The following is a 57671-nucleotide window of genomic DNA, read 5'->3' on the forward strand; positions in this document are numbered from 1 at the left end:
TCTCGGGAAATTACTGTATGTAAAGGAGTGGTTCCCATGATGATCAAAAAAGCGGCAGTTTGCGCCTTCGTCTTTCTCATGATATTGACGGCGGCCATCGTGATGAATCTACGCACGCAGTCCGCCTACCTACAGGAAAACCCGTCAAACGGCGTATATCACATGCAGCATTCCCAAGGAGGATCCCCCTTGTTCTCTCCCCGGGAATACGTGAAAATCATTCGCCATTCACCCGAGACCTTGCCGGATCAGCCTTAAGCTATCGCAGAACCCAATCCGTGGGACTATCCATGAAATTGGATCTCATTATTCTCCTTGCTTCGTTTATTTCTTCGCATCCACCACGAAATGATCAGGATGACGGCCAGCGCCGCAACGATTCCAGCCGCATAATATCCGTACCGGTTAATCAGCACGCCAATATGATCGACGACCTGATCGCCTACAAACATGCCCAAAGAAAAATAACCGGTGGTCCACACCAAGGACGCGGTATACGAGTAGATCGCAAACCGGCGATACGGCATTCCCTTCATCCCGACCGCATACGGAGTAACATTGCGCAGGATGGGCAAAAAGGCGCTAATGCATATGGCATAATTGCCATATTGGCGGGTCAAGCGTTCGGATACATCGAGAAACTGACGAATCTTCGACTTTTCCCCTACGCGGTTTAACAGCTTGCTGGCGGTAAAGCGGCTAAGCATGAAACCGACCGTCGATCCCGAGCACACGCCGAGAAAGGTCATGATAAAAGACGGGGCCGGCGATAATATCCCGGATGCCGCCAACGCTCCGCCAGTCATGGCCACGACTTCATTCGGCACGGGAAGCCCGACCAATCCCAGGCATAATACGAGGAATAATGCGTAATGCCCGATTTGTTCAATAAAATTCAATAGCGTATCCACGCCCTGGCCCCCTAATCCGTCCCTGGAATATATATCAGCTTATATGACAACGCGGCTTTCGCAAACGTGCTGTAGACGAGGATATGAACTGGACCTGAGACCAGGTTTGTTTGGGATTATGCTCGTTCAGAGATTTTTAAATGCCGAAATGAAGGACCCCGGATCCTCCTTCACCGTGTACGAATACACCCCTTGCTGGGTATGCAGGTACAAGAAACCTCCGCCGTCTCCCATCGGCCGATAGGACAGGTCAAACACCTGCCGGATCGGAAACTCCCGGTATTTGGTTACGATTCGATCCTCGTACAGGAACATCTCCCGCCCTTGCTCTTCCGTTCGTTGTTCAATGCCGTCCACGATTCGGTTGATTTTGTAGTACGGCTGTACGGCTACCCAATCCACAAGCTCCCTCCTTGCCGTCTTCATATTCTCACTTGGAAGATCGCATGTCTCCCCTCTTCTTCCTGCGGCTCTTCATTCGTTCCAGCAGCTCCAGCGCCCCGATAAAAAGCACGAATACCACGAAGAGTGCGGCGGCACGGCCAGGCTCGATCAGACCGGTAACGGACGCTATAATGCCTGTAATGCCTACAATAATAATACCTAATACAGATAGTTTCCAACCTGTTAACATATGTATGCTCCTATAAGTAAACATAATTGCCGTCCCATATGATCGTAGACCTTCATGATCAACCAACTCTCCGGCACACACGGAATGTATCATAAAGAACACCCTATATTCAAGTTATGGCCGCTATGCCCGAATCCAGAATTTCGATTGCCAACCTGCGATTCATTTGCAATAATTTACACATGAAGAGAAATGATAGTCCCGCCTCCGCATACCAAAATAGACAGGAGGAGCATGTATGAACTCAACAACCTGGATACTGCTCATTGTATTCATCGTGGTGGATGTATGGATTATTTCTTTTTTCGTTAAACGCTCGTTACGCAAACAAAATAGCCAGCTGGTCCCTAAGGGAAATAAGCCTCGGCGAGGGAAAATACCGGAGCTGCCGCCGATCGTCAAGGCCGGAAGCCCGGCAAACGAGCTTGTCGGCAGACTGGAGACTGCGCTGCCCGATACTTATCAGAGCATGCTGAAACAGCGCGTGATGAGTGAGCATCCGGACATGTCCGAACAGGAATATGAATGGAGATGGCAGGAGCTTAAACGTTTCTTTATCATGTGCGCCGTATTGGACCGCGTACCGATGTTCAGCAAGGACGTCGATGAGGTCTGGCATGAAATGCTGATGTATACATACGAATATCAACAATTCTCAGACCGCTTTCTTGGCCGGATGCTTCACCATGCTCCCAACACCGGTACCGAACAAGTGCCGATTCCGAATGAACGCGCCTGGTTCGACACCGTATATGTGCAATTATTCGGCTGGCATGAATACAGTGCCAAGCTATGGGGAGCTTTCTTCCGCGTCCCGCTGCCGCGTGAAGAGCTGGACCTTTGCACCTCCCCCCATTTTGCCGTGAATCATGGCCAGAAGCGCTTTAATGCCTGGACCTATGAGAAGATTCCTGCAGCACGCATGGCCATTGATGCTATGATCCGGGATCTGCAGGATCGGGTCAGAACCGCTCAAACCGAGCCGGGGCGTCAAGAGAAGAGGGTCAACTTTCAGAATAGCGATGTGCTCCTGGCAGCGGCCGTCTATTTTGCCTGGAATGCACCGGATCAATTCACTGATCATATGATCCCGGATGAGCGCGAGCTTCATAAGAACAACAGCAGCTCCTCCTGCACCTATGCTTCGGCTTGCGGCTCAGGCGGCTCGGATTCCCATGACGGATCGTCAAACGATGGTTCATCAGGCGGCGGTTCCTCCTGCAGCAGCGGGTCCTCTTGCAGCAGCGGTTCGTCCTGCAGCAGCTGCGGAGGCGGCTGCAGCAGCTAAATACAAACTTAACAAGATTGCTTGCTTATTCATGAATCGAACAAAAGCATGGACCTGAGAATTCAGGCCCATGCTTTTTGTTATATCCAGCGTTCAAACCCCGCCATATACAACTTGGCCTCGTCTTACCTTGATATCGCCAAGCCAGTTAATATTAAGAGATTTCGTATTAACCCAAAACAAATCCGGATGATCCGACACTTGAAAATGCAAATGCGCTTCGGTTGAGTTGCCGGAATTTCCGCATAGACCTATCAGATCCCCTGCTTCGACCTCAGAGCCTTCCTTCACGCATACCGATCCCTGCTTTAAATGTGCATATAGGCTATATTCTGAATGTCCATGATCGATGATGACATAGTTGCCGACGGACTTTGTTTCGTTGGTCTCACCCACAGGCTCATTGTCCCTGATGTTATTCTCGATACCCACCACCTTCCCGCGGGCACCAGCAAGAATCTCCTCTCCAAACGCGAAGTAACTCTCATTCTTGGCTGGATCTCCTTCATAGGACATGGCGTTCTCCGTCTTGATGACGTCTATTGCGTACCGCTGGCTTTCCTCTGCGTAATGGTAATTATCCGTAACATTCTCGCCGCCCCAGAACACATACCATTTCCCCTTAAACGGAGCTCGGAAAACCGTGACGGTTTGCTTGGCATCCGATTCAGGAAATCTCTCAATAGGCGATAGCATAAGCCCTACAATGGTACCCGTTTCATCGATCATCGCTTGAATGCCTTTTTGCCCGCTATCATCCATCCAGTTTATCAATCGGATTTTGTTGAGCGTGTCGTCCAACGTGATATGGAACGTTTTTACTCCTGCCGTATACTCCACTGCCATCGCTTCAAATTGTTCGATCGTTGCAAGTGAACGCAAATCCTCTCCGAACAGCTCGTACAGCTTGCGATGTTCCCCATTCAACAGGAATCTAGAAACATCTACCATATTCAAACCTCCTTAATATTCAAACCCAATGTTATAAATAGTATATCTGACGAAATGAACCTGCATTGAAACAGAAACTTAACATTGGTTAAACTTTCAGTTCCCGTAGGTACAGATGCCCGGAAAAACAGCCTTCCTCTACAACTAAAACAAAGAAGCACCCGAACCCATTCGTCAAGGTTCAGATGCTTCTATTCTTAATATACATACAGCCTATTAATGGTTAGATGTGAGTACCAAGCCGGAACGGGTTTGCGGTCCGACCTTGCGCACGGAAACCTGATTTCGCTCGGCCCAACGCGTGAGACTCCGAATGCCTTCACAATTCTTCTCTTCAAATTTAAAGCAGCAGTACATCGGATTTACGCTCTTATCCTTGAGGCTAATTTGAAAAGCGGCTTTATGGCAACCGGAAACCTTGATTTCGCGGATCTGTTCAGCGTGAATCTCTACGCCGTTGATCGAAATCGTCTCCGAATTCTCCTGAATATTCACTTCCCGCTTCACCAATCTCGCATAACCTTCAATAGCCAGTGCCGCAACGACAACGACATTCACGGCCATCTGCATATAGAAGAAGAAAGGATAGGAATATTCGGTCAAGGTGGCTACCTGAAACAGGATAATGCTAAGGACAAAGGAAAACAAAATAACGTCTTTCATTCTGGTAGAGTAATGGATCGCATATTTCATGATTAATCAGCTCCGTTCATTCTGTAAGGGTTTTCATTCAGCTCTTACCTTATTATAACACCATTGTACATAATTTTGACACATATCATTCACATTTTTGTCAAAAAAATATTTGCCTCGCTCCTTATCCTATGCTTATCCATTTCGCGTCGTGTCGTTCATGGTCCAACCAACCATATAAATACACGGTTTGTTTCCTGACAACAAAAAAAGAGAGCATCCCGCCAGATCCAAGATCCGTTGGGACGCCCTTTGCTTCAACACTTTTATCTTTACTTGGTTAACGCCGTATTGCCTTCCTTTCCCCGAAACCATTTCATCACGACAGATACGGTATCAATAAGGGTAATGATCACAATGACGTAAATGAGGCCGTCTCTGGATCGATCCCAAATTGATTTTACGGTCTCATACGCTTCATCCCCCGGTGTTACGAAACCCGCTTGAACGAGCTGATCCATGAATGTCGGATTCCAAATCGTCATATCGGAGAACAGGATCACCGTAACGATAACGGAAGCAACGTTAAATATGACATGCATGACGGCAATCTGCGGCGTCCACTTTCTTGTGATTAATTTCCTGGCTTCATTGAATATGCTGAAGGCGGTAAGAAGCCATATCAGCGGCAAATACTTGGCGAAGGCAGCCTGTTCAAACACCGGAATGGCGATCGAGTTTTCGTCGAATCGATGAACACCGATCAAGTTAATGGAAAACGTGAACAGGACGAAGAACAGCACGGAAAACAGGATGCCGAGCACCGGCTCGATCGGTTTAATCCGAGCGGCTGGTTCCGGAATTGCAGGCAATTCCGAGGGTTTCCAAGGATCATTGGGGACTTGGCGAGCCCCGCGGTATTCGATAAAGGCAAAAATAACGGTAACCCATGCAAATCCGTGGATTCCCACGCTAAGCAGCGAAACAAGTAATTCCAGCAGCTTCTCGGCAGTGGGTTCCGTGCTTGTAAAGAAATCAATGATGTAGACGATGCCAAGAGCAACGGCTATCGAATACAGTACGATCTTCAGGACGGACCAATAGCTGTTAATCAAACCCGGACCTATGAGATACCTTTCCCTTCCTCTGTACCTGGCTGCCATTTCCCCGGGCGGGCCGAGCTCAAGCAGCACCTGCTCCACCTCTTCCAAACTTGCGGTCTCTACGCCGACTCCCCGGTCTTCCAGCATGTCTTCGACGAGTCCTTGAAGCTCCTTCTCAATATCCGTCCGCTGCGATTCGGGCAGCTTCTGGGTCACCGCATAAATATACCTGTTAATCAGATCCATCACCTTAGTCCCCCTTGTCATTCACAAGTCCCTCCAGACTTGTCATCATATCCTTCCATTCATGGTAGAGCTGCCGATATATGTCCTTGCCTGTCTGACTTATGATGTAATATTTTCTGGGCCGGGCTTCATTCGTATCCCACTCGCTGTTAAGCAAGCCTTGTTTCTCCAGCCGACGCAGCAACGGATAAAGCGTACCCGCTTCCACGTTGATCCCCCTCTCCTGCAATATGGTCACCAATGAATATCCATACTGCGGTTCGGACAACTGACTGAGAACACCAAGGATGATCGTACCCCGCCGAAGCTCCTGCACCATACTGTTTAAAATATCCTGATCCTCTGGCATATCATCATCTCCTGGAAATTATTATACTGTACGTCACACACTAATGTAAATAAACAATTAATAAATTTTTAAAAATATTTTAGTTAACCTTATGTTAACGGCTCCCAAGCTTGATGGCTAACATAATTCAAGCATTTCCTTGTACGCAAAAAAAAGGTTATCTCACAGCCGTGACGGACCGTAAGATAACCTTCTCTAAATACGCTCACCCATAACCGGGTTCCTGATAATGTTCACTTTCTGGGAATGATAAGCCAATCTCCATAGTTCGTTGGCAGCTATATGTTCAGCCGCCTATCTATCTCGATTTTCTGGGAAAACCGTTCTGGTATTGTGCCGGAATCGCGATCTCCTTCTGAAGCACCGTTGCTGCTTCTAATGCCCAGTACGGATTGCGCAGCATTCCTCTTCCAACAGCGACGAGATCAGCGTCTTCGTTGCCTATTACCGCATTCGCCAAGGCGGGTTCATCCAAACGGCCCACGGCAATGACGGGTACTTGCAGCGCTTCTTTGATCTGTCTGGCTAGCGGTACTTGGTAGGCGACGTGGGTGCCCGGTCTTCCTTCCGCCGCGATTGGTCCTTCGCCGCCAGCGCTGACATGGAACATGTCAACGCCTGCAGCCTGATATATCCTGGAGAATGCGATGCTCTCTTCGATGCCATAACCGCCCGTTACGTATTCTCTAGCCGAGATTCGCATGATTAGCGGCATGTCCTCAGGCATTTCGCTTTTTGCGGCTTGAATCACTTCTTGGCCGAACTTGGTTAGATCCTGGCCGTATTCATCCGTTCTCCGGTTGGTCAGTGGAGAATGGAATTGATGAATCAGATAGCCGTGGGCTCCATGCAATTCAATCGCGTCAAAACCGGCCTTCACCGCACGGCGTACAGCCACGCGGAATTTTTCCACCATCTGCTTAACTTCTTCGGTTGTGAGCGCCCTTGGCGTTTTCGAGTGCTCATCGAATGGAATAGCCGATGGGGCAACGGGCGTTTCCGCGTCCTCCGCTTTGCGTCCGGCATGCGCAATCTGAATCGCCGCCTTGGCGCCATGCTGATGTATCGCTTCAACTATGCGGGCCAAAGCGGGAATCTGCTCATCCGACCATAACCCAAGATCATAATCGGAAATACGGCCGTCCGGTTCCACATCCGTCATCTCAACGATAACGAGTCCGGCTCCGCCGATTGCCCGGCTTGTATAATGCAAATAATGCCAATCGGTGGCAATGCCGTCTTTGTTCGTTACCGAGTATTGGCACATGGGGGGCATAACCACCCGGTTTTTCAGATCTAACGATTTCAATTTATATGGACTGAATAAATGTTCCATTCAGAGACACGCTCCTTCTATCCTCATGATATTGATCTCTTTAAACAAAATGCATGCACATGCATCTAAATTAGCAAAACAAAGACCATTCGTCAAGAATGGCTGTTGAAACGAACTAGTTACCCTCGAATATGCTTCAATGCATCTTCCAGACCATGCTTCATTTTGGGCATTGCGAATTGCTGCTCCAGCACGTCTTGGACCGTGTTCTTGGCTTTTTGCAGCTTCTCTTCGCCAATCGGAGTCAGTGACGTGTAGATTCCTCTCCTGTCATCCTCGCAAATCGCCCTTTGCATGGCGCCGCAGCCTTTGGCTTCAAAGCGGCTGACCAGTCTCGACATCGCACTCTGGCTTAGCCCCACCATCGTTTGCAGCTGCTGAAGCCTTAATTTTTGCCCGGGAGCCTCGGACAGAAATAACAGCACGTAAAATTCATTCAGCGATAAATCGTGCTTCTGCTGGAGCTTTTGTTCCAGCTCGTTGGAAATCAATGCATGAATCTGCGTCAAGGATAGCCAACTTGTGATGAGTTGTCGCGTTTGATCGGCTGACATAGGGTCTCCACCTGTTCCGGTATATTTCCGCCAGAAAGTTCGTATTACCATATAGCGGGTCACTGTCAGTTATTAATAATAGCAAGTCCCTGTTTCCGTCGTCAAACCTGCGATGGGGCGTTAGCATACGGAACGGAAATTCATGCCAGTCCTCACACGCTGTCCAGGCTTTTTTATCGTAAAACCCGTTACTTAATCTCCTGCGGCTCCTTGCCCAGCAAACCGAGCATGCGAAGTCCGTATTGTATTCCGTCTTGGCCGACATCGCGGGTGACATGCCTGGCCGCCTGCTTCACGATCTCCGGCGCATTGCCCATTGCCACGCCGTGGCCCACGTACGACAGCATCTCCAGATCATTCAGATAATCGCCAAACGCGACGGTATCCTCCAGATCGATGCGCAGCAGCTGAATCAATTGTTTGATTCCTTCGGCTTTGGAGCCCCCTGCCGGTAACACGTCAATTCCATAGGGGCCCCAGCGCACGAAATCGAACCGCCCTTCGAATCTTTTTACGTAATCGGCCTCCTCATCCTCGGTACAGAATACAATGGCTTGATATATATCGCGGCCCAAGTAATATTCCGGATCGTATTCCGGGATCGTCAGTTTCAGCTCCCCCAGCTGGAATCGATATGGACATGCTCGGTTACGTTCATCTTCATCGCTTCGCTGCCGGCATAGATAATCGGATGATCCAGCCGGACCGCTTGTTCCGTCAGCTCCTGCAAGGCATCCTCCGCCAGAGGATTACCGTAGATCGGTTTGCCTTCATAAACCACATACTGACCGTTCAAGCAAACATAAGAATCGATGCCGAGCTCTTCCCGCAGCTCCTCAAAATGATAGGGGGCGCGCCCCGTAGCAATGGCTACGATATGGCCGGCCTTCTTTAAGTCAGCAATGGACTCCTTCGTTGTCGCCGGAACCTGCTTCTCATGATCCAGCAGCGTACCGTCAATATCAAAAAATAGGATCTTCTTCATCAATCACGCTCGCCTCTCTTTACGTATATTCAAGCTTGTAACTGTATTGTAAATGATGAAAAGCATTTCAGAGCAAGCCATAATTTTACCAAGCCCTCTGGGACCAAGTCCAGCTAACGCCAAAAAATACAGGGAAGCACTCTTTTCAGATATCCATTTTAATGAACAAGAAAGCCGGTCAGCCAGACGATTTACCAGCATCCGGACCAAAAAAAGGCCCGCCTGTTCAGGGCGGACCTTTCTCTTATGGCTTTATTTCGCTTCAGAGCGGACCTCTTCAAGCATCTTATCATTGAATCCGAACATCCAGGTCAGCACGAACGTAATCGCCATCGCCGTCAGGTTGCACAAAATGTAAAGAGGAAGCTGGCTGTTCAAGTACAACAGCGTGCCCGGTATGACGGTAATGGCCATGCCTGTGGCCTCAAGCTGAAAGATGGAAGCCATGAAGCCGCCCACGCCGCCGCCGATCAAGGCGATAACAAACGGTCTGACGTAACGGAGGTTGACCCCGAAGATCGCCGGCTCGGAGATTCCCAGCAAGGCGGAGAATGCCGATGGCAGGGATAATGCCTTGAGCTTTTTATTTCTCGTCTTGAGTCCGACAGCCAGACAAGCTGCACCCTGCGCTGCCATGGCGCTGGTCACGATCGCATTGAACGGATTGCTCCCTGTCTTCTCAAGGAGTTGGATCTCCAGGAAGTTGAAAATATGATGCACCCCGGTGACCACAATGATCTGGTTAAAGAAACCGATGACCAGACCCGCGATACCGAACGGCAGCTCCAGCAAGAACGTCGTCGCGTTCAGAACCACTTCTTCCAGGGAGTGGAACACGGGGCCGATCGCAAACAGGCCGAGGGTTATCATAACGAGCAAGGTCAGAAACGGGGTAACGATCAGATCAATGGCGTCAGGAATGCGTTTTCGCAAAAATCTCTCGAATTTCGCGCCCAGCAGTCCAATGAAGAATGCCGGCAGGACCGAGCCCTGATACCCGACAACCGGAATGAAATCAAAGATCATGAGTGCCTCAGCCGAGCCGTTCGCCACGCTGTACGCGTTGGGAAGAGCCGGGTTAACCAGCATCAATCCCAAGACGATACCCAGCACGGGGCTGCCTCCGAACACCCTGAACGCGGACCAAGCCACCAAGGCGGGCAAGAAAGCGAAAGCCGTATCCGTCAGTACCTGGGTGAAGAGCAGGAAATTAGCCGAGATATCATCCGGTGTCGCACCGAACCAGGCAAGCACGGTATCCTGGGTCAGCAGCCCCCGTAATCCCATGAACAAGCCAGTGGCGACCAATACCGGGATAATCGGCACAAACACGTCACCGAATGTACGAATCGCCCGCTGAAACGGATTCCCCGACTTTTTCGCCTGAGATTTCAGTTCTTCCTTGCTTGTGCTCTCCATTCCAAGGGATTCGACCGCTTCAAAAATCTGATTGACGGTTCCTGTTCCGAAAATGATCTGGTATTGCCCGGAGTTGAAAAAGGCTCCTTTGACCTTGTCGATCTGCTCGACCTTCTTCTGGTCAATTTTCTTCTGATCATGAACCATGATTCTCAGCCTGGTGGCACAATGGGCAAAGGAAGCGATGTTCTCCCTGCCGCCAATGGCTTCCACTACCTGCCTTGCGATTTCCCGATTATCCGCTGCCATGTTCATTCAGCCCCTTCTTTATCTTTTACGGCTTCGGTCAGATCCCATTTCTCGACCTTCAAGCCGGCACTGCCGTTCTGTACGAAAAATCGAATGTTACGGCTGTTCCACTTCGGAAAAATTCTGCTTGTAAACACCTCTTCGCCATCGTTGATGAACAGCTCGACCGAAGAAATGTCCACGAACAGATGAAATTTGATCGAATTTCTTTCGGTTGGCAGCATACAGGATCGTTCCGCTCCGTAATCACTGACAATCGTTGCACCCGAAGAAGAGCGATCCAGCGTAACCTTCCGTTGGCCGGATTCATATCGAATAACGGTTCGTTCCCCTTCGCCAGCCCGAAATTCAATGCCAACGACGTCCGCCTCGATGGCTTGGAACTCGCATATCATTTCGAATGCGGTTCCTTGAACCCCCTCGTAACTCTTCACTTCGCTGTGAAGCGTATCCACTGCCTGAGCGGCATGATCGCGGAGCGCTTGAAGCTCGGGAACCGGCTGTTGAATCAGCCTGCCTTCACGGAACGTAAGCATACGCGGAAGCGTCAAACAATGGGCCCAGCCATGCGAATCGGTGGGATACCCGATATCCGGCAAACCCATCCAGCCCACCATGATGCGCCGGTCTTTCTCATCCAGCATGGTCTGCGGCGCGTAGAAATCAAAACCTCTGTCCAGCTCGCAAAAGGGACCGTGATCAAACTCCAGCGTATTCCTATTGAGCGGCTTGCCTGAAATATAGCCGGATTGATAAATGTTTCGAAAATGGTCGTCCTCCGGAAGCAGCCCTTGCGGGGAAAACAGAAGCACGCCCTGGCCATCCAGTTCAAAATAGTCGGGGCATTCCCACATATAGCCGAAATGCTGAAGCCGGGTTTGTATCTCCCCCTTGAATTCCCAAACCAATAGATCCGAGGATTCATAAACGACAGCCGCACCTGTCTGGTTAACCCTTTGGGCACCGATGACGAACCGGTACTTGTCTTTGTCTTGCCATACTTTCGGATCTCGGAAGTGTTCGGTGTATCCGTCCGGCACATGGTCGATCAGCGGCTTATCGAGCTTCGTGATGGATCCGTCGCGGTCCATCACAGCCATGCATTGATAAGATTGCCTGTTCCATTCCTCATCCCGGGCATTCCCGGTATACATGAGGCATAGTTTGCCATCTTTCACGATACCGCTGCCCGAATAAGCGCCATATGCATCATGCGGGTGACCGGGTTCAATTGCGATGCCTTGGTTCTGCCAAAACACCAGATCTTTCGAGGAAGTATGGTACCAGTATTTCAAGCCGTGAAACGTACCCAGAGGAAACCATTGGTAAAACAAGTGATACTCTCCGTTGTAATAAGAAAATCCATTGGGATCATTCATCAGGCCCATGATGGGCTGCACGTGAAATTTTTGCCTCCATTCGCTTAATCGCACTTTCTTCCTAATGGAGGAAAGCTCTTCGGGAGAAGCCTGATCCAGGCGTCGGTATTTCAGTTCTCTGTCCATATCTCTTCTCCTTATAAATGGGCTTGCTGAAAAATCAAACAGATCATGCTAACGCGTGCACGCTACTGTGGTGGAACCGGTTCCAATCAAAGGTAAAAATAATGAACTCAGTTCCAATACCAAGCAAACACTCGGATTGGAACCGGTTCCGTTATTTGAAGTATAAAATACCTAATTCAGATTGTCAACGCTTTCCCGATGAATCATCTCGCAATTCATGATCGTCAGGAAATCCACCGGCTCGTCGTTGACCAGCTTCATAATATGCTGTGCCGCGAGGTGGCCCGCTTGGAAATATCCATATTTCACCGTTGTTAACCCGGGATGAATCACCTCGGTTACGTCGTATCCGCCAAATCCGGTCACGGAAAGTTGGTCGGGAATAGAGATGCCTTTCATGTTCGCAGCTTTCATCACGCCTAGCGCAATGTTGTCCGTGGCGCAGACCACGGCCGTTGGCAGCGTTCGGTGAAGCTCAAACATGGAGCATGCCGTCTTCACACCATCCGACATCTTGAATCCACTCTCATAGAGAACCGCTTCCGCCTCTTCATACTCGCTTACCGCTTTGAGGAACCCTTCCTTCCGCTTGACTCCGACGGCTACGTCCTTTTCCGTCACCCCGATATAGGCAATTTGACGATGTCCCATCGACAGCACGTACCGGCCCATGTCATAACCTGCGGCATAATCGTTATAGATCATGCTGTGGACATGGTCGTGCTGTTGTCCGAGCAGAATGACCGGAATGCCGATCTCTTGAATCGCGGCAAGATGGGTTTCCGTAACCTGCGTGGCGAACAGAATAATGCCTGATATTTTTTGTCTGGCGAGATCATACAGCGCTTCGATCTCCCTGGATAAATCCTGGCTTGCGTTGATGATCAGTAGCTGATATCCGTGTTTTCTTAATTCTTCGTCCATGCCGGCGACAGTCTGCGATGCGGAGAAGGAGTCCAGACGCGGCATAATGGTGCCGATCATGCTCGTTTTTTTCGCTTTCAGGCTTTGCGCAAAAGAATTCGGGATATAGCCGGTTTCCTGAATAACCTGCTCAATCTTGCGGCGTGTCGCATGACTGACGGATCCTCCGTTCAAGAAACGGGAGACCGTGCTTTTGGCAACTCCGGCTTTGTGGGCAATATCGGCGATCGTGTTCTTCATGCCAAGATCTCCGGAGCCGTTAGCAGCGCTGCATCGAACGGATCATTCTCTGGAGCTCCTTGTTGTCCCGCACAACAGGCCATGATTCGTATAAACATGAATCTCTCCCCTTCGTATTTCTCTTATTCCTAACTATACCATGACGTCCAGGGGTCCGTGAAATGCGGGCTCCAAGCCTAGCATTGCATGGTCCATATTGGCTTCTATGTTCCAGGCTCTGACATGAAATGAAGGATTCGAAGGGGATGATTCATGGGTGCAGCCTTGCTTCACATGCAAGTAGTCAAGTGCATTCCCTTAAGCTTGGACGGTTCGCTCGGCCGATTCGACGGTATGCTTCAGCAATGTCGCTATCGTCACGGGGCCGACGCCCGCCGGTACCGGCGTGATTGCGGAAGCCACCTTGGCGCAGGCTTCGTAATCGCAGTCCCCGATATTCCCTTTATTGTAACCGGCGTCCAACACGACGGCACCCGGCTTGATCCAGTCCCCTTGAATGAAATTAGGCTTGCCTACGGCCGCAACCACAATATCCGCTTGGGACACAATCTCCCCAAGGTTCTTCGTTCTCGAATGGCAGATCGTAACCGTGGCGTTGCGATTGAGCAGCATCATCGATACCGGCTTGCCCAAAATCGGACTGCGTCCGACCACCACCGCATGCTTCCCTTCGATCGGCAGGCTGTAATAGTCCATAATCGCGATAATCGCCGCCGGCGTACATGACGGGTAATCGGCGAAACCAAACGCATTTTGCGAGAACCCGAGCGTGGTTACTCCATCCACGTCTTTTTTCATGTCGATGGCATCAAAAGCCGCCCGCTCATCGATATGGTGCGGTACCGGGTGCTGAAGCAGAATACCGTGGACGTTCGGATCCTCGTTCAGTGCTTGAATCGCGGCGATCAGCTCCTCCGTCGTTGTCGATGTCTCCAGCACTACTTTTTTGGATATGATGCCAAGCCGCTCGCACGCATTTCCCTTCATCCGCACATAGGTCGCCGAAGCAGGATCATCGCCAACCAGAATCGTTGCCAGACAGGGGGTTACCCCTTGCTGTTTCAATTCCTGTACCTTCACCGCCAGCTTGGCCTTGATATCATCGGATACTTTTTTTCCATCCAAAATTACGGGTTCCTTACTCATGCTAATCCGCTCCTTCGCCATTGTATTAAAAAACATAAAGAGGCAAGGCGACTCGAACGTCTCCTTACCTCTTGCCCAGGCGTACGGCATATGATCCCATGTGCTCCCTCTTGGTAACCCAAGCTACGCCAGTAACACATGGATAACTTTTTTTAATATATCACGACTTTGGACTTCGCGCCACCGGCTATGCGGCCGCCCTTTAATCGTAAAGTTTTTGATTTGTTGCCTGAAATCACGTATGTTGCCGATGGTACAAGCATAGAATGTCCTAAGAACAATTCGTTCCAGGAGGCCTTGATGAGATATCCGGCGATCTTCAAAATGCTGCCCTTTATACTGCCGCTTGTGTTCGTGATTCCGGTCTTGACGATATGGCTGCAGAAGGACTTAAACCCCATACCCAGCCAAGACCTGCAGCAGGTTAAAACCGTCTTCACGGGCATCTTCCTTGAGGCACTTCCTTTCATTTTGCTTGGAGTGCTGCTGTCGTCCCTTTTGCAGTTGTTCGTAAAAGAGCAATGGGTGCGGCGTCTCACGCCGAAGAATCCGATGGTTGGCGTCCTGTTCGCTTCCATGCTCGGCATCCTGTTTCCCATCTGCGAATGCGGGATGATCCCGGTCGTTCGCAGGTTGATGCTGAAGGGGATGCCCGCCTATATCGCCGTCACCTTTATCCTCAGCGGTCCTATTCTGAATCCCATTGTATTCGCATCAACGATCATGGCCTTCCGTTCGCATCCCGAAGTGACGATCGGACGAATGGGACTGGCTTTTGCAGTCGCGGTGACGACGGGTTTGCTCGTTTATGTTTTTTCAAGAAGCAGCCCCTTGAAGCGTTCCTTTCAAGAGTTCGCCGAACAGGGCTCCAGCAAGGGGGAACGTTTGTTGCATGAGCATCCCAAAACCTGGAGAAGCATGTTTGTCCACGCCGGAGACGAGCTGATCGAGATGTGCAAATATTTAGTCCTGGGCGCATTCCTGACGGCCTGCATCCAATCCTTCATTCCGAGGGAGGAGCTGCTGGCTCTGGGGAACGGTCCTGCCGCCTCCTATCTGTTCATGATGGGCTTTGCCTTCATCCTGTCCCTCTGCTCAACTTCGGACGCCTTCGTGGCATCGGCATTCACGCACACCTTTACCGTCGGCCCGCTGGTTTCCTTCCTGGTTCTCGGCCCGATGCTGGATTTCAAAAGCCTGCTCATGCTGTCGGCTACCTTCAAGACCAAATTCGTGATCGGCTTAAGCCTGCTGGTGATTACGCTTGTCTTTATCGGCTCTGTAGCCGTCAACGCGCTATTCGGCGGTTAGGTGTAGTAAACAAACTGGAGTGGCAATACACGAAAACGGTTGGAATAACGGCACCTTCAGGCTGTTATGCCTTCGGATATCCACTTGAGATTGGAGGTGTTCGGGACGTGAAGCCCCGTCTGAGCCTGCGAAGCCACTATATACTGCGATCGCTGCTTATCGCAGCTCTGGCCGCCTATATCATGCATCTGAACGCATCAAATTCGCTGGACTATTACTTGGCTCCCCATATGCAGACCCTGCTTCTGCTCTGTCCGGTGCCGCTGTTGTTCATAGCTTTCGGCATGCTGTGGCACGCCATTGCGGGAGCTTCCGGCGAGGTGTGCGATTGCGAGCACCCCCTGCCCAGCGGACTGATCAAAAACATATCGGTTTACGGGTTATTCACGGTGCCGCTGCTGTTCGGCCTGCTCCTGCCGGACCAAGCCCTCGGCAGCGATATGGCGGCCAAAAAAGGCATGATCTACACCTATCCGAACCCCGATGTTCGCCGTAAAGCCGAGGAGCGGAATGCTCCCGCCGCATCGGGCATGGAGAAGCATGGAACGAATGATGACCTGGCGGCAGCGGAGGACATCGCACTGAACGAGCGTTTTGTTCCCAAAGACATCTACAGCGTGGAATTCGCGGAGCTGGCCAAGCGCTTATATACCTTACCCGTCATCCGAGTGGAGCCGGACATTTTCTCGGAGACCGTTGGGGCCATGGATATGTACAAACAGCATTTTCAAGGAAAGGCCATCACCGTCCAAGGATTTGTTTTCCGCGATGGACATATGAACGAAGACGCCTTCGCCGTCAGCCGCTTCCTCGTGATGTGCTGCACGGCAGACGCCGTCCCGTTCGGGGTCATGGTGCGCGCCGCGAATGCTTCGTCATTCGCGAATGACGCGTGGGTTCAGATCGATGGCACGATCCAGGTCACCACCTCGGACGGTATGGAAACGCTGCAGATTCAAGCGGAACGGATTCAGCCGATCGAGCAGCCGTCATCCCCTTACATTTTCACGAATCCCGACTCTGTCGCAGAGTTTGATGAACTGTATTCGAATGATATCGAGACCAAGGAGGTAATCAATAAATGAACAAGATACCCGTCGTGCTGATTAGCGGATTTTTGGGGAGCGGCAAAACCACGCTGCTCCTCAGGCTGCTGGCGTATGCCGCCAATCGGCAATGGAGAACCGCCGTCCTGATGAATGAGATGGGCGAACAGGACGTGGATGGCGATATCCTATCCGGTGAAATGCCTGATCTTCCGATCGAGAAGCTGCTTGACGGCTGCATCTGCTGCACCAAACGAGACGAGCTGGGGCAAGCCCTGAAAAGCCTGTTAGATCGGAAGCCCGATCTCGTCTTCATCGAGACGACCGGAGTGGCGAATCCTGAACAGATTCTTGAGGATTTGCAGGATCTGTCATTGGCTGATCGAATATCGATCCGTGGCAAAATCGCCTTGGCCGACTGCAGCAAATTCCTCGAGTATAACAGCTTCTTTGCATCCAGTCGCGAGCTGGTCCGTACCCTGCGGGGACAAATCAGCTTCGCGGACCGGATCATCCTGAACAAGGCGGGAGAATGCGAAGAGAAACAGATCCATAAAGTCATTACCTCCATTAGAAAAATCAATACGACGGCAAGCCTGTCCGTAACCGACTACAGCCGTTTGGATGAGCATGAAATGTTTGCGGCCCTTCAGCTAGAGCCAACGGAGAATCATAGCCATTCATCTCATTCTTCCAACCGGCAAGGGAGTCCTGCGGAACGCCTGCAAGGCAGCGAATGGACCAGCGAAGAAGATCGGAGCAAGCTGGGGCACCGCAACCATGAAGGAGCTTTCATTCACAATGAGCATCGCCATGGTCACGGAGAAGAGGCCGGGCATGGCAGCCATTCCTATACCGGCCTGGATACCTTGACTCTATCTGCCCCGACCCCTTTCCCGCTTGAGATCAGCCTCATCGAAACCTTTCTCGCTGCACGCGGTTCCGGCCTGCTACGGGCCAAAGGATATATTCAGCTCCCCACGGGTCCCTCCCTGGTTCAGTGGGCAGGTTCACAGCTTGCCATCGAGCCCAGCACGCTGAAGCTGCAGCGGGGCTATCTTACGTTAATCGGCCATCGCCTGGATAAAACGCGCATTGTCCAGCAGTGGGAGGACTTGCTCAGCGGCGTGGTGCAGTGACATTCGAATGCATGCAGGGATATGAAAAAAAGATAAGGAGATCCTCAGGGATCTCCTTTTTTTCGGTTCGTTTATGATTAGTCCCTAGGATAATTCACTTCCATAATATCCATAAAAGGAACCTTCGTAATGACGCCGTTCTGTTTCATATGCACCTTCCCTGTGCGGGAGTCCATTTGATCGATTTGTCCGCGGACCGCCTCTTCCCATCCCCAGACCGTCAGTACGATGACCGATTCCTCCTGGTAAGCTTCCGTTAGCTGATTTCCGAGCTCTTCCAGTACAAACTCATCCCTAGTGGGTCGCTTTGGAACTTTTGCTTTTGCCATAATCTTGTCCTCCTGATTTATGTTGTTCATGCGTCAGCATTACATTCTCAATGAAAACGAATCTTTCATCCATTCTATGAATTAGGAATCTACTACCTATTATACATCAAATGCGATTCAGAATTCTCGGGCTCTCCCAGGATTCAGAATATCTGAAGGAACTATGGACTCGATTCGCTTTTTTATACAAAAGACTTGATTTTCAGAAAATAATCCTATATGATTGACCCATCAACCATTGACCAGTCAATGAATTGAAGGAGGTCTTTATCATCTCTACATGCCATACACAAGACCTGCTGTACTTGCTAATGCATCTGAATAAGCACATTGCGACTCGGTTTGAACGATGTGCCGGTGTTAGTCCCAATCGGCTGGAACTCCTCTGCAAACTGACCGGCGGCGAAATTAGCCAGTCGGATCTCCAGAAGGCAGTGTCTATCGATCCAGCTGCGGTGACCCGTCATGTTCAACAGCTGGAAGCGGAAGGATTGCTTCTGCGGACGAGATGCGAGAATGACAACCGGATTACGTTGGTTCAGCTAACTGAAGTGGGCAAAAGTAAAGTCGCAGCGTTTAAGGCGGAGAAAGATCGATTTATGGAGGAACTGCAGGCAGACCTCACGGAATCAGAACGACTTGCGCTTGTTCATGCTTTACAGAAATTGAACAGCCAGATTCAACAGATGAAACACCCAAGCAAAACCGATTAACTTATAGAGACTAAAGGAGAGAATACCATGTCTGTAACGACCCTAAACAATGATTATAAAGAAATTATTACTTCCCGCCGCTCTGTGCGGGTATACGACCCATCGGTCAAAATCAGCCGTGAAGAGATGACTGAAATTTTGGAAGAAGCGACTTTGGCTCCGTCATCCGTTAATCTTCAGCCTTGGAGATTTCTTGTCGTTGATAGCCCGGAAGGAAAAGCGACGCTTGAAGAGCTTGCACCAGGGAACAAAACACAAGTTTCAACTTCTTCGGCAGTCATTGCGGTGTTTGGAGATATGAACGCATTCGACAATGCAGATGAAATTATGGGCACTGCTGTGGAACGCGGTTATCTGCCGCAAGAGATAAAAGATCAGATGATGGCGAACTATACCGATCTGTTCGGACGTATTCCGGCACAGGCTTTCCGCGAAATGATCCTTATAGATAGCGGCTTGGTTTCCATGCAGCTTATGCTTGCTGCCCGTGCCCGTGGATATGACACGAACCCCATCGGCGGATATGACAAATCCCGAATTGCAGAAGCATTTGGTATGGAGAAGGAACGTTATGTGCCGGTCATGCTCATCTCGGTAGGTAAAGCTGCCAAAGAGGCGCGTTTGACGACTCGTCTTCCTATTGATCGTATTGCAGAGTGGAAGTGAGGTCACAGCGATGATTATTATTCATGCAGAAATGAAAGTAAACGGCGAACGTGAGGCTGAATTTCTGGAATCCGTAAAAGAACTTATTGAAGCATCCCGTGCGGAACAAGGAAATGAATCTTATAAGCTGCTCAAAGATACGGAGCAGGATAACACGTATCTCATGGTTGAACAGTGGAAAAACCAGGAAGCTGTGGGGCTCCACAATGCGAGCAGCCATTTTCAGGCGTTTGTGGCTAAAGCTCCAAAATACCTGACAGCTCCGCTAAACGTGCAGGCCTATGCAGGCCAACTGATCAACAAATAATGAAGCAAACTACAATCCGTATTAAAAAGCCAACTCGTTTAGACGAGTTGGCTTTTTTTAATTCTATTACCGCATTCCATATCGGATCGAACAGATAAGCAGCCTTACAGCGATAGCTCTTCGATGGCCATCCATGGCAGCGGATTGTGAAACGTTGACCAGTCCAGCTGCATTTCCCGGTCGGTCAACAAACACTCGTCCAGCTCCCGCTCGATTTGTTCCTGTTCCATCCCAATCCCGATCATCACGAGCTCGGTCATCCGATCTCCCCAGACGTTATCCCATTTCCTCCGAACATCCGGCTCACTTCGTAACAGCTCCTGCTGCTCCTGCTCGGTTAAAGCCGCGACCCAGTATCCTGCAGGCCCGAACTGAATCGAAGGCCCGGCCTGGCTTACACTTGCCGCAACATCCTCGCGCACGGCCAGCCAAGCGATCCCTTTCGCACGTACGACTTCTTCCGGCCAATCACCCATGAATGCCGCCAACCGCTCCGGATGAAACGGTCTTCTTCTCCGATAGACAAAAGAGCTGATGCCGTATTCATCCGTTTCCGGCACGTGCTCCTCCTTCTGAAGCTCCTGGATCCAGCCGGGGGACTGACTGGCTTTTTCAAAATCGAATAAACCGGTATTCAGAATTTCCTCAGGTGCCACTTGTCCCTTCACGGTGCGGATGATTTTGGCGCTTGGCTGAAGTTTTCGCAGTATGCCCTCTACCTTGGCCAATTCGTCCTCGCTTACCAGATCGCATTTGTTCAACAGCAGCACATCGCAAGTCTCTACCTGGTCGATTAACAAATCCACCACTTCCCGCGTATCCTCTTCGCCCAGCGCTTCCTTCCGATCAAGCAGGCTTTGCCCCGAAGAGAAATCTTTCCAGAATCGGTTCGCGTCCACCACCGTTACCATGCAATCCAGCCGAGCGAGATCGGACAGCTGTACGCCGGACACCTCATCCGGGTAAACAAAGGTCTGCGCAACGGGCACGGGCTCGCTGATTCCCGTCGATTCGATCAGTATGTAATCAAAACGATTCTCTTGAGCCAGCTTCTGAACTTCCTGCACCAAATCTTCCCGGAGCGTGCAGCAGATGCAGCCATTGGACATTTCGACCAGCTTCTCATCCGTTCGGGACAGGCTTCCTTCCCCTCTCACCAAATCCGCATCGATGTTCACTTCGCTCATGTCGTTCACGATGACCGCTACCTTCAACCCTTCGCGATTATGTAGCACATGATTCAGGACCGTCGTTTTGCCTGAACCGAGGTAACCGCTAAGAACAGTAACCGGAATTCTATTGTTGTAATTCATCAAATGAACTTCCTCCATTCCTTAATCGTAATAATTACGATTTATGGTATGATGATATATCCCCTCCAATAAATTGTCAATCCTTCACGTTTAAAAACATTTCTACAAGCAAAAAAAATCTCCGTAATCAATTTCAAAATATTCCTTTACAAGAATATTCCCTTGATGGTATATTACAATTAATCATTGGTTAATCTTTACAAATAAGGAGGATACGTTATGAGCCAAGACGTAATTTCGTTCATTGAAAACCTGAGTTTGCCTTGGCAAGCAGAAGTCGGCAAAAAGCTTCGACTTATGGTCCATGAAGCCATTCCGGAGGTAGAAGAACGGATTCAGTACAAAAAACCGCATTTTCTCAAAAACGGACACTATGCAGCCGTGATTTCGCCATCCAAAGATGCAATCGCCTTTATGATCATGAACACAACCAATCTAGAAGTCCCTTCAACTTTCGATGGTCCACCCGAACGGAAATGGCTTAAAATTCGAAAAGACGATACTCCTGACTATGAACAGCTATCCGAATTATTAGTTCAAGCATCAAGTTCGTTGTAATAACCAGATCGGGGGTAAGGTCCCATGAAACAGACAACGTTGAACGCGCTAGCCGAACCTAACCGATTACAGATGGTCGAACTGTTACGAGAAGGTCCTTTAACCGTCAATCAGATTGCTGAACGTCTTCAAATCCGGCAACCTCAGACTTCCAAACATTTAAAAATATTACATGAAGCTGGACTGGTAGAAGTCCAAGCGGAAGCTAATCGACGAATTTATAAACTACGTCCTGAACCGCTTCAAGAAATGGACGAATGGTTGGACTCGTTCCGCAGTATTTGGGAAAAGCGCTTAGATCAACTTGAGGATTATTTGGAAAAAATACAAAAGAAAAGGTAGCTGCCGCTACCCTTCTTCTTAGGAGGAATTCAAATGACCGAGCAAAGCAAACAAGGCTTACTTCTGTCACGTGTTTTCAATGCCCCCCGGGAACTGGTTTTTAAAGTTTGGACCGACCCTGAACACTTCGGCAAATGGTGGGGTCCTCAAGGGTTTTCCTTAGACGTTATCAAAATGGATGTACGTCCCGGAGGCATGTTTCTAGGCTGTCAGAAGTCTCCGGACGGCAGTCAAGCCATGTGGGGTAAATTTGTATATCAGGAAGTTATCGAACCTGAGAAGCTGGTATTCGTTCAATCATTCTCTGATGAGAAAGGGAACACGATACGTGCACCTTTTAACGCAAACTGGCCGCTTGAAATTATGAATATCATCACATTTGAAGAAATCGACGGAAAAACTACGCTTACCATGCAGGGAGGCCCCGTAAACGCGACCGCGGAAGAACGGGCAGCGTTCGATGAAATGGCTCCAATGGTGAAACAAGGATTTGGCGGTACTTTTGATCAACTCGCTGAACACCTTGAAAGCCAGCTATAATTACATCGATTAAGGAAGCTCAACCGAGCGGAGGCGAACCTGTTGGTTCGCCTTTTTTTAATTCTTCAGAATGCAGCATCATCACGCTCGAAAACCCCCCTTAAAATTTAAGGAGGGTTTTTCATACTTGCATTCGCATGCAGGTTCGAGAAATTACAGCTTTTGGGCGACCGCTTGTTCCGCTGCCTGTACATCGTCTTTATTCTCAGGCAACTCGCCGTCTTTCCAGATGACTTGTTCGCCATAATCTTTTCCCCAATCGTACATCAATTTCAAAATCGGCATCAAACTCTCCCCGTAAGGAGTAAGCGAATATTCCACCCGAGGGGGAACCTCAGGGTAAACCACGCGGTGGACCAGCTGGTCTTCCTCCAATTCACGAAGCTGATTGGTCAGCATTTTTTGCGTGATGTGGGGAATCATCCGGTTCAGTTCACCGAAGCGTTTCACGCCCTCCAAACCGAGATGCCAGAGGATGATCAGCTTCCATTTGCCGCCGATGACCGCCAGGGTTAACTCCTTATGGCAGTTTATTTCCTTCAGATTAATTCGCTGCTTGACCTCGTTTGCCATAATGCATCACCCCTTCTTCCCTATAGTATACAACGGTTGCGGGGATATCATCAAAGCGGCAAACTTATCATCATTACCGTTTCTTCTTATTCCAAATTGGCATGCAGGCTAAACATTTGGTCTGAGCGAAGCTTGCTTTTTTCCATCAATCTCAGGATAACCGCATCGAGCACGATCAGCATGCTTTGCTCAAATAATGAAGCCATCGGTTGAACGGTGACGAGGATATCCTGATTCTGCTCCTTCGTTGTTCCCGGAAGCTGGACCATCGCATCCGAAAGCTTGCCGATACTCGATTCCGGTCTCACGGTTACGACCGCAACCGCGGACCCGATCCCTTTGGCTTTCCGAGCCATGGATACCAATCCTTGCGTTTCGCCGGAGCCCGAACCGATAAGAAGCAGGTCATTCGCTCCGATGGCCGGTGTTACCGTATCGCCGACGATATGAACCTTAAATCCCATCTGCATTAACCGCATACCGAAAGCCCGGATCATCAGGCCGGATCTGCCTCCCCCTGCCAAGAAGACGGCATCGGATTGCACGATCCGTTCAATCAATTCCTCGATCTGGCCAGCATCCACCTGCTGAACGGATTCCGATAACTCCTTGGCAATGACGGATGCATGTTGAAAGATGTTATGACTCATGGCGACTTATGCCTGCTTCACAAGCTCGTTCATTTGAGCCGCTGTGGCCTTTTTGTCGGTTTGGCTTGTAATTCCGCCGCCGACGATGACGAGATCGGGATTTGCCTGAATCACCTCAGGGAGCGTCTCCATTTTGATTCCGCCCGCAACGGCAGTTTTGGCTTGTTTCACGACACGTTTGATCGCCGCCAATTCCTCGAATGAGTTTTTGCCTTCCGCCTGGTGGTCGTAGCCGGAATGAACGCAGATATAATCCACGCCGAAAGCATCGATCTCCCGCGCCCTGCCTTCAATGTCCTTTACATTGATCATATCCACCATTACCTGCTTGCCTTGCTTGAGGGCTTCCGCTACCGCGCCTTTGATCGTGGAATCGTCGGATACGCCAAGCACCGTAATGATATCCGCACCGGCTTCGGATGCCTTCATCACTTCATAACCGCCGGCATCCATAATTTTAAGGTCGGCCAGCACGCGCAGATGCGGGAACGCCTCTTTAATCGCTTTGACGGCATGAAGCCCTTCGTTAATAACAACCGGCGTACCGATCTCCACGATATCGATAAACTCGGCTACCTCTGCCACGACTTCTTTTGCTTCCGGAATATTCACCAAATCCAACGCCAATTGAAGTTCCATATTGTCAATCTCTCCTTATGAGTGTATTGGTTAATAACTACACGATCATTGTAGAGTAGACAGTTTACTTTACGGAAGTACGTACTTATAAGTGAGATACTTACGTGGAAGTAAGTAATAGGGAGGGACAAGGGTTCTCAGGTTTTCGTTTATTAACGAATCTTTCGTCTCGATGCTGGTAAAAAACAATTAAGCCTGTTTGCTCACTTTAGCCCAGTCTTCGGCTGTGGTTTAATATAGTTGTCAGGCCGGACAAAATGATCGGAAAGGAGGCTGAACAAATTGATTCAGAATATGGAGGTGGCATCCGCGTAAGCGGGTGTCACGTTTAGGGGAGCCCCGTACAGGGCTCCCTTTCATTTGAAATCCACAGAACCGGAGGTAACATGATGTCCTATTCACGTCAACCTGCCGTTATCGTTGTCACCGGCGTCATGGCTTCAGGGAAGTCGACCGTAGCCCAGCTGCTGGCCGAGAAGTTTGATCGCGGAGTCCATTTGCGGGGAGACTCGTTTCGGAAAATGATGGTCAGGGGCAGGGAAGAAATGCTTCCGGATGCTTCCGACGAAGCTATGCGGCAGCTTGCCTTGCGCTACAAATTATCCGCCTCCGCTGCCAAAGCTTATGCCGAGGCCGGTTTTCATGTCGTTCTGCAGGACGTCATTCTCGGCCCGGCGCTGCAAGAAATGACCGTTATGTTAAGAGGCGTTCCCGTGTTCGTCGTTGTGCTGAATCCTTCCGAGGATACCATCCGTGCCCGGGAACAGAATCGAGGCAAAAAAGGCTACGGAGTCTGGGGCATTCATGAGCTGAACCGGCGGTTAACCGACGAAACGCCCAGAATCGGCCTCTGGCTGGATACTTCCGATTTAACACCCCAAGAGACCGCCCAAGAGATTTGGAAGCGGATTTGGGATGAGGGTAAGATCCATTAACCCATACCCTGCATCTTCACGACCGGACTTCCTGGTAAAAAACAATTAAGCTTGTTTATTCACTTCAGTCCTGCCGCCGGCCGTGGTTTAATATAGATGTCCGGCTGGACCAAATGATCGGAAAGGAGGCTGAACGAATTGATTCAGAATATGGAGGTGGCATCTGCGTAAGCGGATGCCGCGTTAAGGGAGCCCCTACAGGGCTCCCCTTCATTTCATTTATTCATAGATTACGGCTTTGATTTCGTCGCTATCGATATTGTTTTTGTCGTACCAGTAGAACCCCGTATCGATCTGCGGTTCGACCTTCTCCCCTTTGATGGCCGCCACGGCGGCTTTTACCGTCTCATATCCGATGCCGACCGGATTTTGCGTGATGGCTCCCGCCATCGTTCCGTTCTTGATCGCGTCGATCTGCGCTTTTCCGGAATCGAATCCGACCACGATGATTTGGCCTTCCTTCTTCATCTCCGTCACCGCATTGATGACGCCGACGGCGGAGCCTTCATTCGCGCCGAATATCCCTTTTAAATCCGGATGCGCCTGCATCATCGCTTTGGCCAGGTCCGTCGACTTCAAGTGATCCCCGCCGCCATATTGAATGTCCACGATCTCGATATTCGGATACTTCTCTTCGATCTGCTTCTTGAAACCGTCTCGGCGGCTGACCCCGGTTACGCTGGTCTGGTCATGGACCACCATGGCGATTTTGCCTTCATTCCCGATGAGCTCCGCCATTTTGTCCGCCGCGAGCGCCGATGCAGCCATATTGTCCGTTGAAGCCGTCGTTACCGGAATGTCGCTTTCCACGCCCGAATCGAAAGCGATGACCGGGATGTTGTTTTCCTCGGCTTTTTTCAGATAAGGTATGGAGGCCTGGCTATCCAATGCGGCAAAGCCGATCGCGTTTGGTTTCTTATCGAGCGCGGCCTGCAGCATTTCGATCTGCTTATCCACCTGGGATTCCGTCTCCGGACCTTCAAAGGTAATCCGAACGCCAAGCTCTTCCCCTGCTTGCTCGGCACCGGCTTTCACCGCCTGCCAAAACTGGTGCTGAAAGCCCTTGGAAATGATCGGGATGTAGATCTCTCCTTCGGCTTGAGAACCGGCTCCTGAACCGGATCCGCCCTCGCCTGGACTGTCGGTACCTCCGGCAGCGTTATTGCCCGATGAACCGCAAGCCGCCAGCATGCTTGCAGTCAGCAAAAGAATCAGAGCTAATACGGAAAGCTTTTTCATAATGCAATCTCCCCTTGTTTAGACATATTGGTACAGCTATAGATCTTCCGTTATGGAAGCTTCTATCGAGATCAAGCCAACCTACGGCCAACCGAGCTCCGGAGCAAGCACTAGTAAGGGCTTACGCTTTGCGTCTGCGCAAAATATCCGCATACACCGCGAGTATAATAACGAACCCTACAACAACGGTTTGCCATTCCTGGGGCACGGACAGAATGCGCAATCCGTTCGTCAGCACGCTCATGATCAACGCCCCGATCACCGTTCCGATAATGGTACCCTTCCCTCCGCTGAGTGAAGTTCCCCCGATCACGACCGCTGCGATGGCTTCCAGTTCATACCCGGCACCCAGCGCCGGATTGGCCGAGTTCAGCCTCGATGCCATCATGACGCCCGCCAAACCGGTAAAAGCGCCGGTTAAGGTGTAGATCACGATTTTCCAGAAGCCCACGTTGACGCCGGACAAGCGGGTCGCCTCTTCGTTGCTGCCCAGCGCAAAGTTATACCGGCCGAGGATGGTCTTCGACAAGATGAGATAGCCGAGGATCGCCGCAATGAAGAAAATGACGACCGCATTGGGAATATCGAGTCCCGGCACCAGCCAGCCCAGCACGCTGCCCTGGGACACCTCGGCAAAGCTTTCGGCATCGTTGAAATAGACCGGTTTGGCCCCGGAGATGATGAGCGCGAGACCTTTGGCGATCATCATCATCGCCAGCGTTGCGATAAAAGGCGGAATCTTCATTTTCGCCACCGCCGTCCCGGACAGAAGCCCGCACAGGGCGCCGGTCAAGATGCCGCCAAGAATGCCGACGGGGACCGGCAATCCCCAGAAGGTGATGCAGACCCCGGTCATAACGCCGCTCAGCGTCATGACCGTCCCGACGGACAGGTCGATGCCGCCGGTAATAATGACAAAGGTGGATCCCAAAGCCAGCACGCCGATTACCGCCGTGGAAAGAAGAATGCCCACGATGTTGGAGAATTGAAAGAAATTGCTGGACGAGAACGTAAAGAATAGGACGAGAACGACCAAGCTGGCAAGAGCCAGCACTTGCTGGAGCGCGCCCGATTTGATTTGAATGTTCATCTGCTTGTTCCTCCTGACGTGAATAGATGACGGCGACGGCGTCTTACATCCTCGCTGTAGCCAGATGCATTATGCTTTCTTGGGTCGCCTCTTCATGATCCAGCTCGCCCGTAATCCGGCCTTCGCACATGACGAGAATCCGGTGGCTCATCCGAAGAATTTCCGGCAGCTCCGACGAGATCATGATGATCGACTTGCCCTGTGCTGCAAGATCGTTCAGCAATCGGTAGATTTCGCTCTTGGCCCCAACGTCGATTCCTCGCGTCGGCTCGTCGAAGATCAGGATGTCGCAATCCCTCGTCAGCCATTTGCCAATGACGACCTTCTGCTGATTGCCCCCGGAGAGGAACTTGACTTCCTGATCGACATGCGGCGTTTTGACCTTCAATCGAGACACCATATCCTCCGCCTGCTCGCGAATCTTCGCCGTATTCATCCAGCCGCCGGGACGGAGGAAGCTGCCGTATGAGGCGATAGCCACATTGCTCTTCACGTCGAGATCGACGACGCATCCATAGCGCTTGCGATCCTCGGATAGATAGCCGATCCCTTGCCGCACCGCATCGTGCGGGCCCTTGATCGTTACCTTGCGGCCGTGCACGCGGATCTCGCCGGATTGGATGCGGTCGGCGCCGAAGATGGCCCGGGCAAGCTCGGTCCGTCCCGCGCCGACGAGGCCGGCAATGCCAAGAATTTCTCCCTTTTTCAGAGTCAGGTTAATATTCTTCAAGTTTCTGCCTTGATTCAGTCCTATAACCTCCAATACCGTCTCGCGCTCACCAGCCGTCCTCTCCGGCTTCGAGGTCTCGTAAATCTGCCGACCGACCATTTTCGAGATAATGTCCTGGGTCGTGACTTCAGCCGTGGATACCGTATCGATGTACTGCCCGTCGCGCATCACTGTAATGCGATCCGTGATTCGTTTGATCTCATCCATTCGGTGGGAAATGTAAACGATTCCAACTCCGCTCTCGCGAAGCTGCCGTATGATGCGGAACAAATCCTCAATCTCCGTTTCGCTCAAAGCCGCCGTCGGCTCATCCATCACCAGCACATCGGCGTTGTAGGATAATGCCTTGGCGATCTCCACCATCTGCTGCTTGGCAACCGTTAATTCCGAAACCTTGATGGAGGGGTCCATGTCGAGGCCCATCCGTTCGAACAGTTCCTTCACCTGCCGGTGCAGCGCCCGGTCGTCCAGAAACAATCGGAGCTTTCGCCGCGGCTCCCGCCCGATGAAGATATTCTGGGCGACCGTCAGGTCAGGGGCCAGATTCAGCTCCTGATGAATCATGCTGATTCCCGCGTCCTGAGCCGCTTTCGGGTTCGATAACTCAACGGGCTGCCCTTTGAATTCGATCGTTCCTGCATCCTTCTGATAAACGCCGGTCAGGATTTTCATCAGGGTTGACTTGCCCGCACCGTTTTCACCCATAAGGGCATGGACTTCACCGGCCCGAAGGTCGAACCGGCAGTTATTTAATGCAAGCACGCCCGGAAATTCCTTCATGATTCCTTCCATCTGTATCAGCCATTCGCTCAACGTCCCTCACCTCTCTAGCTGGCACCTTTTATGAATCATTGTACAAACCGCTACCCCGCGAAGGAATGGAATATTCTCTGATCGATGTTGAATAATCTATGATCCGCCGCAGAAACCCAAAAGAGAAGAAGCTACTCCTCCACAAAGGGAAAGAGCAGCTTCTGGTTTTCCTCGGTATACATATTGTCCTTATTGATGATAACGGAATCGGTGTATATATGCCGGGGCATCCTGTCGCCCTCGATAACGGATACGGCTGTTTTGATGCCCAAATAACCGATGTTGAAGGGCTTCTGAACGATCGTGGATTGCAAGACTCCCTCTTCGAGCAGCTTGACTTCCTTCACCGAGCTGTCGAATCCGACCAGCTTGACTTTGCCCACCAGCCCCAGTTCCCGAATCGCTCTGCCGGCCCCCACCGTAGAAGGCTCATTCAGTCCGACGATTCCATTCAGGTCAGGCCTTTCAAGCAGGAGCTTTTTCGTGATTTCGTACGCCCTCTCCTCCTTGCCTTCGCTGTAGTAGGTGCCCACGATTTCCGTGCCGCCGCGCTGCTCCAGAATGCTTCGAACCCCTTGCTCCCTCTCGATCTGCGTCGAGGTGCCCTGCACGAAACTGATGATAGCAACCTTGGCATGTTCCGGCAGGCGCGACGAAAGCTCCTTGCCGGCCTTCTGTCCCGCATTCACATTGTCGGTCGCGATCAAGCTCTGCGCGTAATCGCCATTCACGGCCGAATCAATCATAATGAGCGGGATGCCGGCCTTACGAATCGACTCTGCTACGGGAACCAGGCGATGATAATCACCCGCGGCCAAAACGATCGCATCCGGCTTCTGCTTGACGGCTTCCTCCAACAATTGAATCTGCAAGTCAACCTCGATTTCCTGAGACGGTCCTACCACCGAGACGTCAACGCCGAATTCCCGGGAAGCCGTGTTCACCCCTTCAATCAGTACCCGCCAGAATTCATTCTCGTCCAGCGCCTTTACGCCGACGATGATCTTCTTGGTTCCGGGTTCTTCCTTGGACCACTGATAAACGGCATAACCCAGAAGAAGCAACGGAATCAGCAGCAGTACCATATAACGCATTCGCAGGTACGACTTCAAGGCACATCCCCCTCCACACGCTGCCATTCATCTGCATGAACGGCCGGAATGACCAGCGTTACGCTTGTACCCGATCCGGGCACGCTTGCATAGCTAAGACCATATTCCGTTCCAAAATATAACTGTATCCGCTGATGAACATTCGCAATGCCAACGCTGTTTCTCGATCGTGTGCCTTCTTTGGACGTGAGCAGCGTCTCCACCTTGGACTGATCCATCCCGATGCCGTCGTCCTTAACTTGAAATTCGATGCGGGTATCTCGACGCACCCCCGTAATCGTGATCGTCCCCGGCCCTTCCTTGTTTTTGATGCCATGATAAATGGCATTCTCCACCAGCGGCTGCAGCAGCACCTTCAGCGTCAGATACGGGTAAAGTCCGCGATCGATATCCAGGGCAAACGTGATTTTGTCCTGATAACGCATCTGTTGTATTTTCAAATAATTCGTTATATGCTCCACCTCGGTCGCAATCGGTATCATTTCCTTCCCCTTGCTGAGCGAAGCCCGAAACAGCCTGGCTAAAGCCGATGTCATCAAAATCACCTCGTCATGCTTCTTGCTCTCGGCCATCCATATGATGGAATCCAGCGTATTGTAGAGAAAATGGGGGTTGATTTGGGCTTGCAGGGCATTCAGCTCGCTTTTTCTCTTAATCTCCTGCTCTACCACGATTTGATACATCAATTCCTTAATCTTCAGCACCATCACGTTGAAGCTGCGGGCAAGTCCGGAGATTTCCCTGGAATGCCCCACCGGGACCCGGATGTCGAAATTCCCCTTCTCCACCTCCATCATCTTCTCTTGCAGCTTCTTGATGGGACGCGTCAGATTGCGCGAGAGGACGACGGAGAACAGCACGCCGACGACGAGGCATAACAATCCCGCTATAGCAAAAGACAACTGCATCTGCTTCTTATTGTCCACCAGCTCATTCTCGTAAAAAACGCCTACGATTTTCCAGCCGAAATCCGTGTTCTTAATGCTGTAAATCCGGCTCGCGCCGTCCTCCTTCACGACAAAACTTCCATGTTTGTCCTGCAGCACCTGGTCCAATCTCTCCGTTTTCAGATTGCTGTAAAGCAGCTGCTGCTGGGGGTGATAAACAATCCGGCCTTCGCGGTCGATAACGAACACATACCCCCGGTTCCCCAGATCGAGCTTGCTGAGCATATCGTTAATCACTTTGAAGTTAAGATCGATTAGCAGGATGCCAAGCCCTTGGGTCGAATCCATGCCGCTGAGCTCACGGCTCAGCGATACAACCCAGCGGTACTCTCCCTTAATGACGGGCTGTACATGCGAGGAAGAGATCACCGTCTGTCCTTGGTTTTCCTTCGCCTGCCGATACCAGGGCTGATCGGATATTTCAATATAAGGATTTAACTCCGCGTTGGACCGATCGGATATGAAGGTTCCGCCCGCTCCGAAGATGTTGATCGAAGCAATGTCTTTGCGCGAAATGCGAATCGAGTGAAAATAATCCGATATCTTCGCCTTTAATACCGCCAGCTGCGCAGGCTCCAGCTCGTCGGCCGAGGCCAGGTATTCTCTTACGTTCGGATTGTTCATCGCGGCCAGCGAAATGTCCTTCATGCCTGTAATGTAGGTTTGGATATTCGCATTGACTTGATTGATCAGCTCGGAGGTATAACTTTCCGCCGTTTCGCGAACAGCCGATTCGGACAGCCGATAGGAGATGAAGATAAGCAGCAGCGCCGTGAACAGCACGAGCATCACGAAGGAACTGGCAATGCGGGACTGAATGCTTTTGATTCGCTGCGGAGTCTTCATGGCTGTACCCCGCCAGACGCCATTTTATTCCGGTACTCCGTCGGGGTATCTCCGGTATGTTTCTTAAACAGCACGCTAAAATATTGAGGATCCTGATAGCCGGTTTTCGCCGCAATTTCATAGGTTTTTAACAAGGAATGCTTCAGAAGTTCCTTCGCTTTCTCCATGCGGACTTCCGTAACGTATTCGACGAAGGTCTTCCCGGTATGCGACTTGAACAAGGCGCTGAAATAACTCGTGCTCATGAAGATCCGGCTGCACACGGTCTTAATCGATAACTCCGCATCCTCATAATGCCGCTGGATGAAATCGACCGCCTCCAGCATCTGGGAGCGTGTAATATCCTTTCTGGTCTTGGCTACGTCCCTTAACGCCTGCTCGCATACCTCGTTTAACCAGCGCTCGATCTCATCCAAGGACCGAAAAGAATACAGATCGGACAGCAGCCTCTTCTCCTTGCCGATCAGCTCGTTCCCATTGCTGCCGATTTCCATCAAGGTTTGTAGCACGGAAAGCATGACCCGAAGGACCCGCACGTAACAGATCTCGATTGAAATTGAAGCGCTTCCAAGTTCGCTGATCAACCGCCGGATGCACGCCTTCACCTCTGAGCCTGTGCCCGCCCGGATTGCCGAAACCAGCGCCGTCTCCGTTTCGATCCCATCCAGGAGAGGACCGCTCCCGCGTTTTTCTAGATCGGTGATATGGACCACCTGATCGCGGCCGATCAGAAGCCGGTACTCCAGGGCGGCCTCCGAGGCCTTGCAGGAATATCGTATGTCCTGCAGCTGGCGGCAGATCGTTCCGATGCCAACCGTGACCGTGAATTTCATGAACTGCTTGGTGGAGCCGCGAATGTCCTCCGCCAGTTCCTGGGCCCGGGCGTGCAGATCTTTCTCGTCGGAGCCCGACAGAATGGTCATGACCTTATTCTCTTTGTACCGAAACACGGCCGCACCAGGCTCACCCGCCAGGATCTCCTGCATGATGTTGTATAAGGCAAAAGCATGCAGTTCATTATCGGCGTGCTGTTCATCTGAGCGCAGCTCATCCATATCCACTGCCATGGCGATATACAGCGGCCCGCGCAGCGGAATATCGAAATAAGCCAGCCGACTCTCCATTTCGGACCGCTTCATCGGCGATGACGCCAATCGTTCCAGAAAACGTTCCCTAAGCAGGACCAAGCTCTCGTTCAACTGCTTCTTGAGTCTCTTCAAGTGCTCGGTGTGACCGCGCTCCTCATCCATTTCCAGCTTGAGCTTGTCGAGCATGTCTCTTAATTCCGCCGCCGTAACCGGTTTCAAAATAAAATCCGTCACCTGCAGCTTCACCGCCTGCTGGGCGTATTCGAAATCGTCGAACCCGGTCAGGATGATGATCTTCGTCTTAGGAAAACGTTCCGTAATATGACGGGACAATTCCAAGCCATCCATGTACGGCATGTTGATGTCCGTTAACACGACATCGGGCTGATGGCGGGTTACGGCCTCCAACGCATCTCTGCCGTTCTCGCAATCCCCGATGCATTCATAGCCATGCTCCGACCACTGAATCCGGTTTCGGATCCCTTCCCTTACGATCGGTTCGTCGTCCACAATAAGAATCGTATACAATCAAAGCCTCCCCCGTTCAAAAGCAAATCCATTCGCTTTGGTTTATCGTGTTACGAGGTGAATAATACAGGAAAAGCCCTTCGGCAGGCAACTGCCAAAGGGCTCCAGACTTCATGTTTTATTTCCGGGCATTCATCCACGTCATGAAATTGTTCACCACGATATCGATGAAACCGATCGTCGGTTCATGGATCAGCTTGCCGGACTCATCCATCTTCTCGTGCACGGCGCCGATATAAACTTCATTGTTAGGAAGCAGCGGCGAGGTGATGCCAACGGAGAAGAGAATGTCCCGAAGATGCTCTTGGGCGCGAACCGTACCGAGCTGCCCCATCGACGCCCCCATGATCCAGGAAGGCTTCCCGTTCATGACCTTATCGACGCGCGATAACCAATCCAGCGCATTCTTGAGCACGCCCGGTATGGAATAATTATATTCCGGCGTGATCCACAATACGGCATCGGAAGCGGCAATCCGCTCCTTGAATTCCTTGACGGCCGCAGGAGGGTCCAACTCCGTGTCTTGATCGTAGAACGGAAGATCGCGAAGATCCACGATATCAAAGGCGATCTGATCCGAATAGCGCTGCTTCAAATATTCCGCCAGTTTCCGATTGTACGACTCTTTTCTAATGCTTCCCACAACGATTGCAACGTTCATGATATCCTCCAGTTCTATGCCTTTCCAGCACACATGATTCAGTTATTGGGTAACTTATTTTAGCGTATCACCATATTTTACCATTGTCAAAACAGCCCCTACTTCATTAGGGAAAGCAGCTTGCACACATCGCGTTCCAGATCTCCCCTTCTTTCAACAGGCACATGCCGCAGCAGCGCCATGGCGGCGTAAGGAACCTTGATGGCATGCGGATCTTCATACAGCCGGCTCCAATAGGCCGATTCCGTGATGGAAGCCTTGGCAGGCGCATCGATCCCCTGAGCCATAAGCGCTTGAGGTCTGAGACGGTTAAGTTTCGTTTGGAGCCGGTGATTGCCTTGGCCCAGCTTGGCCAGCTGGGCATAACCGAGCCGTTCCAGCTCAATCAGCGCGTGGGCGTGGGTAATCCCATGCTCAAGCTCACCGGCAAAAAAATAATATTGGCCATCCACATGCTGATCCGGCAGCACGTGATCCAGCTCGGAAAGTGCGCGGCATGCCAAATCGGACGCATCCCGGTAAGGCGGTATTTCCGAGAGTGAGATTTCCGATAGATCCAGCTGCGTATAATCGTCAATGCCGTAATACCTTGCAAGCTTATGTTCACTCGCTGCATCGTCCATGAGCTTAAGCAAACCTCTCACGATGGACGGAGTCAGTAAGTCCGGACGGTCCCGCAGCGCTTTCAGTCCGAGCACGCCCAGGGTCACGCCGTGGCCCGAGGTGCTCAGGCTTGTCAGGTTGGGCAGAAGCCCTTCCAGCAATTGATCCATCAATTCAGGCTGTGCGGGCTCGGATGGATACGGTTCAAACCAATCTTCATGCTGAGCGCGCAGATGACGGCAATTGGCAGCCAATCCATGAAGCACATCTTGCGGCAGATCTTGCTCCTTCTGCATGTAATACGCTGCCAAATACGCTCCGCCGACATGCCCTTCAAACCAACCGACTTCGCCGCCGCGGCTCAAAGCCGTGAGACCGTCTATCAAATATTGGTCGTCAATGACCGGGTTCACCTCCTCCCCTTCGGCGGCACTCGGCAGATTCAGCTTGGCTGCAATGTCCTTGGGAAAGCTGGTTATCTTCAACCTGATGCTGTAGCCGTACATTCTAAAACGCAGTCCCTCATCGTTATCCGATAGGATCATCCGCCGATCCAGGGCCGAGCGGACCCGGTCTATAAACCGCTCGTCGGTGACGCCATACGTTAATTCCAGCGTCGGTGCCAGCGCGTACATGGAGATCGGGATCCATTTGCGCCTCGTGGATACCACAACGGCATGGGCCGTTCCGCCGATGACAAAAGCAAATTGTTCCGATTCCTTGGCGATGGTGAATCCGAGCGTCCGCTGCATCCACAGTCGGGCAGCTACCGGATCCTCTACAGGCAGTCCCACTTCCCGCAAATAGAGGACGCCATATTTACCGCTCGGGGTCAGGACCCCTTCCTTTAAATCCGGATGGGCGATAAACTCCAGCAAATTTCCATCCCCATCCCTGAAGTATACGTTCACGCCGGAATCGGAGGATTCGACCACCTTGCCGTCCGGCCATTTCAACAACGGCACCTGTTCCGCGAGGCTCCGGACGGTGGAATCAAATTGGGAGAAAGCCACTTCAAACGCGATATGGGCAGGGGCTATGGGTTCAAACACCTCTTCAAATACAAGCGTGAAATCGGGTGTAGGCTGAAATGCAATTTCGGCCTCGCTTTCTCTGACGACCGGGAATTGAAGCAATCCGTGATAGAATTGCTTCACTCCCTCGATGGAGACGGTCCTTAATGTTAATCCGGCGAAATGGGTGATCATGAGATTTCAGCCTCCACTTTATTGCTGATCTTCTTAACCAGCTCCAAAAAGATGGAAAGCGCCTCTTTCGCCCGATAATCCAGCACGATCGTGCCCTCAGCCGCTTCCGATTCGTAAATGGCCCGTTGAGATCCGCCGATGGAAATCCATTCCGGACTATTAATACCATGCAAATTGCGTATGGTGGCCTGCATTTGCTGCAGTGAACTTACGCCGACGGCCCCGCCTGCCGAGCTTACCGATAAGACGGGTTTGCCCGAGAAATGCATCTGCCCCAAATGATCCAGAGCATTCTTCAACACGCCGCTCATCCCGCCGTGATACTCCGGGGTAGTCAAAATGACGCCGTCCGCCTCCATTAATAAACGCTGCAGCTCACGCACGCCCTCATGCCGATTGAATATTTCGTCCGGGGAATAGAACGGGAGCGGCGTTTCATACAAATTAAACAGCTTCACTTCGACGAACAACCGGTTCATTTGCGCTTCCAAGGCTTTGGCCAAAATGGTGCTTGTCGCTTCTTTGCGATTGCTGCCTGCAATAATTACGATCTTCATGGTAATGCCTCCCTTATTCGTATTCGAATGTTTTGTTAAATACATTGTAGTGGAGGCACGCCATGAAATCGTCAACATATCGAGTGATTTTACGAGCAAAAGCTCTCATGCCTTCGGCTGAGAGCTTCTACGACTATAGTCTTAGAAATAATCATTATGTACGGTTATATAGCATAAGCAGCAAATCCCTAATCCTATACGATTCCATGCTTAAGCGCATAGATGGCAGCCTGTGTCCGGTCGGCAACCCCCAGCTTATCCAGCAGGTGGCTAACATGGGTTTTCACCGTCTTCTCGGTAATATAAAGCGCTTCGCTGATTTCCCTGTTATTCATCCCGGAGGCAATCAGCTGCAATACTTCCTGCTCTCGGCGGGTAAGCTTATCGAGCTGCGCAGCTTCCTGATGGCTGGATCCATTGGCCTCATCCTCTCCCGCCGGGGAAGTAACATGCGTCATGAGCAGGCCTGCTGCATCCGGATGCAATTCGACCTGTCCTTGGAACACGCGTCGGATCCCGGCTACCAATTCCTCCGGCTCGATATCCTTCAGGAGATAGCCGCGAGCACCCGCTCGAATCGCAGGCAGAACATGATCGTAATCAACAAACGAGGTCAGTACGATCACTTTGATATGAGGCAGTTCTTTTTTCAAACGTGCCGTGGTATCGATGCCATTCAATACAGGCATATTCAAATCCATCAACACGACATCAGGCAGCAAAAGTTTGGCCTGTTCCAGCGTCTCTTCGCCATTCGCGGCTTCTCCCACCATTTCGATATCCGGCTGCGTCGCCAGAAAAACCTGGAGGCCCCGCCGTACCATGGCGTGATCGTCAGCTATTAACAATCGGATCATCGGTTATCCCCCCTTTCTCTGTTGTGACCGCCTTCAAGGGTATCGTAACCTCAATGATGGTTCCCTCCCGGTGCACGCTGTATAAACGGAACTGGCCTCCGAGCGATTCGGCCCGCTCCCGCATGCTGGACAGGCCGATGGAATGCCGCGTCAGCTCGTTCCATCGCTGCTTGGTTATCCCGCGCCCTTGATCCTCGATCCGAAGCTCCGCTTCATCGTTTTGCAAGGACAACGCTACCGTTACTTCCTTCGTATCCGCATGCTTGCTCACATTGTTCAGCGCCTCTTGCCCAATCCTCCACAACGCCTCTTCCGCGATCCGCGGCAGCTCCTGCATCCCGGTGATATGTGTACGCACATGAAGCTTCAATCGTTCGCCGTATTGCTTTAGACCTGTCATCAGCCCCTCCTCAAGTCCGGGCGGGCGAAGCTGCATGATCAGCTCCCGCATTTCCTTTAGTGCGCTTTGCGATAATGACTGGATATCGCGGATCGTGTCCTGGAGCAAGCTTTTCTGCCCATCCGGGTCAGCGGCAATCATCCCCCCTACACCTTTGGACATCATCACCAGCGAGAACAGGGTTTGGCTTACCGAGTCGTGCAGGTCCCGGGCCAGGCGATTTCGTTCATCCATCCTTGCGAGCTCCCGCCGGTTCTCCTCCAAACGGATGCGCTGAAGCGTCATGCCGATATGCTCCGCTATGGCCTCGATAACCTCCATGTCCGCCCGATGCTGGTCTCCATACTGATCATAGCCCACCAAAAGCATCCCGGTTAAGGAGTCCGAAGCAACCGCAAGCGGTACCGCAACGGCTCGACGAATGGGAGCTATCCATCCTTTCTCCACCAGTTGATCCGCAAGTTGCTGCGCATCCGGATCGCCGACCGGTTCTGCTGAGCGCTTCACTGCATCAGGACCGTTCCGAGCCATGTCGGCTAGCGGAAATTTGGCATGGGGCAGCGTGGTCTGTCCGCCGCTGTATAGCGCACGCAGCGTGATTTCCTGGCCCACCGGTTCCAGCAGCGCCGCAACCGGCCAATCAAAATAACGGCCGAGCAAACTCATCACCTGCTCCGTTAATTCGGCCCGGCTCACCGCTTGGGATGCATAAGCGCCTAGCGCGCTGCTATATTCTCCTAGCCGGGCGAACAAATCAGCCCGACGCTGCTCAGCCGCGTACAGACGCATGCGCTCGATGGCGGTGCCGATTTGGTAGGCTACCGATTCCAGCAGCGCCAGCTCCTCCTTGGAAAAATGAAGCTTCCCGGGTGCGGCCACATTCAGCACGCCGAACCTGCGGCTGCCGGAACGCAGCGGAACGGTAGCATGATGGGTAATTCCCTCCGTGTCGCCCCACTGATAACGAACGGCGTTATCCAGACGTTTGCAATTCAAAATGTTCACGGCATTTTTCAGTCGGCCGTCATCATAGCGCTCCAGGCACCAGCAGCTGCCGCACCTCATCGGTTCGTCATCTTCCCGTCTCAGAGCGGGCGGCAGATTCCGGCCCGCTACGAATTCATGCGTTCTCTTCTCTTCCACCAGGAACAGCCAGCCGGTCGTAAGTCCGGTCAGCTCCAGCAGTTTGCCGATAACAACGTCCAGCATGGGGGCTAACTCATTGGATTCGTTCAGCGTTTCGGCAATCGTCTTCAACGTGATTAACTCCTGGATATGCGGGTCGTGAGTGGACATACAAGCAAGCTCCTTCTTTATTTTGCATTCTGAAGTAACTATATTATATAATCCTGTCACGCACCATCCAAATTCCGAATGGAATTCCTGGCCGGTGCAGATCATTCATCCCATGAATTGTGGTAAAAAACAATTAATATTGTTTTATCTCTTGCAAATTTCCACCTACATATGGCTTAATATAGAAGTCGGGCCGACGAAATGAGCTGAAAGGAGGCTGATTGCAATGATTCAGATCCGTGAGGTGGTATTCGCGTAAAGCGAATATCCGTTAAATGGGAGCCCGCCGCGGGCTCCCTATATCTATTTTCAACTCCAATAAAACCAAAATCTAAAAAAACCAATTTCACGAAAGGAGGAGGGCAAGCATGATCAATGCAATTGTTTTGAAACTCAGCGATAGCTTAAATATGTACACAGAAAGAGGAGGGCATCGATGGGCCATTACAAGAACGGAAGAGAAGTGCTTCCCCCCGAGCTGCTGCAGCAAATTCAACAGTATATAGACGGAGAATTACTCTACATACCGAAACAGAGCGAGCAAAGAGCCGGCTGGGGAGAGTTAAGCGGTTCCAAACAACGCATCGAAAGTCGCAATAAAGAAATGTATCGCGCTTACTGCAAAGGACGGTCCATTGAGGAATTGGAACGGACCTACTTCCTGTCTGGAGAAAGCGTACGCAAGATCATAAGTAAACTTACCCGCGTAGGGACCTGAACCGATGAGGTTTAACGGTCTCCGCACGGATTAACATAGGACTGTTCCCACGGGGTACAGTCCTTTTCATGTTGCATGGATCGGGGCACGGTGAACCCGCGATGTACCGTTTTTAGGGCTGTTCGGCATTTTCACCTCATTGCCACCTTGTCCGAGTAGTCTGCACCATAGAAAAGGCCCGGCTGCAAACGAGCTGCAGCCGGGCGTGATTGTACCCTAATGTTCTTCCCGCTTCGCCCCGGCTACATCCCATCGATGGCGGAATTTCTCAAGCCTCGGATGCAGAAACGGCGGCTCGGACAACAAGATCAGCCTCAGCTTCACGATCCATTCCTCGAAGGAAGAAAACGAAGCAAACACGTTAGCTACCTCCGGAGTCATGAGAAGAAAATGGGGACTTCCGTACTTCTCGACCAGATGTCGAAGCGCCGTATCGATCGGCGTGTATTTTTTTCGCTTCGACTCGAACGATTCAATCACGACCGAAGATCTTCCAAGCTCCTCAATCCATTCCTGAAGCTGTTTCTCCCGCTTGTAATAAGGGCTCACCGGCTCCTTGAACATCCGCTTCACCGTCTCTTCGTGCAGCGGATACAACACCAACTTTGCGAAGGATCGTTCCTCCAAGATGGCAGCCGCCTGCTCGAGGGCCACCTGATCCTGCTCAAAAAGATCGTAGAATATCAAGGTGCCTTTCGTGGTCGGCTTCGGGGGCTCGTAGCCGTATGGGACATACTCCAAATTGCGCGGCATGATGGAACATCACCTCTCTTTACTATGATGACTGGGATGAAAGCTTCGGCGGCACACGATGCTTGGTAGCCTGCTCGAAGCCGTAGGCTAACCGAATCAGCACCGGCTCGCTATAAGCCGTCCCGATGAATGTAATGCCCTGAGGACCTTTGGTGTTGTATCCTCCCGGAGCTATGATCCCATTCTCGGCATAACCGCCGGGAACGGTAACCGAAGGATACCCTGCGCGGGCAGCCAGATCGGGTCCATATTCATTACCCAGAAACAGCAGCGCGTCCAGCTGATGTTCCCGCAGTACTTGATCAATTCCCATGTCGCCCGCCCTTTCCTTGTTCCTCCGCCTGCTCTCCAAATACTCTTTTTCGGTCAACGTGCCGCTTGTTTCCTCGGCCCAAACCAGCGTATCCTGTCCATATTTCAGGGCTATGTCGGCGTGTGCCTCATTATAGGCGATAACCTCAGCTAATGAATGAACCGGCAGGGACGGATCTACATTCGCCAAATAATCATTGACGTATTTCTTGAATTCATAGCGAAGTACGTTGGCATCCCAGCGGGTGCCCTGGCATGGCAGTTCCACCGGATCGATGATGGTCGCGCCTTGTTCGCGAAGAACATCAATAGCAGACTCTACGATATCTAGTCTATCCCGATCCAGGTGCTTATAGTAGTATCGGGGAATCCCAATTCGTGCCCGCTTCAGATAACTGGCGTCCAGAAACTTCGTGTAATCCTCTACCCTTGCTAGAGCAGCTGTCTTGGTCACCTCGTCCAGGTCATCCGCACCCGCGATCGCGCCAAGCAGAATCGCGGCATCTTCCACCGTTCGGGTCATTGGACCTGCCGTATCCTGCGTATGCGTGATGGGAATGATGCCCGTCCGGCTTACCAGACCGATCGTCGGCTTCAAGCCAACCAGACTGTTCTGGCTGGAAGGGCTGATAATCGATCCTGAAGTTTCCGTGCCGATGGCTGCCGCAGCCAAATTCGCCGCCACTGCAGCTCCGGAACCGGAGCTCGAACCTCCGACGAACATTTCGCCGGGACCGTAGGGATTTAAAGTAAGCCCGCGTCTTGACGAGTATCCTGCCCACATGGTCGAGGACATGAAATTCGCCCACTCGGTCATGTTGCTCTTGCCCAGAATAACGGCCCCCGCCTCTCGGAGTTTTGCGGCAACAAAGGAATCTTTGGCGGCGTACGAATCGGCCAGCGTGATGGAGCCGGCGCTCGTATGCAGCCGATCCCCGGTGTCGATGTTGTCTTTGAGCAGTATCGGAATCCCGTGCAGCCGTCCCCGCGCTCCCAAGTTTCTGCGCTCCTGATCCAGCTCTCGGGCAATCTGCAGCGCATCCGGGTTCACCTCTAGAATCGAGCGAAGCCATCCATCGTATAACCCGATCCGTTCCAGATACAATTGAACCAGTTCGACCGAAGACATCCAGCCTTCTTCCATGGCATGCTGCATATCCGCTATGGTTGCTTCCACAATCCATGTTCTTTTATCCAAGCTCATATATGGTCCCCCTTATTTTTCTGATCTTGCGGCAGGTGTGGGGTTTAACGTTTCATATTTTAGCCTCCAGACGTTTCAAGTCCCTATTCAATTCGGGACTCAGACACGAAACTCCTTCTGGCATGCAATCGGTCGGCATCTTAGCGGCTCTCTCGTCTCCCATGGCGGCTTGCCCCTCCTAACGTAAACTAAACGCAGGAAGCGGACCAAGAATGACTTCTTGATCCGCTCCGCTTAACTTTCGCATGCGCTTCAAAACCGGTGCCCCATGCTAGCGATACCACTGGGCCTGCTTATTGAACATCTCGGCATAATGGGCTCCCTGTCCGATTAATTCCTCATGTTTTCCCTCTTCAACGATTCTCCCTTCCTTGAGGACGAGAATGCGGTCCGCATGTCTGCAGCTTCCCAATCGGTGCGATATGAAGATGGCGGTTTTGCCTTCGGTCATGGACATCAGGCTCTCAAATATCGCGGATTCCGTAAGCGGGTCTACGGCCGCCGTCGGCTCGTCCAGATAGATCACTTCGAATTCCCGATAGAACGCCCGGGCGATCGCGACCTTCTGCCATTGGCCCTGAGACAGTTCGCGCCCGCCGGAGAAGCGCGTACCCAGCTGGGTTGCTACTCCGTCCGGCAGCGAATCTACTAGCGGGGTCATCGCGGCCTTCTCCATGGCATGATTCAATCGGCGATGGGCTTGCCGGTCGTCCGGATCATGCTCACGCAGCGCAATGTTAGCCTCAAGGGTCCATTCATATCGATAAAAATCCTGGAACACCGCCGTTACTTTGCTGCGGAAGCTGACGGTATCATAATCCTGGATCGGGATGCCGCCATAGCGCACAACGCCATGCGTCGGTTCATACAAGCCTAGCATGATTTTTACGAGCGTGCTCTTCCCCGCACCGTTCTCCCCGACAATGGCAACCTTTTCTCCGGGCTTGATACGAATCGTCAAATCGTCAAGCACAGGCTTATCTTGATTCGGATAGCAAAAGGTAACGCGATCGACTTCGATTCCTTCCCGCAAAGGCGTGGTCATCGGCAGAGCTTTTTCCGGCTGCGGAACCGGCGTATCCAGAAATTCGAACAATTCGTGGATAAACAGACCGTCATGATAGATTTGCCCGATGTTCTGACTGATGTTCTGGATGGAATATCGCGTGTCCTGGACCGCTTGATAGAGGGCGACATAACTGCCGATGGTTAGTTTGAGGCGTGAGCCGAGCCAGACGAACACGGCTAAAATGCTAAAAGAACAAATCGTCACCGCCCCTTCCACGATCAGGCGATTCTTCATGTTTTTCCGCTCGACGCCCAGCATTTCATACGTATTTTTGAAATAGATGCCCCGCCATTTGTTCAATAAATAATCTTTGACATGAAACAGCCGGATTTCCTTGGCCGCTTCCTTCGTCTGCAGCAGTTGGTTCATGTAGGCCGCCATACGGGACGAAGCCGTCTGCTGATGAATGACCACGAAGCGGGAAGCCCCCTCTTTCTTCTGGATGATCAACAGCGGAACGATCAGAAGCAGCATAACGACAGGCAATATGTAATGAAAGCTGAACAAGAGCACGAGCAAACCCGTCAACGTGATGAGGTTCTGAATAATCGAGAACATGTAAAACACCATGTTAATTCCGCATATATTCAGATTGCGAAGAGCACGCTGCAGCTTGTCGTAGCTTTCCGGAGATTCAAAGAATACGAACGGAAGCTTGCTTAGCTTCTCCGACACTTGGAGATTAAACCAGTAGGATACATAAGCATTCATCTTTCGCTCGGTATACTTTTGAAGAGATGCTAGCACGAGGCCAATCAGAATGACCGCCATCTGGAGTAACAGCCAATACAATGCTTGGTATGGAGCTTGATCCCGAATCAACACGCCGGTAACGTCGTCTATGACTTGAGCCGTAATATAAATCTGGGCAACGGGCAAAAAGGCCTGCATTAAATAAATCATGGTCGATCTGGTGAACATCCGCGGAGAGACGCGGTACACCTGCTTCATAACCTCGAACATCAGGTTCGCATATTTCATGTTGTATAACCTTGAGCCTCCTTCGTCGCTAAGCCGATTTGTTTAGGGCTGAAGGTTTAGCATGAGGAAGCTGGTTGATCATTTGTTCTAAATGATGCAAATAATTCGTGACGCTCTTGTTGATGACGAGCTGCTCCTCGGACAGGTAGAACGCCAACGGAAACCGGTTCACTCTAAACGAATCGATCATAGCCCGGTCTGCCCACACGACCTGCATATCGGTTAACTCATTGGCAACCGCCATTTCTGCGGCCTCATCCGCATCCTGGGCATATAGGAATAGCGTGACCGAAAGATCCGGATGCGAAGCCATAAACGCTTTGATGGCCCCGTACGTTTCTTTGCAGGCATTGCAATGGTTCATCGTGAACAATAGAATTTTGGGCTTGCCGTCGTACAAATTCACGGTATCACCGGCCATGCTCGTATAGGCTGCCCGAGGAATCTGCATGCCAAGCTCGAGCCCTTCCTTCGGAACCGCAGGCATCTCGTGCCCGGTCACGACTGTCTGCGGCTTCAACTTCAACTCCCGAACCTGACGGTACAGTTTGAACACGAAGAAAGCCAAGCTGAATATCAAGCCATACTGAATCACGAGCACGGTCGTAATCAAATTCATGGATTCGTTCCCTCCTTCGCCTGTAATGAATCAAGAGTATACGCATTCACCGCCACCAACGAAATAACGGCAATGCCGCCGGCCGACAGCATAGTAAGAACCGCTTCTTGGGCCGGCATGAGGAAGAGATTCACGGGTTCGGACAAAAGCCAAATTAGCGCATTCAATATACCTAAGCATGCAATCCTAACGACCGTATTCAAGCCGAGGGCCTCACTAGACCATGAGCCAAAGCAGCTGCATTGGATCTCCTGATTCTGCACCACCCTGGCTTGATAAACGGCGTATCCGAACCCTGCCAGCAAAGTAAAAATCGCGATCTGCGCAGCGGCTCTGCTCCAGGAAAACAATAAACCCGCCCCGGCTGCAATCTCAGCGGCGCAAATGAGAACAGGTACAATCCGTAAGCGGCCTGCAGGCATCTGCAACCGTTCGATCGTCGTCCTGAAATCCGCTAACGATAACAGTTTCGACACTCCCGAAAACACAAACACCAAGGTCAGAAACAAAAGGCAAAGCGCGCTCATGGACATGGTTCATTCTCCTTCCCGACAACCAAGGGGACCAAGCCCCCATTCGATGACTTTGATATCTTGCTTGGACTGCACCTTGCCGTTTTTCTTCGCTGTTCACCCGTTCACGATCATACTGCAATGGACCCAAAACCATTTTCGACCCCTCACTCTTCAACCGTAATAGGAAGCCGCATGCCCTGCGTGAAATATAAACAGCGGAACAAGAAGTTCCGCTGTTTATAAGTGATAGGTTCATGCGTTCACAAAAAAATTAACAGCCGCAAGTATATCTCTCTTCGGAACCGTTGCCGCAGTCCCATACTTCAAGACGAACGCCGAATTTGTCGCGTCCGCATTGCTCCGTAGTGTTACAGGAAGTATGACGAAGAATGCACATTAATGCTCACCTCCTTTCAAGTCATGAAGTTCATCCATTTATATGAAAGGTGTTGCTATGCAAAAAGCTTTGGAGTGTGTTGAACGCTGGCTGTAGGGATCTTCCAATTTTTTATGCCGAGTCGTTTGTAAGCGGGTTCAATTTCTGAGGGGTGTAAGTGGTTTATGCTAACTAGCTGGCTTGCAGGATAATTTTAATATACTATATTTATCATTTCTTACAAGGATAATATCTTATAGTAAAATAATAGAATATTATCCCTTATTAAAGAAATTACATACACAAAAGGCCGCCCCATTTTGTTAATCGGGGCAGCCCTTTGCTTACCAATTTAACTGATGATCGTAATGACCGGCGCCGAAATGGTAGGCTGTGTCGTGATGGCGGAGGCCGTATTCGTGAAGCTGGCAATTTCCAACAGTACCGGTATTCCCGCCGGGACATCCGTCGTATCGAGCACCAAGCTGGCGGTTGTCAAAGTCGATAACGCAAGCTGCTGCAGCATCCCATTAATATACACATTAAAGTATTCAGTGCCTGTCAACGCGGGAAATGCCGTCACGGGTGCTTCGGCATCATCGATGAAACTCGTGGCCGGCATGGTAATCGAGTCTGCACCAATCATCGCTTCGTCGACCAGCGCAAAATAACGGGTTACGGTTGGCGTTACCGTCGTGGTGATCGTGCCGCCGGTTGCAACGGGAACCGATGCGACCGCGGTAATGATAGGTTTAATAACTGGCATGATCTTCACTCCTCTCTTGTCTTAGATAGAAAAAATATGGCTGTGCCACATTATCATTAAATGATAGATTCTGAGATTTGGTTCTGACATTCTCCCTATTTTAGTGAAAATGTACAATTAACAACCAAAATTCCGGTCAATATATAACTGAAGAAAGGATAAATGTCCACTCGAGTCCTTCCCCGATAACATAAACTAAGTACAGACATTCATCCGGGGGAGGAGGGATAAGACTGAAAACTCCCGTGATCAAGCGGAAACGATATCAAATTCTAAAAACTGCAGGACCTCGAAAACGCAAGACCTGCAAGAAGCGAAGATACAAACGAGTCGTGTCAACAGGCAAACGAAAATGGAGATGCAACCCCAGATCCACTCATCGGACCACCCCGTCAGCTGTCCAGCATAGACGTCAAGTGGGACGCCGTCCAAAAGACTTCGTATCGACACTCGTACCTCAAGTCCCTCAAGGCGTTCCTGGCAACCCGGGCTTGGTGGGGCCGGCGGGGCCTCCAGGACCCCAGGGCGTTCACGGCACCCCTGGCTCGGAGGGGCCGGCGGGCATTCCCGAACCGGTGGGGCCCCAAGGCCCTCAGGGCGCTCCAGGCACTCCAGGTGTGGAGGGGCCGGCGGGCATTCCCGGACCGATGGGACCCCAAGGTCCTCAGGGCGCTCCAGGCAACCCTGGCATGGAGGGGCCGGCGGGCATTCCCGGACCGATGGGACCCCAAGGCCCTCAAGGCGTTCCAGGCAACCCTGGCATGGAGGGGCCGGCGGGCATTCCCGGACCGGTGGGACCCCAAGGTCCTCAAGGCGCTCCAGGCACTCCAGGTATGGAGGGACCGGTGGGCATTCCCGGACCGATGGGACCCCAAGGTCCTCAAGGCGTTCCAGGCACTCCAGGTATGGAGGGACCGGCGGGCATTCCCGGACCGATGGGACCCCAAGGTCCTCAAGGCGTTCCAGGCACTCCAGGTATGGAGGGGCCGGCTGGAATCCAGGGGCCCACGGGGCCGCAAGGCCCTCAAGGAATCCCCGGAAGCGTCATCGTGCCGGAGATTAACGTGCTGCCGACCACGCTTCGCTATTTTTACGTATTGATGTCCGAGGTTAATTTGGATGATCCCTTCGTCATATCTGCCGGACAATTTACGGATGACGACGGTAACCAGGCATTCCAGAGCATTATGGTAGGTCCGAACAGCTCCTCGACCGTTTATATCAACGGCATGATTCAGGAAGGCCGTATCTACACCATCACTTCGGAGGCACTAACCTTATATTCTCCCGGCGATGTGCTTCTGGCCGGAACGCCCATCTTGCTGGAGGTGCTGTATCTCACCGTTCAGGTGGTAGCTTGAACGGTGAGCAAAATACCCCGCTGCGGCGGGCAGCAAGGTTCGCGCAAAAAGACATCTGCCGCAAGGAAGATGTCTTCTTTCTCTGCTTCTTAATATGATACCGAAATAAACGGTCCCCTCTCTTTCATCTTATCGAATTCGACTATTCGGCCCGGCTATCGATGACTTCATAATCAAACCAGTCGAACAGCGCAGGGGTTGTTCCATTGTCGCCGAATGCATACATAGCAATCATTAACCCTGTAAATCCGCCGGCTACTTCCGTCGTAAGCAGATGGGTTTCACCTGATCCCATATTCAGGACCTCTGATGAACTTTGTCCCATGGAGAATCGGAAATGCTCGGGCATTGCTTCGATTCGTAACACGACAGGCCCCTCCGGACATCGACTGGTTTGTTCTACGCTAAGCGACCCCACGGTACGTCTGAATACGATCGTTTTTTCCCCGTTTATAAGCTTTACGGCCAGATCATAATGATACCTTTCATTCATAAATACGGTTAATCCCGCTTCTTCTCCCTCGTTTGCAGGCTCAAAGTCCAGAGCAGCGGATATATTGCAAGAAAAGTGCCTTAATCGTCGCCCGCACGTCCTTCAATAAGCATTTTCCATCAGATAATTGTCTTCTTACGCCCATTCATGAAACCAATCCTCTTCTGTTGGCGTACTAAAAGAAAGCACTCACGCTGGTAAACGATCGTATATTTCCTAGTACTGCTATCCAAATCAGCATCAGGTGAAAGGTGTTTTTATTCGTAAACGCTATATAAAAATTATTTGAAAGAAGGAATATCATATGATTATGACAACAACATCTACCATTGAAGGTTACCCGGTTAAAAGGTATATCGGCATTGTGAACGGCGAAGTCATTATGGGCGCTAATGTAGTGAGGGACTTTATGGCCTCCATTACCGATTTTGTTGGTGGGCGCTCGGGAGCCTACGAGAACAAGCTGCAGGAAGCAAGGGATGTAGCGTTTGCCGAGATGAAAGACAAGGCTGAGCGAATGGGGGCCAACGCTATCGTAGCGGTGGACATCGACTATGAGGTCATTCGTGAGGGAATGCTGATGGTGGCCGTCAGCGGTACAGCTGTGGTGGTATAACCAGTACAGTGACGAACGACGCCAATCAGCCAGTTATCGGCTTATTGCAGTTTGATGAAGCCACGACCAGTCAGACCGATTACGGTCTGACTGGCGCTGTTTTCTCCATCAACCATTGGCATGAAACCGACCCGTCCGTTTCCATCTGAGTAAATTTCCATTTTCAACCGCCTGTGCGGATTTAGTTTTTTGGCTGTGCCTCAAACCACTTCAGGAAAGCATCAGCAATCACCGCTCCTGCTTGGCCGTTCGGATGCGGATCATCGGAAGAGCTCATATACTTCGGCTCGATCCGATGTTCCTCCGGAGCAGGGCAGGACAGAATATCTGCGATATCGAACACGGCGTCCACGCCTTCCGGAGGGCGGGTGCGAATCGCTTCGTTGACGGTACGCCATACCGCTTCCCTGTCTCCCATAAAATTGAACGGGGGTACTGTAAAGAGAATGATTCGAGCTTTTGTTCCATCTCCCCTCTGTTTCAAACGCTTTACAATCGCTGATAAATCATCCAGCAGTTCCCGGGAGCTTCTCGCTCCGATATCGATATCGTTTACCCCAAGCGCTATAACAACAATATCTCCTTCGGCTGCCTTCGCTAGCCACGGACCGTCTGCCGAGGCATCATATGCCCTTGCCCAGCCGGAACCGATATTCCATACGCTGTAGTCCTGCCCGAGGCCATCCGCAATGCGGGACACCCAGTACTGGTAGCCGTCTTTCGCGGTTCTTACGCCTTGTGTAATAGAGTCCCCTAGGAAGATCATCCGCTGCTTGACCGATCTGGCATACCCGGCAAATGCAGGCATGACCAAGCGGCTCGCTGCCGGGACGAACGCTGCTCCAAACTCGTCATCCGCCTTATTCCCTTCAGCTTCATAAGCCGTTACAAGCAGCCCCTCCGTATTGTATGGCACCGTTTTACCTGATGAAAGCGTCGTTATCGTCCACGTGAACGTCAAATCATGTCCCTTGGGCAGTTCGATCTGCAACGGATCGCTCCAAAACGTCTCGCCGGGAGCTACCGTTTTACCCGGATTCCCGTCAAACATAACCTGCACGCTTGTCCCAGGCACAACCCGCCCATCCCGACCGATGCCGCCATCGGCAGCATAAGCCGCTTCAATCCGCCATGCTCCCCCTGGCATACTCCCTTTGGCCACCGAGCCCACATCCCACGTGGAATCTACCGAGTTGCTGTGCCAGAATCTCAGCTCAAGCTGCCCGGACTCTCTCGGTTTGATATAGGTACGATAGGTGCGCGTCATTACATTGTCTTGCTCCATAATATAATTGGTTGCCGTTGATACGACCGATAAAGATGCGTATGTTCCTCTCACAATATCTCACCTTCATTTTTATGATGGTATGTATTTGCCAGAATCATCTTGGCGTCTTTCTTTCCCGCTGTGTTCCTGCGTTGCCTGTTCCCCTCCATTGACTTGATCATCATAAACACCAGCTGAGGTTATCTGGCCTAATGCTCATTGTAGTTCAATCCGGCGGTGTTGTGTTTATTTTTTACGCATGATGATGAAAACCGCTTGGACCATTGGAAACCGAAAAAAAGACCGCCGCAGCGATCTCTTCTTTAACACTTGCATCGGTTAGTCTAAACGACTACGCCCTTTTTAAGGATAACATTGGCATACAGCGCTTGTTCGCCCGTCGACACGATGGCATACGCATTCTTGGCGCGTTCATAGAACGAGAAGCGCTCCATCTCGTCGAAATCAACCGGAACGGCGTGAAACTGCTGCACGATCTTGCGATAATCCTCCCAGATCGGCGTTTCCACGGTATCTCCGGGGGTGACGGCCATCAGCGCTACCGGGGATTCGACGTACGTATCCAGCGGAAATAACGGCAATATGGCGTTTAATAACGCAGGGATTCCGTGGCCGTCTGCCCGGACCAACCGCCGGGCGTGACTGGCTGCAGGGAAATTGGCGTCGCCGAGAACGATTTCATCCGCGTGCCCCATCTCCATAAGTATTTTCAGCAGCTCAGGCGAGAGCGAATGAGATATGCCTTTTAGCATGGAACGACATCCTTCTTTATCAGATTTTGAAGCAAGATGAGAATCTGAGCCAGGGAGCTGTCAGTCCCTGAACGCTCTCATGATCACGGCTGTGCCTGCTGCTGTCCGATCAAGGACTTGTAACGCCGGAACGCCGCCTCCCAATCCTCACTGGATTCGGGTTCATACCAGGCCAGCGGAAAAGACCGCTTCACGAGCTCGACTCCCTCTTCCCTGCTGCGCAGCGTGCCATTGGCCACAAATTGAACCAGCATGTTCCCGATGGCGCTGGCTTCGACCGGACCGGCCCATACCGTACGGCCCATGGCATTCGCCGTGTACCGGCATAACAGCTCGTTTTGAATGCCGCCGCCAACCATATGAAGCCCATCGTACGCTTGCCCTGTCAGGACTTCCATCCGTTCAAGCACTTCCCGGTATCTTAGGGCCAGGCTTTGCAGTATGCACTGGACATACTCACCGGCGCTTTGCGGAACGGGCTGCCCGGTCTCCAGGCAATAATCCCGAATTTCAGCCGTCATATCGGCCGGATTCATGAAGCGCAGATCATCGGGATGGATGAGGCTGCGGAAAGGCTCCGCGTCCTCCGCGAGCTCAATCAGCTCTGCATAAGAATACTTCAGTCCCTGATTCTCCCACTGCCGCTTGCACTCCTGAAGAATCCAGAGGCCCATGATATTCTTCAGCAATTGAAAGGATTGATAAGCCCCACCCTCATTGGAGAAGTCTTCTTCCAGCACGTCCGGGTGAACGAGCGGCTCCGGCAGCTCGGTTCCGAGAAGCGACCAGGTCCCGCATACGAGATAAGCAAACCTGACGGCGTTCGCCGGAACGGCCACCACGGCGGATTCCGTATCGTGCGACGCCACGGCAATCGCTTCGATCGCCGGAACGCCAAGCTCTTGCGCCACGGCATCCTGCAGCCTGCCAATCACGCTTCCCGGCTGTACGGGTTCAAGGAACAAGGACGAGGGAAGTCCCAGCTCATCCATTAACCGTTCATTCCACTTGCCTTCCGTAACATGATACAGCTGGGTCGTGGTTGCCATGGTGAACTCGCATGCTTGAACCCCTGTAAGAAAATAATTCAGGAGATCCGGCGTGAGCAGGAACTTGTCCGCGATATCCAGCATCGGCGACTTCGCCTTAAGCATCGCATTCAATTGGAAGATGGTGTTGAACGGCATGAATTGCAGGCCGCTTTCTTGAAACAGCCGCTCTCTGCCAACCTGCTTGCAGGTTTCCTCCACCATGCCTTCCGTCCGGAGGTCCCGATAATGATAAGGCACTCCGATGAGCTCCCCGTTTCGGTCAATCAGTCCATAATCGACGCCCCACGAATCGATGCCATAGCTGACCGGCCGATAACCGTCCTGAAACGCTTTACGGATGCCGTGCTTGACCTCCTGGAGCAGCATCGGGAAGTTCCAGTGCAGATGATCTCCCATCTGAACAGGGGTATTGGCAAAACGATGAATCTCCGTAATCTTCAGTATGCCGGGGGAGTCATGATCAGAAGCGGTGATTTCGCCCAGCAGCGCCCGGCCGCTGCTGGCCCCCAAGTCAAACGCAAGCACCGCAGATGAATTGCTCATACGCCGCATCCTTTCTCACCTTAAGTACGATACCGATTCAAATTTCAACGACCCGAGATCCGAACCTTAACTCGACATTTATTTCATCTTCTGCAGAAGCTGAATCCGATAATCCTCGCTCTCCAGAGCAGCAATATCGTCTACTTCCTGATCTGTCAGCGGCACCGGCGTGCCGGCCGCCTTGGCGCTCAGGTAAATTTTGGCGCTTTCTTCAACCACTTGGGTCCGGTAGTACGCTTCGCGCAGATTCCGGCCGGTTGTGACCAGTCCATGATTACCCAGCAGTATGGAGCTGGCCGTGGTCACTTTCTCCGCGACGGCATCTGCCAACAAATCCGTCGTTGGTATGATGTACGGGATATAAGCCGTACGGCCGACCAATGCCGCCTGATCGGGGAACATCACCGGCAGCTCCTGTTCCACCAGCGTAAAGGCAATGCAATGGGACGGGTGCGTATGCACCATGGCCCCGATGTCAGGGTTGCTGCGGTATCCGTACAGGTGCATCAGCACTTCGGAGGAAGGCCGCAGTCCAATATCGGTAATATCGCCCGTCGGGATATCCACTTCGATCCATTGCTCCGGCTCGATCTCCTCCAGCGCGAAACCGCTCGGGGACAAATACATTTTGTCCCCTGCCCTGGCGCTGATGTTCCCTCCAGGCCCTACAACGAGTCCGCTGTCGACGATTTTTTTGGCATATTTGCAGAGCTCGTTTCTCGTTTCTACATTCAGCATGATTCGCTCTCCTCTCGAATGACCTTATTTATATAGAGGACCGAAGTTCTGGCAAGCGCGGAAATCGGCGCTTTCCGGATCGGACGTTCCAAACATGCCCCATGCACGCGGGCGGAACACCTCGTTAGCGGGCACATTATGCATGTTGACCGGAATTCGCAGCACCGAAGCCAGGGTGATAAGATCTGCTCCGATATGTCCGTAACTGATCACGCCGTGATTGGCGCCCCACTGGTTCATGACCTCATAAACGCTGGAGAAGGCTCCCTCTCCCGTGAGGTTCGGTACGAACCAAGTCGTTGGCCATGTCGGGTCTGTACGCTTATCGAGCGTATCGTGCACCTCCGACGGCAGGTCCACGGAATAGCCTTCGGCGATTTGCAGGACGGGACCAAGTCCTTTCACCAGGTTAAGGCGGAACATCGTCATCGGCATGCCGCCGCGCGTCAGGTAGTCGGTCGAGTAGCCGCCGCCCCGGAAATACTCCAGGTTAGCCGGTCTCCACTGCGTGGCCTTGAGCGTGCGGTCAACCTCTTCATCCGTAATATCCCAGAACGGCTTCATGGCCGGTTTGCCGTCAAGCTCCTGCTCGCCCGTTCCGTCCAGTGCAGCCGAACCGGAATTGATCAAATGCAGGATGCCGTTCTCCGCCTTGCCTTCAAGCTTATAGCCGGTAACCCGTTCTACCGAAGCCGGACTCCAGTACGTCCGCACATCCGCGAAAATCTGTGCCGTATTGGTTAACAGGTATCCGAACAGCATGCCGACTCCGTTCAGGCTGTCATTCTCCGTTGCCACGATATAGGGCGAACGTCTGCCGTTCCAATCGAAGGAGGAATTGAGGATGGTCTCCAGAAAGTCTCCGTTCGGGGAGTGATCCGTCCATTGGCGCTGCCCCTGGAAGCCGGAAGCGATCGCGCTGTGGCCTTGGGCTTCCTCTTCGAAACCAAGCTCCTTCAATCGCGGATTGCCGATCATCAAATCACGGGTGATCAGCGTCATTTTGACGACGGTTTCCCATTCGAGGTCCTTGCGCTCCCGGCTGTTCTGCAGATGATCCGGATTGTTATCCGGTCCTTCCGTACAGTTCTCCTTCACCCAAGCAAGCGCCTTCTCATACTCTTCAGGATCATAGATTCCTTCTTCCAAACGGCGCGTAAACTCGCTCATATCCACATATTCGTTCCGCATGCCCAGATATTCCTGGAAGAAGCTGTCGTCCACGATCGAGCCGGCGATGCCCATCGACACGGAGCCCATGGACAAGTACGATTGTCCGCGCATATAGGCCGCAGCCAGCCCGCTCCGCGCAAAGCGCAGGAGTTTCTCTTGAACGTCATCCGGAATGCGGGTATCCCCTTCATCCTGAACGTCTTCGCCATAGATGCCGAATGCGGGAAGTCCCTTCTGCGCATGGGCCGACAAGACGGCTGCCAAATACACCGCGCCCGGACGCCCTGTTCCGTTGAAGCCCCATACCGCCTTCGGACGCGAAGGATCCGCATCCATCGTTTCCGTTCCGTAACACCAGCAAGGCGTAACGGTTATCGTCAGGCCGACCTCGGCATTCTTGAACTTCTTGGCCGCTGCGGTCGCTTCGGCAACGCCGCCGATGCAAGTATCCGCAATCACGCATTCAACCGGCTCGCCATTCGGATATTTAAGCTCTTTCGTCAGCATCTCGGCGACGGCCTTGGCCAGATTCATCGTCTGTTCCTCAAGGGATTCCCTTACCCCTCTCCGTCTGCCATCTATCGTAGGGCGAATGCCGATTTTCGGAAACCCGTCCCGCCATCTGTAATCGTTTTCAATTGTCATGTATGTCACGCCTCCCTATAAGGATTATGACATCATTGTAAGTTGATTCGGGCTCAAGGATAACCCACTATGTTGTTATATCGGTCCCCAATTTCAGCAAGACAGTGTACCTATGCGTAAACGGGTTGCAAACGATTTCGGCATCGAGGAGCAATATGCATTATAATAGGAAAAGGATGCTGCTTTCAGGAGGGACGAGACCGTGCCAAAAATCGAAATCTCGCATAGTAAAAGCGATCACTTCCGCTTCATCAAAAATCCGCAGCTGCTCTTTGCCGGCCAGGTCGTGGACGAGGACTTCTTTTATGGCCCGCCCCAAATCCACGATTTCTGCGAGATCATCTATGTGGTTGAAGGTCGCGGAGAATTCACCATAGCAGGTAAAGTATATGAGCTTCACAAAGGCGATGTCGCCATCTATAACCCCGGCATTCCCCATGAGGAGAAATCCATCACGGACGGGCCTTTCAAGGTAATCTATTGCGGCGTGGATTCGCTTCACATTGAAGGGGTGCCTCAGGGGATGCTGCTGCCGGCCTATGTCGAGCCGGTCATATCCTGCGAGAAATACGCTTATAAAGTGGAGAGCTATCTTTCCGAGATCCTCCGCGAATGCGATTCGCAGGTACTGGGATATGAAACGCTGAGCACGAACCTGCTGATGTCATTGATTACCGTGATTTATCGCATCGTGGACGTTAAACACCAATTCCAATCCTTGAAGGGCAAGAATGAAATCGCGCTGCGGACCAAGCACTTTATCGACGCCAACTACACCCAGAGCATCAGCCTCAAGGACATTGCCGATACGATGTATGTCAGCCAGCATTATTTATCCCATCTGTTCAAAAAAGAAGTCGGCGATTCCCCCTTCAATTACTTGATATCCCGCCGGATTGAAGAGGCCAAGCGCCTGCTGGCGGATTCCGAAATGCCGGTGCATGAGGTTGCTTCCCAAGTCGGCTACGGCAACGACAAGTATTTCTCGATGTTATTCAAGAAAATTACCGGTCAAACGCCAAGCTCGTTCCGGGAACAGAGCAAAATGGCCGTGGAGTGAAGGAATTTTCGTTTGTTTTCCTTTCAATAAAGCAGGCAGCCGCAATGGTACGGCTGCCTGCTTTATATATATTACAGTTATATGTCCTTCTATATCGTCAAAAGTATGGAGCATGCTTGATTTTGACGGGGCCGACCGTTTCGATCCTGCTCTGGCATCCGAGACGGTACCCCTCTTCGATTTCTTCCGGATCCAGGCGCCGTTCTTCGGCCAGATTGGGTTCGGACAGATACTCGATTCCCTCCACCACCATGCAGCGGCAGCGCGCACATGTCCCTCTTTTGCAAAAAGAGTTCCAATCCACCTCATTCCGCTCGGCCAAGTCAAGCACCGTCATGCCCAGAACAGGGGCCACGCTGCGCTGAACCTCGCGGCCCGTAAGCTCGATGATTCGGTCCGGCACGGCTTCCATTCTCTCTTCCGCTGCCGGGAGCGACGATTTCTCTCCGCTGTTCCCGCTCTTTTTGTTTTTCCAGAATTTAAACACGCCTTTATCCCCCTATGCATGTACAATCATCAGGTTATGTAGGAATTCCTTCAATTATTATACTGGAAAGTTTAAAAAATCAACATCCCTACTCTTATCGATTCTATGACATCATGCGATTGGAACTCTATGAAAATTTTGCTATACTAGCGTATGCTAGAGCAAATTCCATATTCTATGAGAATCATTCTATTATTTTATTGGGTTGGAGGGAAAACAATAGCATGCTGCATAAACCATTAGGAAAAACAGCCGTCGCTGCCGTTCTTGCCTTATCTCTGCTCGGAACCGCTCCCCATATCGGCCAGGTACAGGCTGCGCCTGACATTTCGGTAAAGCTGGATGACGTTGCGCTTACATTCGATGCAGCTCCCAGGATAGACAAAGGGGTTACTTACGTGCCGTTCCGGACGGTCGGTGAAGCGCTGGGCATTCAAATCACGTGGAACAGCAAGACGCAAACGGTGAAGGCCATTGGCGAGGTGAAAGGTCAAACGACGGAAGTGCTGCTTCAAGTCGGAAGCACGAGCGCAACCGTCAACGGTAAAAAAGTGAAGCTGGCCGCTCCCCCTGTCCAACGGGAAGGTCGCGTTCTGATTCCGCTCAGCTCGTTCAGCAGCCAATTCGGCGTCAATGTCGGC

General features: G+C 51.6%; 58 protein-coding genes, 2 pseudogenes and 1 riboswitch (1 of these 61 cut by a window edge). Of the genes and pseudogenes, 17 read left to right on the top strand and 43 right to left on the bottom strand.

Translation table 11 applies throughout. The features are described from left to right. Window positions 1-36 precede the first annotated feature (36 nt). Window positions 37-258, top strand: coding sequence for a hypothetical protein (locus P0X86_RS19705; RefSeq protein WP_096774309.1), 222 nt, complete (start codon window positions 37-39; stop codon window positions 256-258). A 26-nt stretch (window positions 259-284) separates the two neighbouring features. Here the strand turns inward: P0X86_RS19705 and P0X86_RS19710 are convergent, their stop codons facing one another. The 3 genes from P0X86_RS19710 to P0X86_RS19720 form a co-directional block, all read right to left on the bottom strand. Continuing rightward, window positions 285-911 (bottom strand): DedA family protein, encoded by a 627-nt coding sequence (locus P0X86_RS19710; RefSeq protein ID WP_096774310.1) that lies wholly within the window; start codon window positions 909-911, stop codon window positions 285-287. Window positions 912-1037: 126 nt separating this feature from the next. Beyond that, window positions 1038-1313, bottom strand: coding sequence for a hypothetical protein (locus tag P0X86_RS19715; protein ID WP_096774311.1), 276 nt, complete (start codon window positions 1311-1313; stop codon window positions 1038-1040). 28 nt (window positions 1314-1341) lie between these two features. Further along, window positions 1342-1545, bottom strand: a complete 204-nt coding sequence (locus tag P0X86_RS19720) for a hypothetical protein (protein WP_096774312.1) — start codon at window positions 1543-1545, stop codon at window positions 1342-1344. Between the two features lie 238 nt (window positions 1546-1783). On the opposite strand from P0X86_RS19720, the gene P0X86_RS19725 reads away from it, so the two are divergent. Further along, complete coding sequence (locus P0X86_RS19725; RefSeq protein ID WP_277746273.1) at window positions 1784-2833, top strand: glycine-rich domain-containing protein; 1050 nt, start codon at window positions 1784-1786, stop codon at window positions 2831-2833. 93 nt (window positions 2834-2926) lie between these two features. On the opposite strand, the gene P0X86_RS19730 is transcribed toward P0X86_RS19725, so the two are convergent. The 11 genes and pseudogenes from P0X86_RS19730 to P0X86_RS19780 all read right to left on the bottom strand — a co-directional run bounded on the left by P0X86_RS19730 (window position 2927) and on the right by P0X86_RS19780 (window position 14473). Beyond that, a complete protein-coding gene (locus P0X86_RS19730) occupies window positions 2927-3784 on the bottom strand; it encodes a M23 family metallopeptidase (protein WP_277746274.1) in 858 nt (285 codons plus the stop codon). A gap of 216 nt (window positions 3785-4000) precedes the next feature. Further along, window positions 4001-4477 carry a hypothetical protein gene (locus P0X86_RS19735; RefSeq protein WP_213579075.1) on the bottom strand — a complete coding sequence of 159 codons (477 nt, stop codon included), beginning with the start codon at window positions 4475-4477 and terminating at the stop codon, window positions 4001-4003. A gap of 272 nt (window positions 4478-4749) precedes the next feature. Then, window positions 4750-5766, bottom strand: a complete 1017-nt coding sequence (locus P0X86_RS19740; RefSeq protein WP_277746275.1) for a hypothetical protein — start codon at window positions 5764-5766, stop codon at window positions 4750-4752. A gap of 4 nt (window positions 5767-5770) precedes the next feature. Then, window positions 5771-6115 carry a PadR family transcriptional regulator gene (locus P0X86_RS19745; protein ID WP_096774317.1) on the bottom strand — a complete coding sequence of 115 codons (345 nt, stop codon included), beginning with the start codon at window positions 6113-6115 and terminating at the stop codon, window positions 5771-5773. A gap of 298 nt (window positions 6116-6413) precedes the next feature. Next, on the bottom strand, window positions 6414-7451 hold the full coding sequence (locus P0X86_RS19750; RefSeq protein WP_096774318.1) for an NADH:flavin oxidoreductase/NADH oxidase: 1038 nt from the start codon (window positions 7449-7451) through the stop codon (window positions 6414-6416). 119 nt (window positions 7452-7570) lie between these two features. Next, entirely contained in the window at window positions 7571-8005 is a 435-nt protein-coding gene (locus P0X86_RS19755; RefSeq protein WP_192571417.1) for a MarR family winged helix-turn-helix transcriptional regulator, read from the bottom strand. Between the two features lie 188 nt (window positions 8006-8193). Beyond that, a pseudogene (locus P0X86_RS19760) lies at window positions 8194-8993 on the bottom strand (Cof-type HAD-IIB family hydrolase). A gap of 249 nt (window positions 8994-9242) precedes the next feature. Further along, window positions 9243-10664, bottom strand: a complete 1422-nt coding sequence (locus tag P0X86_RS19765) for a sucrose-specific PTS transporter subunit IIBC (protein ID WP_009592374.1) — start codon at window positions 10662-10664, stop codon at window positions 9243-9245. Continuing rightward, the gene (locus P0X86_RS19770; RefSeq protein WP_096774322.1) at window positions 10661-12163 is read right to left on the bottom strand and encodes a glycoside hydrolase family 32 protein; all 1503 of its coding nucleotides are present in this window, start codon (window positions 12161-12163) and stop codon (window positions 10661-10663) included. Before P0X86_RS19770 ends, P0X86_RS19765 begins: the two co-directional genes overlap by 4 nt. 171 nt (window positions 12164-12334) lie before the next feature. Continuing rightward, on the bottom strand, window positions 12335-13327 hold the full coding sequence (locus P0X86_RS19775; RefSeq protein WP_277746276.1) for a LacI family DNA-binding transcriptional regulator: 993 nt from the start codon (window positions 13325-13327) through the stop codon (window positions 12335-12337). A 297-nt stretch (window positions 13328-13624) separates the two neighbouring features. Beyond that, window positions 13625-14473, bottom strand: coding sequence for a bifunctional 5,10-methylenetetrahydrofolate dehydrogenase/5,10-methenyltetrahydrofolate cyclohydrolase (locus P0X86_RS19780; protein ID WP_277746277.1), 849 nt, complete (start codon window positions 14471-14473; stop codon window positions 13625-13627). Between the two features lie 66 nt (window positions 14474-14539). Continuing rightward, window positions 14540-14619, bottom strand: a riboswitch (ZMP/ZTP riboswitch). 154 nt (window positions 14620-14773) lie between these two features. Between P0X86_RS19780 and P0X86_RS19785 the strand changes: the two genes are divergently transcribed. The 3 genes from P0X86_RS19785 (at window position 14774) to P0X86_RS19795 (ending at window position 17969) form a co-directional block, all read left to right on the top strand. Further along, on the top strand, window positions 14774-15784 hold the full coding sequence (locus P0X86_RS19785; protein ID WP_096774325.1) for a permease: 1011 nt from the start codon (window positions 14774-14776) through the stop codon (window positions 15782-15784). A 107-nt stretch (window positions 15785-15891) separates the two neighbouring features. Continuing rightward, complete coding sequence (locus tag P0X86_RS19790) at window positions 15892-16869, top strand: TIGR03943 family putative permease subunit (RefSeq protein WP_277746278.1); 978 nt, start codon at window positions 15892-15894, stop codon at window positions 16867-16869. Then, window positions 16866-17969, top strand: a complete 1104-nt coding sequence (locus tag P0X86_RS19795) for a CobW family GTP-binding protein (RefSeq protein WP_277746279.1) — start codon at window positions 16866-16868, stop codon at window positions 17967-17969. The genes P0X86_RS19790 and P0X86_RS19795 overlap by 4 nt, the downstream gene beginning before the upstream one ends. 77 nt (window positions 17970-18046) lie before the next feature. Here the strand turns inward: P0X86_RS19795 and P0X86_RS19800 are convergent, their stop codons facing one another. Beyond that, a complete protein-coding gene (locus P0X86_RS19800; protein WP_090908448.1) occupies window positions 18047-18298 on the bottom strand; it encodes a YolD-like family protein in 252 nt (83 codons plus the stop codon). Window positions 18299-18609: 311 nt separating this feature from the next. Between P0X86_RS19800 and P0X86_RS19805 the strand changes: the two genes are divergently transcribed. From P0X86_RS19805 to P0X86_RS19815, 3 genes are read left to right on the top strand one after another with little or no spacing between them, the layout of a single operon-like run. Next, window positions 18610-19011 (top strand): MarR family winged helix-turn-helix transcriptional regulator, encoded by a 402-nt coding sequence (locus tag P0X86_RS19805; RefSeq protein WP_228468886.1) that lies wholly within the window; start codon window positions 18610-18612, stop codon window positions 19009-19011. Window positions 19012-19038: 27 nt separating this feature from the next. Next, window positions 19039-19677 carry a nitroreductase family protein gene (locus P0X86_RS19810; protein WP_096774329.1) on the top strand — a complete coding sequence of 213 codons (639 nt, stop codon included), beginning with the start codon at window positions 19039-19041 and terminating at the stop codon, window positions 19675-19677. A 10-nt stretch (window positions 19678-19687) separates the two neighbouring features. Continuing rightward, entirely contained in the window at window positions 19688-19984 is a 297-nt protein-coding gene (locus tag P0X86_RS19815; protein WP_213579085.1) for a putative quinol monooxygenase, read from the top strand. Window positions 19985-20088: 104 nt separating this feature from the next. Here the strand turns inward: P0X86_RS19815 and P0X86_RS19820 are convergent, their stop codons facing one another. Further along, window positions 20089-21297 carry a GTP-binding protein gene (locus tag P0X86_RS19820; RefSeq protein ID WP_277746280.1) on the bottom strand — a complete coding sequence of 403 codons (1209 nt, stop codon included), beginning with the start codon at window positions 21295-21297 and terminating at the stop codon, window positions 20089-20091. Between the two features lie 219 nt (window positions 21298-21516). Between P0X86_RS19820 and P0X86_RS19825 the strand changes: the two genes are divergently transcribed. The 3 genes from P0X86_RS19825 to P0X86_RS19835 are packed head-to-tail and all read left to right on the top strand — an operon-like array spanning window position 21517 to window position 22737. Continuing rightward, window positions 21517-21855, top strand: a complete 339-nt coding sequence (locus P0X86_RS19825; protein WP_145037820.1) for a DUF1801 domain-containing protein — start codon at window positions 21517-21519, stop codon at window positions 21853-21855. Between the two features lie 24 nt (window positions 21856-21879). After that, window positions 21880-22197 carry an ArsR/SmtB family transcription factor gene (locus P0X86_RS19830; protein WP_192571409.1) on the top strand — a complete coding sequence of 106 codons (318 nt, stop codon included), beginning with the start codon at window positions 21880-21882 and terminating at the stop codon, window positions 22195-22197. A gap of 33 nt (window positions 22198-22230) precedes the next feature. Next, window positions 22231-22737 (top strand): SRPBCC family protein, encoded by a 507-nt coding sequence (locus P0X86_RS19835; protein WP_192571408.1) that lies wholly within the window; start codon window positions 22231-22233, stop codon window positions 22735-22737. A 153-nt stretch (window positions 22738-22890) separates the two neighbouring features. Here the strand turns inward: P0X86_RS19835 and P0X86_RS19840 are convergent, their stop codons facing one another. The 3 genes from P0X86_RS19840 to hxlA form a co-directional block, all read right to left on the bottom strand. Further along, a complete protein-coding gene (locus P0X86_RS19840; protein WP_015736080.1) occupies window positions 22891-23310 on the bottom strand; it encodes a winged helix-turn-helix transcriptional regulator in 420 nt (139 codons plus the stop codon). Between the two features lie 86 nt (window positions 23311-23396). Beyond that, complete coding sequence (gene hxlB / locus P0X86_RS19845; RefSeq protein WP_096774334.1) at window positions 23397-23960, bottom strand: 6-phospho-3-hexuloisomerase; 564 nt, start codon at window positions 23958-23960, stop codon at window positions 23397-23399. A gap of 6 nt (window positions 23961-23966) precedes the next feature. Beyond that, a complete protein-coding gene (hxlA, locus tag P0X86_RS19850; RefSeq protein ID WP_015736082.1) occupies window positions 23967-24599 on the bottom strand; it encodes a 3-hexulose-6-phosphate synthase in 633 nt (210 codons plus the stop codon). A 389-nt stretch (window positions 24600-24988) separates the two neighbouring features. Between hxlA and P0X86_RS19855 the strand changes: the two genes are divergently transcribed. Beyond that, complete coding sequence (locus tag P0X86_RS19855; protein ID WP_277749068.1) at window positions 24989-25534, top strand: phosphotransferase-like protein; 546 nt, start codon at window positions 24989-24991, stop codon at window positions 25532-25534. Between the two features lie 219 nt (window positions 25535-25753). Here the strand turns inward: P0X86_RS19855 and P0X86_RS19860 are convergent, their stop codons facing one another. The 11 genes from P0X86_RS19860 to P0X86_RS19910 form a co-directional block, all read right to left on the bottom strand. Further along, window positions 25754-26773: an ABC transporter substrate-binding protein gene (locus tag P0X86_RS19860; RefSeq protein ID WP_277746281.1), complete on the bottom strand. Its 1020-nt coding sequence runs from the start codon at window positions 26771-26773 to the stop codon at window positions 25754-25756. A 121-nt stretch (window positions 26774-26894) separates the two neighbouring features. Then, complete coding sequence (locus P0X86_RS19865) at window positions 26895-27863, bottom strand: ABC transporter permease (RefSeq protein ID WP_096774337.1); 969 nt, start codon at window positions 27861-27863, stop codon at window positions 26895-26897. Between the two features lie 43 nt (window positions 27864-27906). Further along, a complete protein-coding gene (locus tag P0X86_RS19870; protein WP_096774338.1) occupies window positions 27907-29406 on the bottom strand; it encodes a sugar ABC transporter ATP-binding protein in 1500 nt (499 codons plus the stop codon). A 131-nt stretch (window positions 29407-29537) separates the two neighbouring features. Beyond that, window positions 29538-30518 (bottom strand): substrate-binding domain-containing protein, encoded by a 981-nt coding sequence (locus P0X86_RS19875; protein ID WP_096774339.1) that lies wholly within the window; start codon window positions 30516-30518, stop codon window positions 29538-29540. Further along, window positions 30515-32311, bottom strand: a complete 1797-nt coding sequence (locus P0X86_RS19880; protein ID WP_192571406.1) for a cache domain-containing sensor histidine kinase — start codon at window positions 32309-32311, stop codon at window positions 30515-30517. Before P0X86_RS19880 ends, P0X86_RS19875 begins: the two co-directional genes overlap by 4 nt. After that, a complete protein-coding gene (locus P0X86_RS19885) occupies window positions 32308-33927 on the bottom strand; it encodes a response regulator (RefSeq protein WP_277746282.1) in 1620 nt (539 codons plus the stop codon). The genes P0X86_RS19880 and P0X86_RS19885 overlap by 4 nt, the downstream gene beginning before the upstream one ends. A gap of 118 nt (window positions 33928-34045) precedes the next feature. Further along, window positions 34046-34588, bottom strand: a complete 543-nt coding sequence (locus tag P0X86_RS19890; RefSeq protein ID WP_009592221.1) for an NADPH-dependent FMN reductase — start codon at window positions 34586-34588, stop codon at window positions 34046-34048. A gap of 98 nt (window positions 34589-34686) precedes the next feature. Next, window positions 34687-36399 (bottom strand): VOC family protein, encoded by a 1713-nt coding sequence (locus P0X86_RS19895; protein WP_277746283.1) that lies wholly within the window; start codon window positions 36397-36399, stop codon window positions 34687-34689. Next, the gene (locus P0X86_RS19900) at window positions 36396-36956 is read right to left on the bottom strand and encodes an NADPH-dependent FMN reductase (RefSeq protein ID WP_192571403.1); all 561 of its coding nucleotides are present in this window, start codon (window positions 36954-36956) and stop codon (window positions 36396-36398) included. The genes P0X86_RS19895 and P0X86_RS19900 overlap by 4 nt, the downstream gene beginning before the upstream one ends. Window positions 36957-37150: 194 nt before the next feature. After that, window positions 37151-37813, bottom strand: coding sequence for a response regulator (locus P0X86_RS19905; protein WP_015736093.1), 663 nt, complete (start codon window positions 37811-37813; stop codon window positions 37151-37153). Further along, window positions 37791-39509, bottom strand: a complete 1719-nt coding sequence (locus P0X86_RS19910; protein ID WP_277746284.1) for a GAF domain-containing sensor histidine kinase — start codon at window positions 39507-39509, stop codon at window positions 37791-37793. The genes P0X86_RS19905 and P0X86_RS19910 overlap by 23 nt, the downstream gene beginning before the upstream one ends. 436 nt (window positions 39510-39945) lie before the next feature. Here P0X86_RS19910 and P0X86_RS19915 point away from each other — a divergent pair, with 436 nt between their 5' ends. After that, window positions 39946-40227: a CD3324 family protein gene (locus P0X86_RS19915; protein WP_006211013.1), complete on the top strand. Its 282-nt coding sequence runs from the start codon at window positions 39946-39948 to the stop codon at window positions 40225-40227. A 216-nt stretch (window positions 40228-40443) separates the two neighbouring features. On the opposite strand, the gene P0X86_RS19920 is transcribed toward P0X86_RS19915, so the two are convergent. From P0X86_RS19920 to P0X86_RS19945, 6 genes are all read right to left on the bottom strand, one after another. Beyond that, window positions 40444-40980: a hypothetical protein gene (locus P0X86_RS19920; protein ID WP_277746285.1), complete on the bottom strand. Its 537-nt coding sequence runs from the start codon at window positions 40978-40980 to the stop codon at window positions 40444-40446. A 22-nt stretch (window positions 40981-41002) separates the two neighbouring features. Next, the gene (locus P0X86_RS19925) at window positions 41003-42496 is read right to left on the bottom strand and encodes an amidase family protein (protein ID WP_277746286.1); all 1494 of its coding nucleotides are present in this window, start codon (window positions 42494-42496) and stop codon (window positions 41003-41005) included. Between the two features lie 271 nt (window positions 42497-42767). Beyond that, window positions 42768-44546: an ABC transporter ATP-binding protein gene (locus tag P0X86_RS19930; RefSeq protein WP_277746287.1), complete on the bottom strand. Its 1779-nt coding sequence runs from the start codon at window positions 44544-44546 to the stop codon at window positions 42768-42770. Between the two features lie 28 nt (window positions 44547-44574). Beyond that, window positions 44575-45165 carry a hypothetical protein gene (locus tag P0X86_RS19935; RefSeq protein WP_277746288.1) on the bottom strand — a complete coding sequence of 197 codons (591 nt, stop codon included), beginning with the start codon at window positions 45163-45165 and terminating at the stop codon, window positions 44575-44577. Next, window positions 45162-45698 carry a MauE/DoxX family redox-associated membrane protein gene (locus tag P0X86_RS19940; protein WP_277746289.1) on the bottom strand — a complete coding sequence of 179 codons (537 nt, stop codon included), beginning with the start codon at window positions 45696-45698 and terminating at the stop codon, window positions 45162-45164. The genes P0X86_RS19935 and P0X86_RS19940 overlap by 4 nt, the downstream gene beginning before the upstream one ends. A 710-nt stretch (window positions 45699-46408) precedes the next feature. Further along, a complete protein-coding gene (locus tag P0X86_RS19945) occupies window positions 46409-46822 on the bottom strand; it encodes a DUF4183 domain-containing protein (RefSeq protein WP_096774349.1) in 414 nt (137 codons plus the stop codon). A 416-nt stretch (window positions 46823-47238) separates the two neighbouring features. On the opposite strand from P0X86_RS19945, the gene P0X86_RS19950 reads away from it, so the two are divergent. Further along, on the top strand, window positions 47239-48183 hold the full coding sequence (locus P0X86_RS19950) for a DUF4183 domain-containing protein (RefSeq protein ID WP_277746290.1): 945 nt from the start codon (window positions 47239-47241) through the stop codon (window positions 48181-48183). Between the two features lie 142 nt (window positions 48184-48325). On the opposite strand, the pseudogene P0X86_RS19955 reads toward P0X86_RS19950, so the two are convergent. Further along, window positions 48326-48760, bottom strand: a pseudogene (locus tag P0X86_RS19955) (beta-xylosidase family glycoside hydrolase); the annotation flags it as partial. 220 nt (window positions 48761-48980) lie between these two features. Between P0X86_RS19955 and P0X86_RS19960 the strand changes: the two are divergent. Next, window positions 48981-49292, top strand: coding sequence for a YbjQ family protein (locus tag P0X86_RS19960; RefSeq protein ID WP_053492862.1), 312 nt, complete (start codon window positions 48981-48983; stop codon window positions 49290-49292). Window positions 49293-49473: 181 nt separating this feature from the next. On the opposite strand, the gene P0X86_RS19965 is transcribed toward P0X86_RS19960, so the two are convergent. The 5 genes from P0X86_RS19965 to P0X86_RS19985 all read right to left on the bottom strand — a co-directional run bounded on the left by P0X86_RS19965 (window position 49474) and on the right by P0X86_RS19985 (window position 55483). Continuing rightward, window positions 49474-50631 (bottom strand): SGNH/GDSL hydrolase family protein, encoded by a 1158-nt coding sequence (locus tag P0X86_RS19965; protein WP_277746291.1) that lies wholly within the window; start codon window positions 50629-50631, stop codon window positions 49474-49476. Between the two features lie 272 nt (window positions 50632-50903). Further along, window positions 50904-51332, bottom strand: a complete 429-nt coding sequence (gene fucU / locus P0X86_RS19970) for an L-fucose mutarotase (protein WP_277746292.1) — start codon at window positions 51330-51332, stop codon at window positions 50904-50906. Between the two features lie 83 nt (window positions 51333-51415). Next, a complete protein-coding gene (locus tag P0X86_RS19975) occupies window positions 51416-52927 on the bottom strand; it encodes a rhamnulokinase (RefSeq protein WP_277746293.1) in 1512 nt (503 codons plus the stop codon). A 78-nt stretch (window positions 52928-53005) separates the two neighbouring features. Further along, window positions 53006-53665 carry a class II aldolase/adducin family protein gene (locus tag P0X86_RS19980; protein WP_119847663.1) on the bottom strand — a complete coding sequence of 220 codons (660 nt, stop codon included), beginning with the start codon at window positions 53663-53665 and terminating at the stop codon, window positions 53006-53008. 24 nt (window positions 53666-53689) lie between these two features. Further along, on the bottom strand, window positions 53690-55483 hold the full coding sequence (locus P0X86_RS19985) for an L-fucose isomerase (protein WP_009592101.1): 1794 nt from the start codon (window positions 55481-55483) through the stop codon (window positions 53690-53692). A 202-nt stretch (window positions 55484-55685) separates the two neighbouring features. Between P0X86_RS19985 and P0X86_RS19990 the strand changes: the two genes are divergently transcribed. Further along, window positions 55686-56543 carry an AraC family transcriptional regulator gene (locus P0X86_RS19990; protein ID WP_096774353.1) on the top strand — a complete coding sequence of 286 codons (858 nt, stop codon included), beginning with the start codon at window positions 55686-55688 and terminating at the stop codon, window positions 56541-56543. Window positions 56544-56640: 97 nt separating this feature from the next. Here P0X86_RS19990 and P0X86_RS19995 read toward each other — a convergent pair whose 3' ends face one another. Further along, window positions 56641-57030, bottom strand: a complete 390-nt coding sequence (locus P0X86_RS19995; RefSeq protein WP_277746294.1) for a 2Fe-2S iron-sulfur cluster-binding protein — start codon at window positions 57028-57030, stop codon at window positions 56641-56643. 224 nt (window positions 57031-57254) lie between these two features. On the opposite strand from P0X86_RS19995, the gene P0X86_RS20000 reads away from it, so the two are divergent. Continuing rightward, a protein-coding gene (locus P0X86_RS20000; RefSeq protein WP_277746295.1) for a stalk domain-containing protein crosses the window boundary here: on the top strand, window positions 57255-57671 show its 5' end (the start). Its footprint extends 858 nt past the window's final position; the window shows 417 of its 1275 coding nt (coding positions 1-417); the start codon lies at window positions 57255-57257; its stop codon lies off the right edge, out of view.

Origin of the sequence: Paenibacillus sp. BR1-192 (assembly GCF_029542445.1) — a bacterium.
Classification (GTDB): Bacteria; Bacillota; Bacilli; order Paenibacillales; family Paenibacillaceae; genus Paenibacillus_AQ; species Paenibacillus_AQ lautus_A.

Bases quoted from the DNA above. Each gene is read 5' to 3' on its own strand.
- P0X86_RS19925 (WP_277746286.1), bottom strand. From the start codon at position 42,496: ATGAGCTTGGATAAAAGAACATGGATTGTGGAAGCAACCATAGCGGAT.
- P0X86_RS19920 (WP_277746285.1), bottom strand. From the start codon at position 40,980: ATGCCGCGCAATTTGGAGTATGTCCCATACGGCTACGAGCCCCCGAAG.
- hxlB (WP_096774334.1), bottom strand. From the start codon at position 23,960: ATGAGTCATAACATCTTTCAACATGCATCCGTCATTGCCAAGGAGTTA.
- P0X86_RS19865 (WP_096774337.1), bottom strand. From the start codon at position 27,863: ATGAACATTCAAATCAAATCGGGCGCGCTCCAGCAAGTGCTGGCTCTT.
- P0X86_RS19855 (WP_277749068.1), top strand. From the start codon at position 24,989: ATGTCCTATTCACGTCAACCTGCCGTTATCGTTGTCACCGGCGTCATG.
- P0X86_RS19795 (WP_277746279.1), top strand. From the start codon at position 16,866: ATGAACAAGATACCCGTCGTGCTGATTAGCGGATTTTTGGGGAGCGGC.
- P0X86_RS19740 (WP_277746275.1), bottom strand. From the start codon at position 5,766: ATGGATCTGATTAACAGGTATATTTATGCGGTGACCCAGAAGCTGCCC.
- P0X86_RS19825 (WP_145037820.1), top strand. From the start codon at position 21,517: ATGAGCCAAGACGTAATTTCGTTCATTGAAAACCTGAGTTTGCCTTGG.
- P0X86_RS19930 (WP_277746287.1), bottom strand. From the start codon at position 44,546: ATGAAATATGCGAACCTGATGTTCGAGGTTATGAAGCAGGTGTACCGC.
- P0X86_RS19750 (WP_096774318.1), bottom strand. From the start codon at position 7,451: ATGGAACATTTATTCAGTCCATATAAATTGAAATCGTTAGATCTGAAA.
- P0X86_RS19895 (WP_277746283.1), bottom strand. From the start codon at position 36,399: ATGATCACCCATTTCGCCGGATTAACATTAAGGACCGTCTCCATCGAG.
- P0X86_RS19880 (WP_192571406.1), bottom strand. From the start codon at position 32,311: ATGAAGACTCCGCAGCGAATCAAAAGCATTCAGTCCCGCATTGCCAGT.
- P0X86_RS19720 (WP_096774312.1), bottom strand. From the start codon at position 1,545: ATGTTAACAGGTTGGAAACTATCTGTATTAGGTATTATTATTGTAGGC.
- fucU (WP_277746292.1), bottom strand. From the start codon at position 51,332: ATGCTAAAAGGCATATCTCATTCGCTCTCGCCTGAGCTGCTGAAAATA.
- P0X86_RS19910 (WP_277746284.1), bottom strand. From the start codon at position 39,509: ATGTCCACTCACGACCCGCATATCCAGGAGTTAATCACGTTGAAGACG.
- P0X86_RS19890 (WP_009592221.1), bottom strand. From the start codon at position 34,588: ATGAACGTTGCAATCGTTGTGGGAAGCATTAGAAAAGAGTCGTACAAT.
- P0X86_RS19830 (WP_192571409.1), top strand. From the start codon at position 21,880: ATGAAACAGACAACGTTGAACGCGCTAGCCGAACCTAACCGATTACAG.
- P0X86_RS19705 (WP_096774309.1), top strand. From the start codon at position 37: ATGATGATCAAAAAAGCGGCAGTTTGCGCCTTCGTCTTTCTCATGATA.
- P0X86_RS19935 (WP_277746288.1), bottom strand. From the start codon at position 45,165: ATGAATTTGATTACGACCGTGCTCGTGATTCAGTATGGCTTGATATTC.
- P0X86_RS19730 (WP_277746274.1), bottom strand. From the start codon at position 3,784: ATGGTAGATGTTTCTAGATTCCTGTTGAATGGGGAACATCGCAAGCTG.
- P0X86_RS19805 (WP_228468886.1), top strand. From the start codon at position 18,610: ATGCATCTGAATAAGCACATTGCGACTCGGTTTGAACGATGTGCCGGT.
- P0X86_RS19915 (WP_006211013.1), top strand. From the start codon at position 39,946: ATGGGCCATTACAAGAACGGAAGAGAAGTGCTTCCCCCCGAGCTGCTG.
- P0X86_RS19735 (WP_213579075.1), bottom strand. From the start codon at position 4,477: ATGAAATATGCGATCCATTACTCTACCAGAATGAAAGACGTTATTTTG.
- P0X86_RS19840 (WP_015736080.1), bottom strand. From the start codon at position 23,310: ATGGCAAACGAGGTCAAGCAGCGAATTAATCTGAAGGAAATAAACTGC.
- P0X86_RS19770 (WP_096774322.1), bottom strand. From the start codon at position 12,163: ATGGACAGAGAACTGAAATACCGACGCCTGGATCAGGCTTCTCCCGAA.
- P0X86_RS19900 (WP_192571403.1), bottom strand. From the start codon at position 36,956: ATGAAGATCGTAATTATTGCAGGCAGCAATCGCAAAGAAGCGACAAGC.
- P0X86_RS19960 (WP_053492862.1), top strand. From the start codon at position 48,981: ATGATTATGACAACAACATCTACCATTGAAGGTTACCCGGTTAAAAGG.
- P0X86_RS19800 (WP_090908448.1), bottom strand. From the start codon at position 18,298: ATGGCAAAAGCAAAAGTTCCAAAGCGACCCACTAGGGATGAGTTTGTA.
- P0X86_RS19985 (WP_009592101.1), bottom strand. From the start codon at position 55,483: ATGACAATTGAAAACGATTACAGATGGCGGGACGGGTTTCCGAAAATC.
- P0X86_RS19905 (WP_015736093.1), bottom strand. From the start codon at position 37,813: ATGATCCGATTGTTAATAGCTGACGATCACGCCATGGTACGGCGGGGC.
- P0X86_RS19945 (WP_096774349.1), bottom strand. From the start codon at position 46,822: ATGCCAGTTATTAAACCTATCATTACCGCGGTCGCATCGGTTCCCGTT.
- P0X86_RS19810 (WP_096774329.1), top strand. From the start codon at position 19,039: ATGTCTGTAACGACCCTAAACAATGATTATAAAGAAATTATTACTTCC.
- P0X86_RS19820 (WP_277746280.1), bottom strand. From the start codon at position 21,297: ATGAATTACAACAATAGAATTCCGGTTACTGTTCTTAGCGGTTACCTC.
- P0X86_RS19745 (WP_096774317.1), bottom strand. From the start codon at position 6,115: ATGCCAGAGGATCAGGATATTTTAAACAGTATGGTGCAGGAGCTTCGG.
- P0X86_RS19780 (WP_277746277.1), bottom strand. From the start codon at position 14,473: ATGAGTAAGGAACCCGTAATTTTGGATGGAAAAAAAGTATCCGATGAT.
- P0X86_RS19940 (WP_277746289.1), bottom strand. From the start codon at position 45,698: ATGTCCATGAGCGCGCTTTGCCTTTTGTTTCTGACCTTGGTGTTTGTG.
- P0X86_RS19980 (WP_119847663.1), bottom strand. From the start codon at position 53,665: ATGCTGAATGTAGAAACGAGAAACGAGCTCTGCAAATATGCCAAAAAA.
- hxlA (WP_015736082.1), bottom strand. From the start codon at position 24,599: ATGGAACTTCAATTGGCGTTGGATTTGGTGAATATTCCGGAAGCAAAA.
- P0X86_RS19815 (WP_213579085.1), top strand. From the start codon at position 19,688: ATGATTATTATTCATGCAGAAATGAAAGTAAACGGCGAACGTGAGGCT.
- P0X86_RS19725 (WP_277746273.1), top strand. From the start codon at position 1,784: ATGAACTCAACAACCTGGATACTGCTCATTGTATTCATCGTGGTGGAT.
- P0X86_RS19785 (WP_096774325.1), top strand. From the start codon at position 14,774: ATGAGATATCCGGCGATCTTCAAAATGCTGCCCTTTATACTGCCGCTT.
- P0X86_RS19835 (WP_192571408.1), top strand. From the start codon at position 22,231: ATGACCGAGCAAAGCAAACAAGGCTTACTTCTGTCACGTGTTTTCAAT.
- P0X86_RS19975 (WP_277746293.1), bottom strand. From the start codon at position 52,927: ATGAGCAATTCATCTGCGGTGCTTGCGTTTGACTTGGGGGCCAGCAGC.
- P0X86_RS19860 (WP_277746281.1), bottom strand. From the start codon at position 26,773: ATGAAAAAGCTTTCCGTATTAGCTCTGATTCTTTTGCTGACTGCAAGC.
- P0X86_RS19765 (WP_009592374.1), bottom strand. From the start codon at position 10,664: ATGAACATGGCAGCGGATAATCGGGAAATCGCAAGGCAGGTAGTGGAA.
- P0X86_RS19775 (WP_277746276.1), bottom strand. From the start codon at position 13,327: ATGAAGAACACGATCGCCGATATTGCCCACAAAGCCGGAGTTGCCAAA.
- P0X86_RS19755 (WP_192571417.1), bottom strand. From the start codon at position 8,005: ATGTCAGCCGATCAAACGCGACAACTCATCACAAGTTGGCTATCCTTG.